Raw genomic sequence first — 57,671 nt, forward strand, 5'->3', positions numbered from 1 at the left:
ATCAAAGCGCTTATATAGATTTTTTTGGAGGATTAGCTCAGCTGGGAGAGCACCTGCCTTACAAGCAGGGGGTCGGCGGTTCGATCCCGTCATCCTCCACCAGTTTTTCGAGCCATTAGCTCAGTTGGTAGAGCATCTGACTTTTAATCAGAGGGTCGAAGGTTCGAGTCCTTCATGGCTCATTTTAATAAGCGCCCGTAGCTCAATTGGATAGAGCGTTTGACTACGGATCAAAAGGTTAGGGGTTCGACTCCTCTCGGGCGCGCCATGAACGGGAAGTAGCTCAGCTTGGTAGAGCACTTGGTTTGGGACCAAGGGGTCGCAGGTTCGAATCCTGTCTTCCCGACCAGAAGTATAATGTTACCTTAGCTCAGTTGTTTAGAGTAGAAGGTTTATCATTCTAACATCGGAGGAATACCCAAGTCCGGCTGAAGGGATCGGTCTTGAAAACCGACAGGGGTGTCAAAGCCCGCGGGGGTTCGAATCCCTCTTCCTCCTCCATTTATTTTTATCATCATCGCGGGTTCAATTTTCGTCATGACTGCTACTTTTTATAGGGGCATAGTTTAAAGGTAGAACTACGGTCTCCAAAACCGTCAGTGTGGGTTCAATTCCTACTGCCCCTGCCATTTTAGATACATATGAGGATTATGGGCCTATAGCTCAGCTGGTTAGAGCGCACGCCTGATAAGCGTGAGGTCGGTGGTTCGAGTCCACTTAGGCCCACCAGTATAACAAACAGTTAAGTTAAACTTAAAAAACAATCACGGCCCGTTGGTCAAGTGGTTAAGACACCGCCCTTTCACGGCGGTAACACGGGTTCGAATCCCGTACGGGTCATCGAAAGAGCAGTTTGCATTTGCAAACTGCTCTTTTATTTATGTCAGATAACTACAGATTTTGATTGAGACTGTATAAAATTCTAATGTGAAAACTTCAAAATTTTTGAGTCTAATCTCTGAAATTTGAACATAACGATACTAGTACTTTAAGAATAACACTAGGATAACGTGCTATAATGGATAAAACTGAATACTAGGGGTAATGAATAATGGAGGAATTAAAGCGAAAAAACCAAGGTGCTGTGGAACTAGACGAAAAGGGATTTAAGTGGATGCGTTTCGTCAGCTTTTTTATGATTGTGAACCTCATTTTCACCGTAGCTTTAGTAGCAGTTGTTCTAATAGTTCCACAAATTCAAGAAACTTTTCAATGGGTAGCATTTGGTGTATATGGGTTTACAGTTCTTTATCTCATCTTTATGCGTGAAGTAGCCTTTAAAAAGACATATGGTTCTTTAGCAGCTTGGATGCGCACTGTATGGAGTTTTAGTTTTATTGCTAGTGCGTTTGGGGCCATTAGCATGTTTATAGGGAACACTCACTGGACTTTATTTTAAAGGAATCTGTCTTCTTGTGTTGAAAGTGAAAGTAAGGGAGGAATTTATATGAATCCATATGAACAATTACAATTAAACAAAGAAGTAGAAGCGATTGCTAAACAACGAATTGAAATTCATAAACAGCGAATAAAGCTATCTGAAGAGTTAGAGCAAGACTTTGATAATACAGAGCTCCAAAATAAAATTATTGAGTTAGAAGAAGAAAGTCAAAAACTGAAGAAAAAAAGTGAAGCTTTACAAGCTAACTATTAAACATCCTTTCAGGGTGTTTTTTTAATAATGTTATAATAATAAACGAGTTGGTATAAAGGAGTTGGTACTATCACCATACAAAATCTTATTGACTCAAAAGATTTAGAATTGCCATTTGTTTTTTATTATGATGGGGATTTCGTACGTCAATCAATTAAAAATGGAACGAACATACTAGAAAGATATGATTACGTCGGAGAAGTTGAATTAGAATTACTTCAAGAAACTGGATTTATTGAAATTTGTATAGAGGGTTATGGTGGGATGAGAATAGGTGATAAAATTGATGTCTCTGTTGGTAATTTAGAAACTAAAAATGTTACCGAACCATTTGTTTTAGAAAAACTTGATAAGCGATTTTATTTTTTAATACCCTTTCATCCTTATTGGGTGAGTACAATGGAAGATGGGGGTATCCTCATCTCATATTCTATAAAAAGTGTACTAAATATGACTACTTATAGTTCTGAAACAGTACGTTTTCATAAAGATATTCTATCTAGCTCAACTGTATATTAAAATAAATATAGTAGCTTAATCTATTGCTTGTTAATATGCTGCTGTATATGTATCTTTTTAGAAAAAATAAAATAACTTACTGAAATAATCTTTATATAAAGCAGAACAAGCAGATTCTTAATTATTAAGGGTCTGCTTGTTTTACTTTATACCCAGCATTAGTTAACAGCTTCTTTAAATTCTTTTCCTGGCTTAAAGGCTGGAGCCTTTGTAGCATCAATAAATTCAGCTTTCTTCATATCTAAATACCTCATTCCTTACTGTGTATAGTCTGTGTAGAGAAAAAATATATCATAGTTTCCTTATAAGGATCAAACCTATGTTCTTTTAAATGCATCATGCATCTGCTAGAAAACTCTAAAAAAAGTTAACATTGCATGTTTTGTTTCCTTTTTGTTAGGGAAATGGAAATAAAAGAAAGATAAAAATGATTAAAAATGAGGAGAAGGAGTGTCAAAAAGTGGTATATAGTCAAGTAGTAAGAAAACCTGAGTTTCAACAAGCGGAATCGGAAGGGTTAAATGAAGCCATTCACGAGTACATAACTCGTCGTACACGTCACAATGCACCGGTTGTGGATGCGCTTCGATATATTATGACCATTGAACATAAACATGAACGCATGCAGGTAGCAGCAGAACTGTTCGGATCAGCTATTCAGCGTGTAAAAGATCAAGATATTATTCAATATCTAAAAAAATGCGGAAGCTACAAAAGAATTTCTGATACGATGGAATAAAAACGTTTTCTTTGAAAAAGCGCCTTTAATGAGAGGGGGCTTTTTTTGTTTCCTCCATTTAAAAGCGAGGATAAATACATAGAATTCTTCCAATTTGTGCATAGTAAATGAAGCAGAATTAATTGAGGAAGAGACAGAGTTTTGTATCTGACTGCGGGGACGAATGTTAAGGTCTAGAATAAAGTCTTCATTACAGATACCCACTCTTGAATAAATGAAGATTTACGTATGTATCCCTAGCAGGAGGTTTAGTGCATGAGTCAAGAAATACCGTTAAGTTCAAGTGAAATTGCTACTCTTTGGATGACCTATCAGCAAAAAACAATGACCCAAAGAATTTTGGAATATTTTATTGCACAGGCAGAAGATGACGGGGCAAAGGAAATTATGCAAGATACGCATAGGCAAGTGGTGAACTACATTGAAGATATCAAAACAATTTTACAGAATGAAGGGGCTGCCATACCAGTAGGATATACAGAAAAAGATGTAAATGTAGGCGTTCCTAAGCTCTATGATAAGATGTTTGATATTATGTTTCTTCGCCTTTTAAAAGAAATTAGTATGGGGCTACATACGCTTCATTTAACCATGTCCTACAGAAAAGACATGATCTCTCTATATAAAGAGCTTACCGCTTTCACGCAAAGTGGCTATGACAAATGTGTAGATTATCTTCAGGAAAAAAACGTGCTTCCAAGGCCTCCAGCTGTTTCCGTACCTAAAACAGCGAAGTTTGCTGAAGGCACAGATTACATGAATGGAATCCATTTATTTTCTAGTAAACGGGCATTAAATACTGTAGAGGTAGCACATATTTATTACGCAATTGAAAGCAACATTTTTGGCATGCAAATGATCACAGGGTTCGCTCAAGTAGCAAGTGAGCCTGAAGTGAAGAAGTACTTTGTAAAAGGAAAAGAGCTGGCTAAAAAAATTGTAAGTGATTATAGTAAAATTCTTTTGGAAAGCGATATTCAGACGCCTGCGACGTGGGGAGCGAAAGCGACTGAGTCGAAAGTAGCACCTTTTTCAGATAAACTAATGATGTACTGCGTGAGTTTATTCTGCAGTTTCGGGCTGGGAAGCAATGCTTTAGGCACTGCGTTTAGTTTACGTGGAGATCTTCCTCTTACTCTTGTCAGTACAGCCAAAGACATTTTAACATACGGGCAAGACGGGGGGAAAATCATGGCCAAAAACGGATGGCTTGAGGAACCGCCAAGTATGGAAGACCGAAATGATTTGATTAAATAGAAAAGCATAATACATTAAAAAAACTTCTTTGTTCGAAAGAAGTTTTTTCTTTTGTATAAAAAATGTCGTTATTTGTTCGTTTAACGGTTTGTTTTTTGAATAAAAAGGATATATAAACTATAAATTTACAATTTTATACTAAAAAGGAGGATGTTGCATATGAAGTGGTACATAAAAGTGTTGAAAAATTACGGGGTATTTTCTGGTCGAGCCAGCCGAACTGAATACTGGATGTTTGTATTGGTCAACTTTGTTATTTCATTTATTTTTTCTTTTATTCAGTTCTTTATTGATAAGCCTCTTTTTCTGCCGTTAATCTACTCGCTATTGATTGCAGTTCCTTCGTTAGCGGTAGGAGCAAGAAGGCTCCACGATACGGGAAAAAGCGGGTGGTGGCAGCTCATTACATTAGTTCCACTCATTGGCGGTATTTGGCTAATTGTTTTATTCTGTCATCCTAGTGACCCTAAAGAGAACCGTTTTGGTACAACGGCTAAAGCAGCATAAATAGAACTCCCCCTTAGGTAAGGGGGAGTTTTTTAGTGCACAGGTTCTACTATAGCACCATCATACGCTGATTGGTAAATAGCTCGTATGTCTTTTTCATGAAGAGGCAAAGGACTGCGAGCGAGAATTCGTTTTTGCTGGACGCCATCTTTTGTTAGCTTTTGAAGGGCACTTTCTGGAATATCAAATCCGCGAAGGGTTTGAGGAATGCCTACGTCTTTGACAAGTGACTGCAGTTGTTTTACACACTGATAAGAAGCTTCTTCTGTTGATAAAGAGTTAGCGTTTCCGCCTAGTGCTTCAAAAATATCCCGCATCTTTTCCACACAGCTGCTGCGTATGTAACCCATCACATAGGGAAGCAATACGGCGTTTGATTCACCGTGAGAAATATGAAACTGTCCACCTAATGGATATGCAAGCGCATGAACACCGGCTACGCCTGCGTTAAAGAAAGCAAGTCCCGCTAAATAGCTTCCGTAGCTCATCTGAGTTCGCGCTTCTTTATCTTTGCCGTTTTCTACAGCTGTTCGTAAAGAAGAGCTAATCATGCGTATAGCCTTTAGTGCTAAGGCATCGGTTGCTGGATTTGCATTCACTGATACATAAGCTTCCACAGCATGAGTTAATGCATCAACCCCTGTAGCCGCCGTTACTTTAGAAGGCACGCTTAGCGTCAGCTCAGGATCTACAATGGCAGCGTCTGCAAGCAAATAGTCGTGGGTCACAACGTCTTTTGTGCTTTCAAGAGATAATACAGAAATATTCGTTACTTCTGAACCCGTGCCGGAAGTAGTGGGAATTAAAATTTTTGGAAGACCTTTTTTTGAAATTTGTTTTGTACCAGTTAAGTTCAAGTATTCTTCTACAGCTCCGTCATGAACGGCTAAAACGGCCGTAAGTTTTGCTAAATCTAATGCGCTGCCGCCGCCAACCCCAATGACTAAATCAAATTTTCGGCTTTTGGCATAGGATACGAGTTTTTCACCGAGTGCTAAAGGCGGTTCTGGTGCCGTATCTGCATATACATCTACTTCGTATCCATTTTTAATGAGGGGAGAACTCACTTTATCCACAAGTCCAATGTCTTTTAACACGGGATCTGTGACAATTAAAATATGAGCAGGGTGATATTTTTTTACTTCCGGAAGCAGTTGCTGAAGTGATCCCCATCCTGTATAGCTAAGAGGGGTAAAAACTAGTTTTGACACAGTCATTCTTTTATCCTCCTATAGGCACTGTTTTGTTGGCGGTTTCAAAGATGTGGTTTTGCTTCTACGTATATTATAATGAAGTATCGAAAATTTTTCATTGAATACAAATTAGCTGTCACGAAAAAATTGAGCTTTACTTCACAGAGGCAAAGGATGAGGAAATGTTGAGATACATAACAAAAGAATTAGCTCAGAAAATTGTGTGTAGAACGATGGAGATTATTGATTGCAACATTAACGTGATGAACGAAAAAGGAGTCATTATTGGTTCGGGTGACAAAAAGCGAATGAATCAAATTCACGAAGGAGCGTTGATGGTATTAAAAAACGGCAGTTCCTACGAAATTACTCAACAGCAGGCTGACTCGCTGCGCGGGGCCAAACCGGGCGTGAATTTGCCTATTTTCTTTAACGGGGAAATTGTTGGAGTCGTGGGATTAACAGGACTGCCAGAACAGATTCGTAATTACGGAGAACTCGTGCGCATGGCGGCTGAAATGATTTTTCAAGAAATGATTTTAATAGAGGAAATTCAGTGGGATGAACGATTAAAAGAAGAGGTGGTTCATCAGCTTCTTCAACAAGAAGACCCGCTTGACTCCTTCTTTTTTGACCGGGCGAACCGCTTTGATATTAACTTATACCTTCCACGAGTGGCACTGATTGTTACAGCGGACAATCGCCATGAAGTTATGAAGCTTGTAAAGAAATACATAGCTAATAATGACTTATATGCTATGCTTCCAGACGGAGTAGTCATATTAAAATCTACAGAAGCAGGCAGCGCTAGCAGCTATGCGGAACAGCTGGAAAAACAGCTTCGGGCGTCTGGGATGGTGTGTAAGTTAGCGGCAGGATCTGTTCAACCTGACTTTAAAGGCCTTCGTGTATCTTATCAGTAGGCAAAAGATACGCTTGCGGTCGGTTCTAAGCTTCACCCAGAAGCTGTTTTCTACTGCTATTCGGATTATCAAATTCCCGTGCTGTTACGTCAAAGCGCCGGTTTTCAAGAAAATCATGATCTGTTGCATCACTATAAAAAGCTGAAGGAATACGATAAGAAAAAAGAACTTATCGAAACGTTAACGGTCTACATAGAAGAAAATGGCGAAGGAAGCACGGCAGCTAAAAAGCTTTTTATACATCGAAATACGCTAAGCTACCGTCTAGATAGAATTCAAAGCATTACGGGAAAAGATCCAAGAAAAGTCAAAGACCTTCTTGAACTGTATGTAGCCATGCTGCTGTCTAAAATTTCATAACTGTGCACGTGCATAAAAGATCTTGCGATAGTGAGGTCTTTTTCTGTTGAAGTGACTAATGAAAGAATATAAGATAGCGCTTACAATTAACGTTAGGGACAGGAGAAATAAGAAAGGGGATGCTTTATGGACGTTCAAGTAAGCGCGTTAGGCGCGATTTGTGCATTAGTAATTGCTATTATATTAATCTTAAAGAAAGTGGCTCCCGCATACGGAATGATAGCCGGAGCTTTAATTGGAGGACTGATTGGCGGAGTTAATATTGCTGATACCGTTAATTTAATGATTGAAGGGGCACAAGGCATCATTCCCGCAGTGCTGCGGATTCTTGCAGCTGGTATATTGGCCGGGGTATTAATAGAATCAGGTGCTGCAGCGGTTATAGCAGAAACCATTGTAAAAAAACTAGGGGAAACAAAAGCGCTTTTAGCTCTAGCGCTAGCCACACTCATTCTTACGACAGTAGGTGTGTTTGTTGATGTGGCTGTCATCACAGTGGCACCTATTGCTTTAGCCATTGCTAAACGTACGGGTATGTCAAAGCCTGCTATTTTATTAGCAATGATTGGAGGAGGAAAGGCAGGAAATTTAATGTCTCCTAATCCTAACGCTATTGCTGCTTCGGATGCATTTAATATTCCGCTTACATCCGTGATGGCTGCAGGAATCATTCCCGCTATATTTGGCGTAGCGGTCACTTATCTCGTAGCCAAACGATTAGTGAAAAAAGGAACAATGGTTCAAGCTGAAGAAATAGATACAGTGGATGCAAGCAGCTTGCCGCTGTTTTTAACGGCTATCATAGCACCCATTGTTACGATCGTGCTGCTGGCGCTGCGACCGCTTTTTGATCTTAATATTGATCCAATGGTTGCGCTTCCTGCAGGAGGAATTGTTGGTGCCATTGTGATGAAAAAAGGAAAACAGCTTAATACATATGCTATTTCTGGATTAGGGAAAATGTCAGGTGTAGCCATTATGCTTCTCGGAACGGGGACATTAGCAGGAATCATTGCTAACTCCCAGCTAAAAGATGTTATTATTCACGCCTTGTCTGCTATTGGGTTGCCAGCTTACGTTTTAGCACCGGTTTCAGGTATTTTTATGTCAGCGGCAACCGCTTCGACAACGGCAGGAACAGCAGTCGCAAGCCAAGTTTTTGGATCGACAATTTTAGAGCTAGGCGTTTCTGCTTTAGCCGGAGCTGCTATGGTTCATGCCGGAGCGACCGTACTTGATCACCTCCCGCACGGAAGCTTTTTCCACGCAACGGGCGGAAGTGTAAACATGAAAATAAAAGAACGTTTAAAATTAATCCCTTACGAATCGCTTATTGGACTCATCATGGCCATTATATCCACGCTTATATTTGGTGTATTAAAGCTATATGGCTAAAAATAAAAGGAGTGTGTGCGTATGAAAATTGTAATTGCACCGGATTCATTTAAAGAGAGTTTAACGGCTCTGCATGTTTGTGAAGCAGTTGAAAAAGGAATAAGAACTCATTTTCCAGACGCTGAGATTAGTAAAGTACCTATGGCAGACGGTGGAGAAGGAACCGTTCAGTCGCTTGTGGACGCGACGGGCGGACAAATTATACAAGCTAAAGTAACCGGACCTTTAGATAAAGAGGTGGAAGCTTTTTACGGAATTCTTGGAGATGGCAAAACGGCTGTTATTGAAATGGCAGCCGCTTCAGGCCTTCATCATGTTCCTATGGATGAACGCAATCCGCTTATCACCACAACGCGAGGAACGGGCGAGCTGATTCTTAAAGCGTTAGATCATAAAGTGAAGCATATCATTATTGGCATCGGAGGAAGTGCTACAAATGATGGAGGAGCCGGTATGGCCAAGGCTTTAGGGGCAAAGCTTCTTGATGCTAACGGAGCAGAAATAAAAGAAGGAGGCGGCAGTTTAAACCAGTTAGCTGCTATTGATCTGACAAACTTGGATTCCCGGCTTGCTGAAGTCAAAGTAGAAGTTGCGTGCGACGTAGACAATCCGTTAACAGGTGAAACCGGAGCATCCGCGGTATTTGGCCCTCAAAAAGGCGCAACTCCTGATATGGTTAAACGGCTTGACTGTAATCTAGCTCATTACGCAGCAGTTATTGAAAAAGAAATGGATATTCATATCCAAAGTGTTCCTGGTGCTGGAGCCGCAGGAGGACTAGGAGGGGGCCTGCTGGCATTTTTATCTGCGGAGTTAAAGCCAGGTGTAGACATTGTCATTGAGGCAACTCAGTTAGAAAGATATATTAAAGATGCTGATCTTGTCATTACCGGTGAAGGAAGAATAGATGGTCAAACCATTTACGGAAAAACACCCATTGGCGTAGCAAAAACAGCAAAAAAGCATAGCGTTCCGGTCATAGCCATAGCGGGCAGCATTGGAGCAGGAAGCGAAGCTGTATATGAACATGGTATTTCGGCTTTATTCAGCGTCGTGCCGGGGGCAGTGACTCTCTCAGAAGCGCTGGAAAAAGCGGGTGAAAACATTGAAAGAACGGCTAAAAACGTAGCGTCAGTTATACGCTTAGGCATCAAGTGAAGAAGTTACAGTTTTTATTGTTCTCTTTTTAATAAATAGTAAAAGGTCTCTTTCATCAGAAGAGGCCTTTTTTTCGTTTAGTGCTAAAGTAAGCTGCTATCATTCTTTTAAATTTTATATAGGAAATAGAACTAAACGTTTTCTGAAGCGTCATAGTAAGTAAGCAGTCCCAAAGATTCGCTAGCATTCTCGTCGGCTTACTAACTGCTACTTATGGAAAGGAGAGGTTAAGGTGGAAAAAAAGTTTAGGTTCTTGAGAATTTTAAGAAACGTGATAGTAGCTATATTGGGGATATGCATCATTTTGGTTGTAACGAATCAAGTTATAACGGCAGTAGAAAAGAAAAAGTATCCGCCTATTGGTCAATTAGTAGAGGTTAATGGCAGAGATATTCATGTATATACAAAAGGTAAAGGGGAAAATACAATTGTACTACTAAGCGGCTTGGGAACGACTGCGCCTGCACTGGATTTTGAACCTTTAGTAAATGAACTGTCGAAGGATAACAAAGTTGTGGTAGTAGAACCATTTGGATACGGATGGAGTGACATTACGAATAAAAAACGTACCGTAGAAAATAGTGTAAGTGAAATGAGAGAAGCTTTGCAAAAATCGGATATAAAAGGCCCGTATATATTAATGCCGCACTCAGTTTCTGGCGTTTACAGCATGTATTACGCTAATAAATATCCAGATGAAGTAGAAGCAATTATTGGAATAGACCCTACGCTGCCAAAAGCGCTGGATTATTTTAAAGAAGAAGCGCCGAATATACCAAGTTTGATGAGTGTTTTAGCGCCAAGTGGACTTGCTCGCTTAGCCCTGCTTACTAGTCCTAATCAGTATCTACCGCTAGCCGAAGAAGGAACATATACAACAAAAAATTTAAAAATGACAAAAGCAATCTCCAGCTGGAAAGGCTACAACAAAAACGTCATTGATGAAGCAAAAGAACTGAACAACAATATAAATAAAACTCTCGATATGTCGTTTCCTTCAAAGATGCCTGTAATGATTTTTACTAGAAAAATAGATAAAGAACCAAAAGAAGAAAAATCTAATATCACGTTTTATCAAGATCAATTAAGTCACGTATCGTCGCAAAAACTAGTTGTTTTACAAGGTCATCACTATTTACACTGGACGAAGTACAGAGAAATGAGCAAATATGTGAATGATTTTATAGATACATCTATTAATTCAAGTACAAAGAAATAAAGGCTTTAAGAAAAAGGAGTCCGAACCATGGGACCATGGGTCTCCTTTTTTATAGGAAAGAATCAAATCTAGTTAGCTGTATAGCTGTAAATGTTATAATTAACCAATCGCTAGAATGATTTATATATAGAGGAGGCAAATCATGATTAAAGCCGTTATTTTTGATTTAGACGGGACACTATTAGATCGAGACAGTTCGTTAAAATGTTTTATTCAAGATCAATACGAGCGTTATAGTGAAGAGCTAGCACACATACCGAAGCAGGAATACATATCTAGATTTATCGAGTTAGATCACAAAGGCTATGTATGGAAAGACAAAGTATATCAGCAGCTTTTGAACGAATATGATCTTTCGAATCTAACGTGGGAAGGGATGCTAGATGATTACCTTCACTATTTTCCAGCTCACTGCGTTTCGTTTTTACATATGGAGGATGTACTAAAAGAGCTAAAGAAAAAAGGGCTGTTACTAGGCATGATCACAAATGGTTTTACGGACTTTCAGTGGATGAATATTAAAGCGCTTGGAATTGATCACTATTTTGATACTATACTTGTTTCCGAGCAAGAAGGCATTAAAAAGCCGCAAAAAGATATCTTTTTGCGAGCGTTAAAAGCGCTTGATGTGTCGGCTGAAGAAAGTGTATATATCGGGGATCATCCAGAAAATGATGTGCTTGGCGCAAGAGGCGCAGGTATGCATGCTGTATGGAAAAAAGACGTTTTCTTTGACGGAAGTTTCACAGATTCGTATGTAATAGAGGATTTAAAAGAGCTGTTAAACGTTATTAATGAGTTTCAAGCATGCTGATGGGAAAAGGGGAAACACGATGAAAGCCGAAGTTCGTCTATTGACTGATGAAGATCTTAAAGAAGCAGCAATCATCTATACAAATGTTTTTAGTGGGTCACCGTGGAATGAGCCTTGGAGTATAAACACTGCTTATGCTCGTTTATACGATATCAGTAAAACTCCAGGTTACATAGGGATAGGTTTCTTTCATAGTGAAAATAATAAAATCATAGGATTTATAGTAGGAAATGAAGAACAGTGGGCGAACTATAAGACGTTTTATGTAAATGAAATTTGTGTGTTAAGCAGCACTCAGCAAACTGGCATAGGAACGAGTCTTTTATCTTTCCTTAAAGAGCTACTTATACAAAAAGAAGTGAAAGAAGTCTACGTGTCTACTGAAAGAGGCCAAGGCAAACCAGAACGTTTTTTTGAAAAGAACGGTTTTGTTACTCATGAATCTCGTATACTGATGACGGTAAATGTAGATTGAATATAAGTGAATGGGTGTAGGATATCCGCTTTGTTATTTCAGGAGGCACGGTTCATAAAGCAGGAGGAAATAATTTATGATTTTTTCGCTACTAGTTTTAGTCGCTATTTTAACGGTGAGTATTCCGCTGTTGATTATTATTGTTAAAACAGTTTGGCACCGAAAGATTCCTCGTAATTACTATACGCCGTTTGACTATCTTGCTGCACAAACAGAAGAAGAGTTTCATGAAGAGCAAAATGAACGAGAACTAGAAGAAAAAGAAGGAGATGTTGTAAACAGAAAGAGCTAAAGGTCGTTTTCAACTCCTTCTGTTTACAGCCCACCCCTCCACAATTTCCGTAAATTCACCTAGGTGTTCTTCAAATATCCGTTTTCGATGTCCGTTAGCTCCGGATGGATGTGGAAAGCCAAATAAATACGTATGCCGAGAAAACGAAGGTTCACTTGAAAGCTTTCTTAAAACATTCTCAACCGCTTTTCCTAGTGGAACGATTAAGCATGAATTCTTTATTTCGCTCAATTCATGTGGAAACACTTCAAAGGCATAGCGAGAAAGAAGCGCTGATCGTTCGATTGGCGGCTGATGCCCCGTGTAGTTTTTTCCTTTATAAAACACAGGATATTTCAGTACAGACGTTGTATGCAGCAAATCTCTCTGTGAAGCAAATAGCTCAGCGGCACCGTTAATGCCCATGACTTTTGCAATTCCGCATTGATCTAACATGTCTATTAAATTGACTCTCATCGTTCCGCTAAAGCTAGCTGCTTTTTTTGTTTCGTACAGTACTTGTTCAAGCGGATGATGATGGGACAGGCTGGAAACGCATTGTTTAAAAGCAGTTTTCATTTGAAACCAGCCTGGTGTGATGCCGGCAATAATAATATGAGCTTCTGGATTTATGTAATCGTTATGGGGTGAGTAGTACATGCTTAGTTCCTTTTCTTGACCGATTAAAAAGTCTTTTTGCAACAGCTGTTCTTTCGTAAAATTCATATTATGCAATTGTTGAATGGCATGCAGACATTGTTGAAAATAAGAATGTTGGCTAATCATAGGCTCTCTCTTTCTTTATCACTATTTCTTCTTTTATTTTCCCCAACAAACCGTTTTATATCAAATATGAACAAATTCTTACGAAAATTAATGTTTACTAAAAGTTTACTTAAGTATTAGTTCGGTGTGATAAAAATAAAGTAGTAATAGCGGCGTTTTTGTCATTTAAACGGCGAAACTAACAAAAGAAATGAAGAATTTTGGAGAATTTTTTGATAAATTTACTGAAATTTTAAAAATATTTATTGAAAGCGTTTTATTAATGTGCTATTCTTCCAATATAAGAGATAAATATTTAGTAAAAATAGAAGATTATAATAGAGAGGTAAAAAGATGGCAACTTTAAAAGATATAGCGGCGTACGCTAAGGTTTCCAGTTCAACTGTATCAAGAGTACTAAATAATGATCATACGCTTTCTGTATCTGAGGTTACTCGTGAACGCATTCTGCATGCAGCCAAAGAGCTGCAATATACGCCCGTGAAGATACGAAAAGGAACGGCAAACGGAAAGGATATAGAAGCTCCTCGAATAGGTATTATTTTCGCTCAATCCCTTGAAGAAGAGTTAGTAGATCCTTTTTTCTCTTCTATTCGCCATGGAATAGAAAGTGAATGCGCAGAAAAGGAAATTTTTACAGTAAAGTCATTTAGGCTAAAAGGCATGAAGCAAGAAGAGCTGCTGCAGGATCTTGATGGAGTGATTGTAGTGGGAAGAGTTAGTCCAGAAACGGTTCAAGAAGTGAGCAATCATTTAGATACTATTGTTTTTATTAATCACAAAGCGGATGAGGATTTGTACGATTCGGTCATGATTGATTTTGAGAAAGCTACTAAACACGCATTAAATCATTTATTTGACCTCGGTTATAAAAGAATTGGCTATATCGGAGGGACAGAAAGAGAACATTATATCAATGGAAGTTCTATTATTGAAGATCAGCGTCAAACGGTTTTTGAACGCGTTATGCATGAAAAAGGCCTGCTCGATTCTGAGAAAGTTTATATAGGAGAGTACTCAATGACTGAAGGCTATGAGCTGATGGGACAAGCGATTAAGCAAGGAAATCTTCCTGAGGCATTTTTTATCGCAAGTGATGCAATGGCGATAGGAGCAATGCGTGCCCTGCAGCAATCAAATATAAAGGTTCCTGAAGACGTAGCGATTGTAAGCTTTGATGATGTGGATATCGCAGCATTTGCGAGCACGCCGCTCACCACAGTTAAAGTATATACTGAAGAGATGGGAAGGCAGGCTGTTAAAATGCTAGTAGATCGGTTAAGCGGCAGATCCGTTCCTTTAAAAGTCATGGTGCCGACTAAATTAATTTATCGTGAAAGCTGCGGAGCCTTACTCAAAAAACAGTAGCCTAAAAGTTATAACTTGAAAGGGGGTGATAGAAAAGAAGAATTCATACATAAAGAGTGATAAGGGGGAAGGAAAATAGAAAAAACCATAGAAAAAGCAGGTTAAAAAGCCCTAGAAACTACATACTTATTGGCAGATAAGTATGTAAATGAAAAAGCTTTTTCATCTCTAGGACTCTTTGAACCTTTGTAAAAGTATAGGATTAAATTATAAGTGACTTTATTTCGTTGTGCAATGAATTTGTCTATGTGTAAATAACTGAATATTCAGTTATTTATGTCTTGATAGAGTATAAGGAGGAAAAAAGATAAATGAAAAAGCTTACGTATCTTTTCGTTCTATTACTAGTCTTTTCTGTTGTGGCAGCGGGCTGCGGAAATAAAGAAGCGGCAACAGGCGGAAATGGGAAAACAACGCTAACGCTTTTTTCTACGATGAGTAATAAAGGGGAGAGAAAAGCGCTTCAAAATGCGATTGCAGAATTTGAAAAACAAAATCCAGATATTAAAATTGATGCGAATTTTCCGGGTAACGGCTATGAAGATATGCTTCGTGTGAAAATGGGTGCAAATGATATGCCGGATTTATTTGATACGCACGGTTGGTCTCAGCTTCGCTACGGGGAGTATGTAGCGGATTTAAAAGATATGGATTGGGTTCAGCATTTGGATCCGGCGCTAAATCAAATTTTAAAAGATAAAAGCGGCAAAGTGTATGCGTATCCTTTAAATCAAGCAAAAGACGGAATTAGCTATAATGCGACGCTGTTAGAAAAATACGGAATAAAGCCTCCTAACACAATGGATGAATTTATAACAGCATTAGAAACAGTAAAAAAGAAGAGCAAAGGAGAAGTAGCGCCTCTATGGATCCCAGGAGGGGAAAATGGCAATATTGCTCAAGTGTTTGATCAGCTGGCTACACCTCAGCTTATTACAGCAAAAAATAAGAACTACGCTAAGCAGTTGGAAAAAGGAACATTTAATTGGTCAAACTACACGCCGCTAGCGGAAACAATGGCAGAAATGAAGAAGAAAGGGCTGCTGAATGAAGACGTATTAACCGCAAAAGTATCTCAAGCAACGGAATTAATGGCTCAAAATAAAATTGCTTTTACATTTGTGGGCGGATCTCTTGGACCGGATGCAACAGAATTAAATCCTGAAGTAAAAGTAGGAACGGTACCGGTGCCTGCTATTCATAAAGGCGGTACGCAAAGCTGGATTGGCGGAGAGCGCTTTACCCTTGCTGCGTGGAAAGATTCTAAGCACCTTAAAGAAGCGAAAAAATTTATTGAATTTGTGTCACAGCCGAAAGTTGCCAAAAAGATTGCCGAAGGAACGTCTTCAGCATCGGCTCTGACAAACAATAAAACACAAAACTACTACTCTGAATACTACGATAAGTATAGCGATATTAAAGTTGAGCCATACTTCGACCGAAAGTATTTACCGAGCGGTATGTGGGCAGTGATGTCTTCTACAGGTCAAGAATTGCTAGCGGGAAGTTTAACGCCAAAGCAATTATCAAAAGAGATGGAAAAAGAGTACAAGCGTCTCAGTAAACAATAAAATAGTGTGCAAAAGTTCCTTGTTCGCCGAGAAGCAGGGAGATAGGCTTCTGCTTCTTTTCAACACAAGCTGAAATAGGAGTGAACACGATGAATGAATTAGTCAGGAAAGAGCCGGTTTCTGTAGTAAGAGATACGGAAAAACGAAAGAAAAAATTAAAAACAGAGTCTTCTTTATGGTGGATGTACCTTCCCGGCTTAGTAATTATCACCGTTTTTATTATCTATCCTTTTATTAACGGAATTAGACTTTCCTTTACTAATTGGAATGGATTTTCACAAACGTACGATTGGATTGGGCTCCAGCAGTATAAACGTTTGCTTGCAGATCCAACGACTTGGCTTGTGATAAAAAATACGCTGCTCTACGGAATAGGCAGTACTATTTTTCAAAATATTATTGGCTTGTTATACGCTTTGCTTCTGAATCAAAGCATTAAAATGAAAGCTGTAACAAGAACAATTGTCTACCTTCCGGTTATTATCAGCCCAATTATTATGGGGTATATCTGGTACTTCTTTTTTGCCTACCAAGGAGGCGCTTTAAATGACCTTCTTGTATTTTTAGGTTTTGAGAAGATTAATGCTTTGGGAACTCCAGAGCTTAACTCTTGGATTATCGTGTTCGTCAATACGTATCAATTCGTTGGAATTGCGATGATTATTTATTTAGCGGGGCTGCAAAGTATTTCAAAAGATTATTACGAGGCAGCGCAGCTTGACGGAGCATCGGCTCTTCAGCAGTTTAAAAACATCACGCTTCCATTGCTTATGCCTTCGATTACAATTAACGTCGTTTTAAATATTATCGGAGGTTTAAAACTGTTTGACGTAATTGTTGCGCTGACAGGAGGAGGGCCTGGAGATGCATCGCAGTCAATGTCTACTTTTATGTATGACTTATATTTTAGAAGACAGGACGCCGGCTATGCTGCAACTCAAGGTGTGTGCATGGCGCTCATTATCTTAGTCATTAGCTTATCAGCACTTGTGTACTTTAAACGAAAGGAGACAGAAGCGTGATGGACTATACAAATAAACGGAAAAAGCGATTTTTTACCTTTCTAGCTCTTTGTATAACGCTCGTTCATATTGTCCCTTTTTATATTCTTGTTACGACTTCTTTAAAAGCAACCGGGGACTTTAGTTCCAAATGGGTATTTCCAAAAAGCATACACCTTGAAAATTTCACAGCGGCTTGGGAGCAAGCGAATTTAGGCAGTTCTTTTATGAATACGTTTATCATTACGTTCGTTTCGGCGGTTCTGCTTATTTTTCTAGGATCAATGGCTGCGTATCCTCTAGCGCGCCGCCAAACGAAACTAAATAAGTACGTCTATTTTATTTTTATCGCCGTGATGGTAATACCGCCTTTAACAGCGTTAGTTCCGCTGTACAAAATGGTTGTGAATATGGGGATGATGAACACGTACCAAATTGCTATTTTAAATAATGTCGCAGCATTTTTGCCGCTAACGATCTTTTTGTATGCGGGCTTCATTCGCTCCACTATTTCTAAAGAGCTCGAGGAAGCAGCAAGAATTGATGGGGCCGGCACGTTAACGATTTTCTTTAAAATCGTATTTCCGCTGCTAAAGCCTGTCACTGCGTCTATTTTAATTATTGCGAGCGTCTACATTTGGAACGACTATCAGTTTGCAATATTCTTCCTTCAAGATAAGGAAATGCATACATTAACCGTTACGTTAGCAAGCTTTTTTGCCGAAAATCAAAATAATCTTAGCTTAGTAGGAGCAGCTGCGATTATTGCGATGCTTCCAATGACCATTTTATTTTTAGTGCTACAAAAATACTTTATTGCAGGGCTTTCATCAGGATCTGTAAAAGGATAAAACCAATACGAGGAAGGAAGATGACAATGTCTAAAATCACATTTATCGGAGCGGGAAGTACAGTTTTTGCAAAAAATATTTTAGGAGACTGCATGTTTGTGCCTGCTTTAGCTGGCTTTGAATTTGCGCTATACGATATAGATGCTGAGCGTTTAAGAGATTCGGAAAATATGCTAAACAATCTAAAAGAAAACTATAAAGTGAATATTACGGTTAAAGCCTATTTGAACCGCAGAGAAGCTTTAACAGGAGCAAAGTATGTGATTAACGCCATTCAAGTAGGCGGTTACAAACCAAGCACCGTCATTGATTTTGAAATTCCTAAAAAATACGGCTTGCGTCAGACAATTGGAGATACAGTAGGAATTGGAGGAATCTTCAGATCACTGCGCACGATTCCGGTCCTGTTTGATTTTGCAAAAGATATTGAAGAAGTATGTCCAGATGCGCTGTTTTTAAATTACACGAATCCAATGGCAACACTAACGGGTGCAATGCTGCGCTATACAAATGTAAAGACGGTAGGCCTTTGTCACAGTGTTCAGGTATGTACAAAAGATTTATTTGATTCTCTCGGAATGGAGCATGAAGGAATACAAGAGAAAATTGCAGGCATTAACCATATGGCATGGCTGCTAGAAGTAAAAAGAGATGGACAAGATTTATATCCAGAAATTAAGCGTCTGGCAAAAGAAAAGCAAAGAACAAAGCATCACGATATGGTGCGTTTTGAGCTAATGGATAAGTTCGGTTATTATATTACCGAATCGTCTGAGCATAACGCAGAGTATCATCCATACTTTATTAAACATAAATATCCAAATCTTGTTGATCAGTTTAACATCCCTCTTGATGAATATCCGCGCCGATGCGAAGAGCAAATTAGCAATTGGGAATCAATGAGAGAAGAAATGGTTAACAACAGTCAGTTAACTCATACACGTTCACATGAGTACGGCTCTAGAATCATTGAAGCAATGGAGACAAACGTGCCGTTTAAATTTGCCGGTAACGTATTAAATACCGGAGGCTTAATTAGTAACCTGCCGACAAAAGCGTGTGTAGAAGTGCCATGTGTTGTAGACCGAAGCGGTATTATGCCGACTTATGTAGGAGATTTACCAGAGCAGCTTGCGGCGTTAAATCGCACGAATATTAATACGCAATTGCTAACAATTGAAGCAGCTGTTACTAGAAAAAGAGAGCACATCTATCAAGCAGCGATGCTAGATCCTCATACAAATGCGGAATTATCCATGGATGACATCATTCGTATGTGCGATGATTTAATTGAAGCACACGGCGAGTGGCTGCCTGATTTTACAGGGAAAGTGAATCAATACGTGTAAGAAAAGAATCCTCGGCTGAGATCAGCTGAGGATTTTTTTGTGCGTAGGAAAAGAAGGGGATATCATCCAAAGCGATATTGACATTTAAAAAACTTCATCATACACTGTAAGAAGCAAGTCATTTTATACTAAGAAAGGAAAGGTACCGTAGACAATGGATAAGTAATCCTATTTTTTTAGACATTCTTTTAAAACTTTATTTTAAATGAACATTTGTCTAGATAGGATTAGTCTGTACATTTTTAGGTGCCATTTCTATATGTCTTATATGAAGTGATTTCTCCCTTTTTTTACTCTATAAAAGGGTGCATATTTGCGTATGCCTAATTATGACCTCTAATCCTCTCTAGAAATCCTAGGGAGGTTTTTTTATGTTATTGTTAGAAGCTATAAATATTGAAAAAAGCTATGGAGATCGCCTGCTGTTTCAAGCAGAGAAACTTCAAGTACATCGCGGAGAGCGAATTGGAATTGTGGGGAAAAACGGAGAAGGCAAATCGACGTTGCTTCATATTTTAATGAAAAAAATGAGTCCAGACCAAGGGATTGTGCAAACATATGGCCGTTCCTCACTGATTCCGCAGCTTGATGTTCAAGCTACATCGGCTGTTTCTCCTGAGATGAAAAGTCAGTGGAGTGTGCCAACTGAAGCGGACTTTCTTAGCGGAGGAGAAGAAACAAGAAAAAAAATTGCAGCTGCTCTTTCATCCGGGGGGGAACTGCTTGCAGCCGATGAGCCAACGAGCCACTTAGATGTAAAAGGCGTAGAAAAATTTGAAGAAGAAATGAAGTCTTTTACAGGCAGTCTGCTGCTGATTTCACATGACCGAGAATTATTGAACCGCCTTTGTACGTCTATTTGGGAAGTAGAAGGCGGCAAAATTCACTGCTATGAAGGCAATTATCAAGAATATGTGACGCAAAAAAAACACGCGGTTGAAAGACAGCAGTTTGAATATGAACAGTATGTAAAAGAAAAGCAGCGTCTTGAACTGGCGTCTGAAGAAAAAAGCCAAAAATCAAAGTCGCTTAAAAAAGCGCCGAGCCGTATGGGGAACTCTGAAGCGAGACTTCATAAGCGAGCGGTCGGAAAACAAAAAGCGAAGCTAGACAGAAGCGCAAAAGCGATTGAAACAAGAATTGAAAAGCTGGAGAAAAAAGAAAAGCCAAAAGAAATGGAAGAAATTCATTTTGACCTATCGCAGTTTCACCAAGTGCACAGCAAGCAGGTACTAAGCTTTGACAAAGTCTCAGCATCAGCTGGTAATCATATCTTGTTTCAAAACCTAAAAGGCGGTGTGAAGCCAGGAGCGAAAGTAGCGATTGTCGGCAAAAACGGCGCCGGAAAATCTACGCTGCTGAATATGATTGAGCAGCGAACAGAAGGCATCACGGTTGCGAAGCCTGTAAAACTCGGCTTTTTCCATCAGCGCCTCGAAAATCTAGATCCCGCTAAAAGCATTTTAGAAAACATTAAAGAAGACAGTCCGTACACTGAACAGTTTATTCGTACGGTACTATCGCGCTTACTTTTTAAACGTGAAGACGTGTATAAAAAAGTAGAGATGCTAAGCGGAGGAGAACGAGTCAAAACGGCATTAGCAAAAGTCTTTTTAGGAAACTATAACGTTCTTCTTTTAGATGAACCGACCAACTATCTTGATCTTCATACAAAAGAAGCGCTTCAAGAAGTGTTAAAAGCTTATCCAGGGACGATTTTATTTGTGACGCACGACCGCTATTTTGTTAAAAAGCTTGCGACGCATGTTTTGACGTTAAAACAGTCCAAAGCGGAGCTCGCGGCGATTGAAGACACGGGTAAAAGCAAAAAAGCGTCACAGCAGCAAAATGAAGCCGAGAAACTTGCGCTTCAACTAGAATTAACAAAAGTGATTAGCGAGCTTTCTATCACGCCAGAAGGAAAAGACAAGCAGCGTCTTGAAAAAAGATACGAAGAGCTTTTAGAAGAAAGAAAACGATTAAATAGAAAGGAAGGGTAATATCACTTCACCTAACAATGAATACAATGATGTTACTGAACATCAAAAGCGTATTGAAGGAAAATTAACGGATATGAATGTAAAAGGAACGCCCAAAAGAATAAAATGGATTGGCTATGGAATCATTATTTTCTTTGTGATTCTTATTTTAACGATGACCATCGGCGTATTGATCAATTAAAACAAAAAGCAGCCGCTTCAATGTTGAAGCGGCTGCTTTTTTATTTTCCTACTTTTGTAACGATCGCATCTCCATTTTTTCCAACGCGTACAGTAGCAAAACGAGCTTCGCTTTCCACTTTGCTGCCGGTTCCTTCTGGAATAAAATAATGTTCAATTCCGTACTGAATTCCCCAGTCGTGATAGCTGCCCGTAATGACAACGTCTTTTTCTTTAGAAGTATACGGCTTATTCCAGTCATCATCCGCTTGGTAGATTTTTGCGTATTCATACACGCCTTGTTTGTCAGGGCGAAGAACGAGCTTCACTTTTTCACCGTCTTTTACATGAGGTAAGGTAACGTGCGCAATGTCGTAATTCAGCTCAACGTAATCGCCTTGCAGCAGCGAGCGCGGATCGATCGGCTGTAAAGCGAGCTTAATTTCTTTTCCGTTTTGAAGAAGCACTTCGTTTTTAGTGAAAATGCCGCCCAGCATAATAAGCTGAACAAGAATGATGATCCATACAGCGGTTCGGCTGCGATCAAGAAACGACGGCTGCGGCTGATCAGGCGTTGACAGGTCCCATTTCCTGCTTAGGAAAAGAAAGATAAGACCTAAAATAACGAGCACAAGTGATTTATTAAATAAATCCCACACAAAGTCGTAATATTTCATCGCTAAAAAAACAAACCAGAAGATCATGCCGACAATAAAATCATATTTTGGCTCTTTTCGTACCGTTACAAATAAAAAGACGGTCGAAATTACAAAAAACACCGTACAGTAAATGATATTTAAAAAAGACGGTTCGCTTAATTCAGTCATCGACAGTAAAAAGATAAAAGCAAGAAGCAGCGCTGCTTTTTTAAACGCGTGGTGTACGTTTATCGCGTACACAGCGGCATTTAATAGAAACAAAGCGAGCAGCACATAATCTATTTTGATAGTGTCATAGTAAGCAGTCGGAACCTTTATTAACAGAAGCCCTTGCACTAGCACAAAAAGCAACAGGCGAACGGGCGTATGCTTCGTGAATACTAAAAGCGCTACAAGTGCGATGACGTAGATAAAAAACAGAATGTCGTTCACAAAAAAAGAAGCGCCGCCGCTAATTAATACGCCCATCATTAAAAGCGTATATTTCACGGTTGGAATATCTGCTTTAATCAAATAACATGCCACAATCAGCAAAACGCCAATCACAAGCATTCCGTTTGTTGGGTACGTTCCTGTAATAAGTGTGACAAGTCCTCCTAAAGAGCTGCTGCCGATGACCGATGCAATGGCCGTAATCCCAATCACCGCTATTCGTTTGATTACGCGGAGCGAGGTTTTTTGTGCTGACGTGTTAGCAGTGAGCCATTTGACAAACCATACGCTTGCACCAATAAATACAATCACGAATCCTAAAGCTAAGAACAGTGACCATTCAGCGTAGTGTTTAAAAATAAAAGAGAAAAACTGTTCAATAACAAATAAAGCAAATGCCACAATGGAAATCCCTAAAAACGGCCTTTGCGGCTCCACTTTTGAAAAATAAAAAAAGGAGCTTAGTAAAAACAGCAAATAAAAAATAATAAGACCAATCCGTAAGCTAGAGCTGCCTGTGAAATCCGGCAGGGAGATAGTTAAAAAAATGTAGTGAAACAAACAAAACGCCGCATACATGATCACAGGAGACGAGCGCTGTTTCTTTTTTATGATCCAAAAGATGAGTAAGTTCACAAACGCCATTCCTGCGTAAAGTAAAAGCGTCTCGTGTTCGCCTCGCTGTGAAACTGCACCTGTTGGTGAAATAAAAAAAGCTATGGTGAATTGAAATAAAACAAACGATAACACGTAAAACGGCCGATACTTTGTAAAAAAGCTAAACAAAATGATCGGCACAAGCCAAATTAAAAACAGCCAGTACGATTCAGCGTGCGTGTTGTAAATTTGAGAAAGAAGCGCGATGCTTAATCCAAATGAAAGAGCGCCGGCCAAAAGCGTCCAGTGACTTAAAAACGCCTGCTGAGGAAGGAGCTTTCGCACTACAAACGCACTTCCGTAAAACAGCAGCATCAGCCCCACGCTCAGCGCAATTTTAGTGTAGCGATCAAAGCCTTGCCAGTTCGATGCAAAGAAATATAAAATGCCGGACAAAACAAGAGCCAACCCCAGTAAATAACCGAGTCTTACGAGCTTTTCTCTCATACTCAACCTCCTCTTTATATTATGTATATACTAGCGCATGTTTAAATATTTGGAAATAGAAAGAATGAATGCGTTTTAACAAAAAAATTGTGTAAAAAGGCCTTTTAGTGGCATGGAAATAACAAGCGAAGTAGTCCAAAAATCTTGATAAATTGTCAATGGTAAGATAGTTTTGGTTATTTTATCCTGAAGAGTGGGTATTGAACTAAAAACCTACATTATTCCCAAAAAATATAAGAAAACGTGCCGATGTGCTCTCTTTTTTTATTTGATAAGCTATAAAAGGGAATTACTGTTAGAAGATCCAAGAGACAGATATAAAGGAAGTGTCATCATATGAATGAGATGTTTGTTGCTCATCTGTATACCCAAGTGAAGCAGGCACATGAAGATATCCAGCAGCTTACGGCTAGTAAAAACACGTTAACGGAAGTCAAAGGCGAGCTTGAACGTGCAAAGGAAAAGGTAAAAGAACCAGAGCTCACTTCCGCCACTTGGTCAGGCAGCCTTGCTGTTGGGTTTGAAGACATCCGCACCGCTATGTTAGACGAATACGATGATTTGCTGACCCGTCAGCTGACGGATGCCATCACGACAATTGATGCAAAAATTACGGCGCTTCAATCAGATATACAAGGGATGGAACGCGCCATTAAAATGCAAGAAGACGAAGCAAAAGATAAGGTGTGATGCAATATGGCAGACGAAATTAAAGTAATAGATGGTGAAATTAATAGAACGCTTAGTGACCTAAGCGCTGCTGCGCAGCAGTTTCAGCCGCTTTTTCCGTTTCACGTAGGAAGCGGACAAGAACTAGAGGTGCTCGATGAATTAAACCAGCTGAACCAGCAGCTGCAAACGTTAATTGTGGACTACAAGCAAACGCTCCTCGATGATTTGAACGCCACCAAAAAATCCGTGCAGTCCATAAAAGAAGCAGATGAAAAAGCTGCAAACGCCGCTAAATAATGTTCATATTTTATATAAAGCTATCAAAAACAACCTTTCAACCAGCATAGATTTGGCATTCAAATAAAAAGGTTTTACCTAGCGGATGATGCAAGCCTTATAAAGAGGAGCGTCCGCTTAGGTTTAGAAAAATGACGGGCGCTTGTTCGTTAACCGATTGTTGTTTTTCTACATCGATACAGCTAGGAGGTTACAGATTATTGAAAACACTTGATGTCGATGCTTTTCACGAGAATATTCAAGCTATCTTAGACTCTATTAAAAGTCAAAAAGAACAAATTCAGGGCCTGATTTCACAGGTTCAGGCATTTTTAAGCTTAGATGATGCGTTTAAAGGAAAAGGAGGAGAAGCGATTCGGTCTTTTTACGAAACGGGACATGCTTCTTTTTTAACGCTGTATCATTCATTACTCACTTCCTATGAAGCTCGACTAACTCAAATCACACATGCGCTGCGCTCATTTGAACCGAGCGAAGACGGCTACATCACGCAGCCGTTTCTACAAGACACTATTCCTGCGCATTTAAATCAAACAAGAAATACAACCGTTTCGCTTGTCGATCAAGCGAATGCAGCGATTCAAAAAGTCAGTCACCTTGCTTCTGTTTCAGCGCTTAACGACCAAGGTTTTCTAACAGAAGTAGAACAAGCAAAAAACAAAGCGGACAAAACGATGAACGATTTAGTCCGTTTTGACGAACAGCAAACGCAAAGCCTTTCAGTCATTCAAGATCAGCTGACGTCTTTAAACTCGCTGCTTTCTAAAGTGAAAGCTGGGTTTCAAAATGGTTCCATTCAGCCGGGCAATGTAAGTGAGCTGAGCGCGTTGGCGAAAAAAGCGATGACCGATTCAGGAGGCGTCTCGGTTTTTGAAAAAGGCATTCCAACAACCTTGACAAGAAAAGAAAAACAAGAGAAAGTGATAAAGGAAGTAGGTCTTGAAAAACTGATTCAGCTTCAGGCAATGACGCCTGCTGAACAGTTAAAAGAAATTCACAGGCTTGAAAAAGACTCGCCTTACATAAGAGAAGTGCTAACGCAAATTCAGCAGGATACAGCACCTGCTAACATGAAAAAACTAGCGGAACTGTCACCTGCAGAGCAAGCAGTGGAACTGGAAAAAAGTCCATATTTGCAGGCGCTCAACGATTCTTCAACTGTGGGCATGCTAACGTCTCAACAGATTCTTCAAAACGCTACGGGCGTTGAGGGAATGCTTATGCAGTCGGTGATGAGTCAGGGGCAGATTAGGAGTGTTGGGACTAAAAAAGAAGCTACAAGTTCTAAAAAGCTGACTATTCAACAAAAAGAAAAGCAAGTTATTAAAACAGTTGGACTAAAACAGCTAAAAGAGCTGGAAATGATGCATCCACTGGATCAAAAAAAGAAGCTCGAACAGCTTGAAAAAAAAGCTCCCCATGTTAAAGAAGTTTTTAAACATATTCAAAAGGAAAACAGTCCAAAGGTTCAGCGGGATCTTGCGGCACTGTCTCATTCTAAAGCAAAATTAGAAAAAGAGTTGAAGAAATATCCGTATCTATATGAGAATTATAAAAAGCCTGAAATTGCAAGAAGTGTATATGAGGAGGAAGCCAAAAAGCAACAACAAGATGGTCTAGCAGCTGTTTCTTTTGTAGCGGATATGGTGCCTGTGGTTTCCAATGTAAAAGGTGGATGGGAAGCAAGTGTAGGATACGATCCTATTACGGGGAATGAACTATCTAGTTTTGACCGTTCTGTTTCTGGAGCAGGAATTGTTTTTGGCGGCTTTGCGAGAGTGCCAGGGAAAGTGGTGAAATACGGAAGCGAAGGAGCAGAATACGTACTTCGTGTAAACAAAGCAGAAAAGACCGTAACCAAGCATAAGGTTAAAGATGTTTCCAAGGGCGAATCGAAAGCTGTGAAGAAGGTGGGAAATCCTGGTGGTAAGGCGGATGTTGCTAAGGGTACGGTAAAATATACTGGAGGAAGAACACAGAAAGAATTGGATGATTTAGCAGGAGATCCATCACATGGAGGAAGAATTGAAGGTCAAGGAATAAAAGAAAGAGAGATTGGGTTAGAATTAGAAAGTCGCGGTGATTTAGGAAGAATTATTAGAGATCAAAAAGCTGATAAAGGTGCAGAGTTTATTGATACTGTTACAGAGAAAAAATGGGATGTAAAGAGCTTTGAATCTTATCCTAATGGTCATACTTCACCCAAAAAAGGTGCTTTTACAGTTGATAACGCTATGAAAAAAATAAAGAAAGAGTTTGAACGTGGTCACAATGTTATACTTGATGATAGGAATTTGACCCCAGAACATACCAAGCAATTGAAAGAGGCAATACAAAAAGAGGGGATATCAGACAAGATTATTTGGTATCCTTAGAGGGGGGGAATTATAATTAATAATCGCAAAAAAGAGGAATTAATTCAACTTTTAGAATCACATAAAATTTGGCTTGATTCTCTAGGGTTAGAAGGCAAGAAGTTAGTTCTTGATGAAGTAAAGTTGACCGAAGTAGATTTAATAAAATATCCATTAAATCAAGCTTATATTACAGATTGTATCTTTAATAATATGCACTTGATTAATATAGAAATGTATTCTTCAACTATTTGTTCTTCAAGCTTTGTGTTTGCTAATCTAGAAAATGCTGATTTCTATAAAGCAGATGTTTCTTATGCAAACTTTACAAACGCAAACCTTCAAAATACAAGATTTGCTAAGAGTGATTGTATTGAAACTATATTTAATAGTGCAAACTTAAGTGATGCAAAATTAGTAGCAGCCCTTTTTGATAATGCAGATTTTCGTAATGCAAACCTTCAAAATGCAGACGTAAGCGAATCGACGTTTGAAAATGTATTACTAAAAGGAGCTAAACTAACAGGGGTTCGAGGGTTAGAAGAGGCTTTTATTAAAAGTATTAATATTGGGACACCAGAACAACCAAATATTCTAATAGGTGGAGAGGCTAGAAAGTGGTTAGAAGTGATGAGCAATTAAAGTAAGAGCAAAATAACTTTTGGGATATAAGTGATTATAACCTTGATTGGCTAAATGCCTTTCAAGGTTTCTTTTTATTATATATGGCATGATGAAGCAAAAAACAGCTTATTACCCGTAGTACAAGAGAAAGAAGTAGTTTGGTAAGGGTAAGGCTAATTTTTTTATTTGTAGATTTTAAGATTACAACATCAACATAGGGTACGGGTAATAATAGTCAGCCGGTCAGCGGAACTAAAACAGATTTTGGAGCAGAGAATCCAGTATCTGGACAAGATTGGAATAATTATTTCAAAAATAAATATGGGAATGAAAATGTTCAATGGAAACCTGCATCATTTGATGACATCATTGCGAATCCTGAAAGATTGTATGGAAACTCTATTGGAATGAGGTGTGTACGGAAGGGGTGGATACGGTTGGAAATTCACTAATCCGGATGGAAGTGTGTTCTATCATGGCGGTGGAGGAGTGCATAAGGGTTCATACTATGGATTTTCAAATGGAAAAACAAAAAAAGTGAAGGTATATAAAAAAGAGGATGGTTACGTTCCTACTATTGATGATAAAGGTACTACAATACAAATTGATTAAAGAAGGGGAGTAAATTGTGATATCAATTGGAGAATCATTTAAACTATTTTTAGAGACATTAAAGCATTCTAATTCTAATGTTTTAACATTGTCAGATGATTTAATGGAGTATTATCTTCTTGAAGAGTTTGCAATAGAAGCACCCGCCTATTTAAGTGAATTTACCCTTGATAGATTAGCTAGTGAAGGAATTATAGATGAAGAAATTTTTGAAAAAAGTAAAAAATTAAAAGATGTGTATTTTTCAATGAATCAAATGAAAGTATGGGATAGTTCCTCTATAAAAAAAAGCTCAGAGTGGAAAGAAATTTTTTCTCTTTCCGATCAAATCTGTGAGTTAATTAATAAAAAATGGACTGGTAAAGAAATAGAATATTTAGAAACAATATAAAGGCGATAAATATTATACTATAGTGTAAAAGGTTTGTTACTCCGCTTTAACATGCAGCAAGTCATAATTCGATACAGGCAGCTCAATGGTTAATTAATCAAGGTGCGAATGTGAATGCTGGCGAAGATTTGCATATACATGCTACAGCTCTCGTAAAAGCTGTTCAGCAGGGACATTTTAAAATGGTCAAGCTGCTCGCAGAAAGCGGAGCCAATATTGCTGCTTGGTACACGTTAGGTGAAGGTCAAGAAACTACAACAATTAATGCTGTGAAAATGGCTCAAATGAAAGGTCATAATGAAATCTTAGACTATTTGTATAGTAAAAGTGAAAATGAAATGAATAAATTAGAGTCGGAAAATAATAACTCAATTTTTAATTATGTTGAAAATAAGATAGGAGAAGTCAGTTTTACCTTAAGTGAAATTGTTTCAATAAGCCGAGTCGAGATAGATGTACATGTTATTATGCCAACCGAAGAGAGAAACGCAATTACATTGTTTACAACAGGTATGAGTACACTTCCTATGGCTGAAGGTAAAGTAGAAGAAGAGCTACAATATGCAGAATTGATCATGACTCTACCGCCTAATTGGCCGATTAATGAAGAAGCGTTAAAGAAGGAAGAAAACAACTGGCCTTTGGGTTGGATAAGACAAATAGCTCACCTTTCACATATGTATGAGGGGTGGATTGACGAAGGCATAATTATTCCTAATGAGGAACCTCCTCAGCCATTTGCTAATAATACAAAGATGTCAAGTTTATTAATCATGCGACCATGTGGAGAAAATCTTCAACTGATAGATGAAGGTAAGGGTGTTATTAATTTATACCAGTTGATACCACTCCATGAAACAGAGAGACAAATAGCCATAGAAAAAGGTTCTGATTATATAGTAAAGCAATTGAAGCGCAGCGATCAAGCACCATATTTTGAAAACATAAATCGTAGTAGTGTCTGCTAAAGGAAAAAGAGCTTCAAACTAAAATCAGGAAGAAAATCTATATTCCTTATAGTGGGACAAATATACAAAACCTTACATTTGTAAAATAATATTAAAGTTTTAGAGGAAAAACTACAGTTACATAAAAAGCACTTGATTGTCTATGAGAGGCAACAAGTGCTTTTTGTGAGGAATTAACCCTTTGGAAAATATAAAAAATGACTGTATGAAGTTCATAGCTCATGGATGCTATACCATTAAATAGTATTAGGTGCACTGTCACCTGCAAAGTAAGCAGTTGAACTAGAAAACAGCCCAAAGATTCAGCAAACTCTTGCGGCGCTTGCTCATTCTAAAGCAAAATTAGAAAAAGAGTTGAAGAAATATCCGTATCTATATGAGAATTACAAAAAGCCTGAAATCGCAAGAAGTGTATATGAGGAGGAAGCCAAAAAGCAACAACAGGATGGTCTAGCAGCTGTTTCTTTTGTAGCGGATATGGTGCCTGTGGTTTCCAATGTAAAAGGTGGATGGGAAGCAAGTGTAGGATACGATCCTATTACGGGGAATGAACTATCTCGTTTTGACCGTTCTGTTTCTGGAGCAGGAATTGTCTTTGGCGGCTTTGCGAGAGTGCCAGGGAAAGTGGTGAAATACGGAAGCGAAGGAGCAGAATACGTACTTCGTGTAAACAAAGCAGAAAAGACCGTAACCAAGCATAAGGTTAAAGATGTTTCCAAGGGCGAGTCGAAAGCTGTGGAGAAAGTGGAAAAGCCTGGTGGTAAGGCGAATGCTGAAGGAGTTCATGATCAGGCGGGTGTTGCTAAGGGTACGGGTAAATTTGTCAACAATGCTGATGATGTTGTATTCAAACAAAGTTCAATAGATAAAGCTTTCAGTAAACACAGAAATGATTTTGGAAGTTATCCTGATGGTAGCAAATCTAGTGTGGAATTATTCAAAAACGATGTTTCAGAGCTGATTAATACTGGAGTTCAAAAACAAGGTAAATATAGAAACGTTGAAGGAACGCATATTTACAACGAAACTACTAAACAATGGACTTTTATTAACTCAGATGGAACTATGAATACAGCTTTCAAATTAAGTGATTCACAATACAAATATTTAATTGAAAAAGGAGTTGTAAAATAGTGAGATTAGTTAATACCCTTCTCTCAGAACATGAATTAAAGAAAGAAGATATTGAAGTGATTTGCAATATATTTAAGAAACAATATGATGAAAATATAGAAGTAAATAGCTATAAATATGATGATCGTAAATATTATGAAACTGATTTTGATATAATTGACGTAGAATTTCTAAAGGAAAATATATATATAGAAATTGATAAGTTGATTAAGATTCATGAAAAGATTATTCAATTAGTTAATCAAAATGTAGAAATAATTGTAGCTAATGATGATACAGATACGGAAATCCAAATATTTGAAAAAAATTGTAACGATATATCAGGATTTGGACTGTTTATTACTTCAAGAAAAATTCTAGAACTTGAACCCTATTATACTTCTGATATTTGCAACGCATATTTGAATTTTGAAAATGTTAGTTTTGGTGTAATGTTTGAATAGTGTTAATTAGGAAGAGACGGTTCTTCCACTTTAGGATGGATGAATGATTTGCTAAAATTTTTATAAAAGAAAAAATTATGAAATTCATGCTGGGAAATGAGATTTTACGAACATAGACAAGAAAAATATTTATGTTAACATTTTTTATTACTACCTTGATTGGCTAAACGCCTTTCAAGGTTTTTTTATAAAGTTGGATTTGGTAAAAAGGTATCCGAAGAAGAATAGATATAGTGATCAAGAAGTAATGAGAGTAGCTAACTAGGGGTAAGTCTGGATTTAACTAACCTTGACAAGAAAAGAAAAACAAGGGAACGTGATAAAGGAAGTAGGTCTTGAACAAAAGATTTAGCCCAAAAGCAGCAAGCAATTGGTCAAAAAAGGTGTATAAACCTGTTCAGAAGCAGCTTCAACCTTTACTAGATGCTGAGATACCGACTTTACGTCCTCAACCTCAACTACTGTCAGGGATAGGAGATGAGTCACCTGGACAGACCTTTGGTGAAGCGTTACATGGGTTACCGACGTATAAGATGGGGAATGTTTCGAAAGGTCAGTCCAAAGCTTTGGAGAAAGTGGAAAAGCCTGATAGTAAAGCGAATGTTGAAGGGGGTTATGATCAGGAAGCTGTTGCTAAGGGTAATACTAGTATACCGAAGCCGGTAAGACCTAAAGCAAGTAGAGTGAAACCTGACACTCGAAAAAAACCTTCTGCTAATAAAAAACAGAAGGAAAAAAATTATCAAATGCGCAATTAAATAAACTGGTAAAAGACCACTTTGTAAAAGAAACCGCGAGGACTAGAACCTTTACATCAGAGACTATGCCCGGAAGTAAAGCCTTTGCAAAATGGTTTAATGAATTGAGCGTAGATGAATTTGAATTAGCCTGGTCTACTCCAAAATTAAGGACTATTATTGAGAGTAGAATTCGTTATCCTGGTGGGTACCATGAATGGCACTTAGTATCACGAGCGCCAATTTTTAAGCGGTGGGGTGTAACGGCTGAAGATATAGCAGAAATGAGAACGTTAACGAAAGATGTTGAATTTGTTAATCCGGTAGGAAGACATGGGTTTGATGGTTCTGGCAAAGCTCATAGAGAGCTTCTCAATTTAATTGATTACTCACTTGACTACGATACATTTAAAAGAAAATTAAGAAATTGGGCACATTATAGGTTAAAAGGTGGAATTGATTCATTGCCAGAAGGACTTAGGTAAATAGAAAAGGGGGATTATGATGGAAAACCCAGGAGCTGTTTCTCTTTGGTTTGGAAATTGTAGTGATGAGGATTTGTTAAGCAAGTATGTAGAAATAAAATATGATGATGAGGGAGATAGAATCCCTTCGAGCTTCATGAATGATTTTCAGATAAATTTCCTTGAGTACAATCAAGACTTATTAGAATGTACCTACAATGAATATCCTACATCTTCTTTGTCCGAATTACTAAAGAATGCTTCGTATTCTAATTCACTTATAAGTGAACTTGAAGACTTTTATGGTGAAAGCTTAGAAGAGCCGTACAATATTGTTATTCGGTTGTATGATTTTGAATATGAAGAACTTGTTGAGGAAGCAAAACTTGATGGTAGGAAGCTTAAATATATGGGTTCTGTTATTTATGAAGATTAGAGTTTGAATTAAAGAACCTAAGTATATTTATTAATATATTATCTGAAGAAAAAAGCACTTCTTGTCTAATGACAAAAGGTGCTTTTTTTCATTTTAGGATAGAAGTAGGTAGACACATTATAATTTTATAAGTGCACGAAGTATTAAATTTTTAAAGAAGGAAATTAAATACATCGAAAGGGAATTAAAACAGCTAGTAAATCTACTAGATTATCAATTAGAGACGATGCCGGGAATAGAACTTGTGACGGCATCGGCATTAATTGCAGAAATTGGGGATGTAAAGTTATTTCCAAATGCCAATAAATTAGCACGATTTGCGGGGATTGCACCTGTTTACTTTGGTTCTGGTGGGAAAGGTAAGACACATAAAAGTAAACAAGGAAACAGGGCGCTACACGCTTTATTTTATAATTTAGCCGTACAGCAAGTGCAAGTAGCGAAAGGAAGTAAGTTACCTAGAAACCCAGTGTTTCATGTATATTATCAAAAGAAACTAAAGAGGGAAAAACACAAGGACAAGCATTGGTATGTATTATGAGAAGTTTTGTAAACATTGTATATGGTATGATGAAATATAAAACAGCTTATGAATTGCTTGATACGTTTGCAGGGAAAGGACAACTACTGCCAAACGGTAAAAAAGAAAGAGTAGACTTTGGTAAAACTATTGGGAAGTACTATGATCGAAATACCGGTGAATACCTTGAGACTACTAATGGATTGATACATTATGGCAAAGATGGAGCTCGTATAGTACCATCAAGGCCGTAAAAACAAAAGAAAAGAGGATGTATATGGGGTATGACTCTTTAATAGGAACATTAATAAAATATGAACATAGTGACATGATACTAGAATGGGAAAATGGATTAAGGATTGTAGGTGAACTAGATACAGTCTTTGAAACAGATAATGGGTTAGATGACGACGATGTAAATTATACCGAATATGATGCAGCTGTATTTCAAGTAAATGATATTTTAGCGCATCCTACTAGTGAGGAAAGTCGTTTATATAATTGGCTAATACAAAAGAAAGGTTCATTAGTTGAAATTTCACTTTATGATGATCCGCCAAGTGCAGTTTTTTTAACTGACGGAGAAAGTGTATGGAAAAGGAATATTAAAAAATAAAAACGTTACTCTAAACATATACCTTGATGGGCTACATTACCTTTCAAGGTTTATTTTGTTTTTTATAAATTTTTTAATTTCTTTGACATAGGGATTAACTGTATTACTTAAATTACATACATAGTGAAATTGAAATTAAATAAGTATTTCTTATAGATATATCGGAATTATACAAAGCCTGAAATCGCAAGAAGTGTATATGAAGCGGAAGCCAAAAGCAACAAAAGGACGGTCTAGGAACTGTTTCTTTTGCATTAGATATGGTGCCTTTGATTTCCAATGTAAAAGGTGGATGGGAAGTAGGTACGATCCTGTTACTGGCGATGAACTCTCTCATTTTGACCGTTCTGTTTCTGGAGCAGGAATGGTATTGGAGCTTTGCGAGAGTGCCAGGGAAAACGGTGAAATACGGAAGCGAAGGAGCAGAATACGTACTTCGCGTAAACAAACGCGTAAACAAAGCAGAAAAGACCGTAACCAAACATAAGGTTAAAGGTGTTTTCAAGGTTGAGTCAGAAGCTGTGGAGAAGGTGGAAAAGCCTGGTGGTAAGGCGGCTGTTTCTAAGGGGACGGCTGAAATTAATTATGTTAATTTTAATAAAACACATAAGGATTCCTTACCTAAACCTAAAGGAGATGGTCCAAATGGTGGGAAATTACAATCTCATCATGGATTACAGGAAGAATTACAATTCATGGTGGACGATTTAACTAAAGCTGGTTTTTCACGTAATACTACTAGTCAAGTTCTTGAACAACAATACAAGATGCTAAATAAACTAGGTGTTAAGTATGAAAGGATTGATTATTAATGAATATACTAGATAATATCAGTAGTATGTACACAATTGATGCTAAAAAATCTCCTTCGAAAGAAGAAGAAATTAAAGCACTACAGGACTTTTCGACAATAGATGCACCTACAGAATTTATAGAAATAATTCAGCTGGCTTCAGACATTGAAATTAATGTTAGCGACCAAATGTATATTCGAATTTGGGGAGCATCGGGGTGCATAGAAATGAATGAAGCTTATGAAGTACAGAAATATCTCCCGAATTCAATCGCAATTGGTGATGACGAAGGAGGTGGTGCGTTAATCTATCTACAGGGTAAAGATGGTTTTGGGATATACTATACAAGATTCGCGGATTTTGACATTGAGGAGGCAGTGAAAATTGCACCATCTCTAACCGAATTATTAGTAAATAATGTAGGTGTGAATACTTTATTAGATATATGAAAAACTTATACCTTGATTGGCTAAATGCTTTTCAAGTTTTGTAACGTAGAAATTGTATATTTGAAAATAGCTCAGCATCTGAATCAAAATTTATGAAAACCAGTAAATTGGTGATAAAAACTAAAGTAACAATAAGGACTGTATTTGTAAGGAATAAATTAAATATAGATGGGAAGGTGATTTTGTGTGGAGAGATCAAGTTAGTCAAATTTCTCAACTAGAAGAGAAGTGGAATAAAAAACTCAATTTACCTAGCAGTGAAAAAGAGTTATCGAGTTTTTGTAAATATGTAGAAGGGAAATTTGGTGAGGAGGTACTTCCTCAGGAATACTGTGAATTTTTAAAAACTGTTAATGGAATTGAATTTAATGGACTAATAATATACGGAATGGACCCAGACTTCTTGGAAGCTAAGCCCATCAACGAAGTGGAAAGTTTTTTAGATGCTAATGAAACGTGGAAGTCAATTATGGATGAAGATAAGCTGATTTTCTTTGGCGATTCCGATATAGCTTGGTATTGTTATAATGTTTCTAAAAAATGTTTTGTAGAATTAGACAAACCTTCAGGTGAACATATGGAAACCTTTGAAGATTTTAATACTATGCTGAAGTCTGCCTTTTCTGCAGCGCTTAGTTGAATGTACAATTTATACCCCAAGTTCGAAATGTTAAAAGGCGGTAAATTAATAGTAAAAGGTGATACATCGTATGTGTTATTCTAATAAATTAGAAGATCCTGTTTTTTAATTTCTAGCTGGGACTTTTCATCAGGATATTGCTTCGTCAGAAGAGGCATTAAAAGAGTTCTTAAAAGAAGAAAGAGCAAGATGAGGTTGAACCAGTATGTAAATTAGAAACAGTTGAGTTTGTTAAAATTATATTGGTGTGGGCTTATGAAACATATAAGTATAAAAGCCAAAAAAGAGTCATTTCTCAAGAAGATGCAGAAATAGCTATGAATTGGATTGAGGAAAAAATGGAATCCATCACTTAGTCATAAGAAGTGTGAAGTGTACTAAAGCCTGAAACCACAATGGGTGAATGCTACTCAAACTCAGCAAATCAAGCTATTGTTGAAAAACTGTTAGTGCTGGTTCTAAGGCTCCGGTTTTTCTAAATTACTAGTTTAATAAAATAAATCAGTAATCAAAGGACAAGGTTAAAAACGTTGTCCTTTAAACGTTCAGTCACCTATTAGTAAATGTTATTTTAAACTATCTATATAGTAGAAATAGCAATGAAATGGTGAAGAAGCTAATCAATAAGGAGTGAGTTTTAGTGAAAATGGAAAGAATGCATGAAAGTTTATCCATTGAAGATTTAGAACGATTTGAGCATAGTCATTCTATTACAATTCCAAGAGAGTATAGAGATTTTTTACTGGAATATAACGGTGGTTATCCAAATCCAAGTGTTTATAAGATATCTGAAAAGCTGGGTGAAAGTATAGTAAACATTTTTTATGGAATTGGAACCATGTATGACAATTTAGAGAAAAAGTTTGATCTTTTCGACGAAATTGTAGAAGCAGGGTTTATGCCAATAGCAGATGACCCAAGCGGGAATCAAATATGTATTGGGATCAGCAACCAGTATTTCGGACAAGTCTATCATTGGGCTCATTGTGAGGAAACTGAAGAAATGGAAAATATATATTTTTTGTCAAATAGCTTCAACGATTTTCTTAATTGTTTATATGAGGACTGATTATTTTACATATAAAAAAAGAACGGTTGTAACAGGTTGCACGAAAGGAGAAGTAACATGAAAAAAGAAAAAAACATAGAGGTTACAAACGAATATAATGATTCTGTCTTTTTGACTGATGGAGTCAGTATTGATGAAATAAAAAAGAGAGAAGATACGATCAACGTAAACTTGCCAGATAGTTATCAAATGAATTTAAATGCCTTTGGTCAAGCAACGGAAGAATCAATAGGCGAATTAGAAGAACTTTTGGGGTTTTTACTTCCGGAAGATTATAAAAAATTTTTAGTTGAATATAACGGAGGAACTTCGAAAGTAAGATATAGTAAATTTTTTGTTGAAGAATTAAATCAGGAAATTCCTTTAGATGTTTTGTATGGGATAGGTGTAACAAGAACGTTTGATTTAATTAAATGCTATGAAGAGTTTGAAGAAGATATGCTGCCGTATAGTTTGGTAATAGGAGATGATCCTGGTTCGGGACTTATTGTACTTATTACTGATACGGAAAGGCACGGTGTGTATTATTGGGACCACTCTCTTTCTTTCCCGCAATCTCGTGAAGAAGAAAATACATATAAAGTAGCCCATAGTTTTAAGGATTTTTTAGACGAATTAATTCATCCGAGATAACAGGGCGTGAAGAAACAGAACGAACATATGCTGAACGATTAGAAAAAGTCTTAAGTGAAGGTGATGTTATTGGTAATGAAAGATGCTATGAGCAACTATTTTAAGGTAAGAAGAGAATATTTTGAAAAAGGTTTGGATTTCCTATTTAAAACATCCTACAACGAAAATGTTCAATCAACGATTTATCAAGGGGAAGTGGATGAAGACGGAGAAATTTTATGGAACCCTGTTCAAAAAGATAATCATAGCGATATAAAATCACTTGAAGAAAGGTTTCATATTAAATTTCATTCTTCAATTGACTGCTATTTTAATTCCTACTGGTTTGCGGAGTTAGATGGTTTTCTGGATAGCCATTACATCACGTTAGAAGCTGTATTACCAAATATTGAATTGGATACGTTTGAAAGGAACTTAAAGGGATATAAAAGAAATCGCGATAAGCTTGATAAGGTTCCTATAGGTATAGAAGGCAATGATTTGGTAGTTGTGATTGATAACCTCAGCGGCAGAGTAGAATTAGAAGATTTTGAACGAGATTGTTTTAAAGAAATTGCAAACTCCTTAGAAGATTTAATTTCTAGCCTGCGTTTACAAAGATAACAAGAGTATGTACAAAAAAGAATTAAATCATCATCTACAGAAAGGGAAGGAATGGAATGAAGATCGAATTATTAAAAGCAGTGGACCAAGAGTTGGAAATGTACCCTGAAGCTTTTGGCGGTGCTGTTACTAGTGAGGAAGTGACACAAGCTGAAGCGAAGCTAAAAGTGAAACTTCCAGAGGACTTAAAAAAATTTCTTTTGAGGTATGGTTCGGGGGCAATTGGTGAAGCGATTGTTTTAGGGTTAAGAGAGGCAGAGTTTGTGTCTACACCGTCATTTGTAGATAAATCTCTACAGTTCAGAAATATGTTGCCTCAAGGATACGAGCATTTTGTTGTGATTGGAGTAGACAGTGCGGGAAATCCAGTAGGCTTTCAATATCCTAATAAAGAAATCATCATAGTTGATTTTGACTTTGGCGGAAAAAAAGTTATAGCAGGAAGCTTTGAAGAATATTTAGAAAAATCGATTCATGAAGAATTAAATATCCATTTCTGATTGAAGTTATGGAATAATCCGTATTTATAAGGAGGAATTAGATGAGAAAAGATTTAGAGTGGGAATATGCTGATTGAGAAGTATCAGAAAATGAGGTTGAAGAAAGTGGAAGGCAATTAGGATTCCACTTACCTAAAGATTATATTGATTGTGTAAAAATAAATGGAGGTGCTAGCGTATTACCAGCAGAATTTAATGTAGGCAACGTAGAGCATTGTTTTGGTAGTTTATTTAGCTTTGATAAGGAAAGCAGTGAGTACATTGTTCAAAAATATGAACTATATAAACCTATGCTTCCGAAAAAGGTTTTTCCTATTGCGAATGATTCCGCTGGAAATTTAATTTGTTTAGATTATAAAAATAATATAGACAACCCGATTGTGGTATTTTGGGAACATGAAAATGCTGCTGAAAAAGAAGTGTTAATGCAAGAGAAAGGTTTAACTGAAGAACAAGTGGAAGAACGTGCAAGGAGCAATGTATTTTACATCGCAGATACGTTTACGGATTTTTTAAGTAAATTACATGATTGAAAAGCTTTTTGTAAGTGCACGTTGATTTGCTAAAGTCTCTAAGGGGTATTTTTGTGGAAATGCTTCATCAAAAAAATGCTCGAGCGTATAACAATATGTCACTCTTCAAAATTTGGAGGGTTTTCTTTTAAATATTCAAATATAGTCTATGTAAAAGTCAACATACATGTTAGGTTTTATAACATAAATTTCTGAATAATCATTTACTTATTCACTTATTTCATGGTATGTTATATGACATAGATATTGTAACTTGCAATATCTGTTGAGAATTAGCTGTTGTAATATATACTTATTTTTCTAAAAATGCACCTGGACGAGCCGGTGCTCTATACATATATATATACATCTACGTATAACTAGTCAAAAAGAATACAGGCATTTCTATTTATAGTGATGTTTGTTCATTCGAGTGAGTATAGTTATAGTAGGTGAAATTTTCAAGACAGTTATTTTGGTTTTTAAGCTGAATTTTTGGAATAGTTTGTTATTTTATTAATCAATGCTTTGCCACTTAGAAGTAGGTATAAAAGTTTACTAATAAAAGAAAATGCAGACGGAATTTAATAAGTTTTTTGGAATTTGTGGGCGATTTTCTCACTTTTTTATCATTTTTGAATAGTTTATAATCATCAGACAATTATACTGTGATATAGTTATAAGTGAGACAGAAAAAGGTGTGTTCTTAGGTCGCACCTGAATTTTTTTACTACGTAAGCAGGAGCGCCTACATCTTTTTACAAATATAGGGGATGAGGAAGGTTATAATGAGCAACGTACAGAAAAAAACAGACGTTATCTTAATTGGTGCCGGAGTCATGAGCGCAACTTTGGGATCATTACTCAAAGAGTTAGCACCTGAATGGGACATTAAAGTGTTTGAAAAACTCGCAGACGCAGGGGAAGAAAGCTCGAACGAATGGAATAATGCAGGGACGGGCCATTCTGCGCTGTGCGAACTAAACTATACATCAGAAAAAGCTGATGGATCTATAGATATAACGAAAGCGATCCGAATTAACGAGCAGTTTCAGCTGTCAAGACAGTTTTGGTCTTATCTTGTAAGCAGCAAGTTGATTCGCAATCCGCAAGATTTTATCATGCCAATTCCGCATATGAGTTTGGTACAAGGGGAAAAAAATGTATCGTTTCTGAAAAAGCGTTTTGAAGCGCTGTCAAACAATCCGTTGTTTCAAGGAATGGAGTATTCCGACAGTCCTGACAAACTAAAAGAATGGATTCCGTTAATCATGAAGGGGCGCACGTCAAATGAACCGATTGCCGCAACTAAAATTGATTCGGGAACAGACGTAAACTTTGGTGCTTTAACACGCATGTTGTTTGACCACCTGAAAAATAAAGGGGTTCACGTTCATTACAAACGAAGTGTAAAAGATATTAAACGTAAAAGTGACGGTATGTGGGAAGTAAAAGTCGCAGATGTAGACAGCGGCAAAGTTGAGTACCACACGGCAAAGTTCATCTTTATCGGTGGCGGAGGCGGAAGCTTGCCTTTACTTCAAAAAACAGGTATTCCTGAATCCAAGCATATTGGAGGATTCCCGGTAAGCGGATTATTTATGGTATGCAATAACCCTGAAGTCATTGCGCAGCATCACGGAAAAGTATACGGAAAAGCCAAAGTCGGAGCTCCGCCAATGTCAGTTCCGCACCTTGATACACGCTATATTGATAACAAAAAGACGCTGTTGTTTGGTCCATTTGCCGGCTTTTCACCGAAATTCTTAAAAACAGGTTCGAACTTGGACTTAATCAGTTCTGTAAAGCCGAATAATATTTTAACCATGCTAGCAGCAGGCGTCAAAGAAATGGCGTTAACAAAATATTTAATTCAGCAAGTGCTGTTATCAAATGAAAAACGTGTCGAAGAACTGCGTGAGTTTATCCCGAACGCGAAAAGCGAAGACTGGGATATCGTCGTAGCGGGTCAACGTGTGCAGGTAATCAAAGACACGGAAGCCGGTGGGAAAGGAACGCTTCAGTTTGGTACAGAAGTTGTAAGTGCCGCTGATGGTTCGGTTGCTGCACTTCTTGGTGCTTCTCCTGGTGCGTCAACGGCGGTTCACGTTATGCTTGAAGTATTGGAAAAATGCTTCCCAGAAAACATGAACAAGTGGGAGCCAAAAATAAAAGAAATGATTCCTTCCTACGGCATGTCGTTAGTTGATCATCCAGACTTCTTTAACGAAATTCATGCGTCTACTTCACAGACGCTTGGTTTAATTAAAAAAGAGTCTGTTTATAGCTAAAGATTTTACGTCGCAACAAACAGCACATGTGTATGTGAAGAAATCTACAGGCGTGCACAAACACCACCTTTTCTTGAGGTGGTGTTTTAATGGTCTTTATATGTAGAGTTTGAGTTAAGAGCGGTATTGATTGCTTCCAGTCTGAAGTTTTAAATGCTTCCACGCTGCAATTGCATCATCGCGGCTTTTTCCTTTGTTTTTCGGATCGTTAAAAAAATCGCGAATAAAGCGGTTGTACTCAAACTGAGGCGCAATTTCTTTTTGATAAGAAGGCTGCTTTTTTCGTTTTTCTTCTTCATGCCACGCTTTTACCACATCTCGATAGGTTTTCCCTACATTTTCTTTAAAGTAGTTTTGAATATACGTGGAAAAATGAAACGTAGGATGAATGGCTTTTTTAAAAAAAGCCCGTACTTCTTGACTGCAGCGATGATTTTCTCCAATGACGGTATCTAATGTTAGCGGAGCTTTCGTTTTAGAGGACGAGCGTTTTTTAGAAGGTGCTCCTGAGTGTTGAGTGTCACCGGTTGTTAAAAACACTTCAATTCTTTTTGAAAGTTCCATTTTAGATCCAGACGGGCTCATATTGTTTTCACGGCAAAATTGCTGCAGCTCGGTTTTGAGCCAGTAAAAGTCCGTAAAGTCATTGATAGATAAATTTTTTGTAAGTTCGGGTCTCATTGTTTTCACCTCCATATATTTACAAAATAATTATAGAACGTTTGTTCTTGTTGGTCAATTGTTTTTAGAGAAGTACGAAGCAATGTCTTTTATGTTTCTTCCTACATAGTGAGAAGAAATAGGCTGTTTATTCATCTCTCTTGCCCAAATAGAAAGCTGGCCGATGTGATGGATTTCATGAATGATGATGTGATGCAAAATGTCAGCTTCCGTGTAAAAAGTAGAATCCCAAGGGACTGTTATGTACCTTTTGTTAGAAAAATTCAAATGACTTAGAAAGTCGGCAATTTCGGGTCTATGTGCAGAAGAAAGCGCTTGAAGCTTTTCAAGCGTATCGTATTCTTCAAAAGAAAGAACGATATCTGGTTTACCTTGGATGGCGCGTATCCAGCTGTCTTCCACATCAATAATATGAAACAGAGTTTGTAAAATGCTGCCCGTTCCTCCAGTCCGCTTCTTCAACAGTTCTTCTCTAGAAAGTTGATAACACCAGCTAAACCATTCATCTCTCACTTGCCAATTATATTCAAAAAAATGAATCATCTACCACACCTCACATGTTTTTTTACCTCTTACTAAATTAGATTAAGGCTTGTAAATTCCTTTGTAAAAAGAAGAAAAAACGTCTAGGCAAGAGATCTCTTGCAAATTCCAAAATCAAACAATTACAATAATAGAAAGGAGTTGATTGCATGAAGCTACATAAAAAAGTACTTTCTACGATTCTAGGAGGAGCTGTCGGAGACGCTTTAGGCGTTCCAGTTGAGTTTAAAAAACGCGATACATTTCGGATCACAACTATGACAGGCTACGGTACATACAACCAGCCTAAAGGAACGTGGTCAGATGATACATCTCTGACGATGTGCTTGATTGATAATTTACTAGACAAACAAGATGAATATGATTTGATGCAAAAGTTTGCGAACTATTGGTCGGATGGCTACTGGACGCCGTACGGAGAAATGTTTGATATTGGCATCGCAACAAGCGAAGCGATTCGCCGCTATAAAAGCGGGCTTCCTAAAGAAGAGTGGGGAGGAAGCGCTGAATACGACAACGGAAACGGAGCGCTTATGCGTATTGCTCCGCTTGCGTTTACACTACGTGATGAACCTAGCTTTACAAAAAGAAAAGAAGAAATAGAAAGAATTGCGCACGTCACGCACCGCCATGTGCGCTCTACGCTTGGCTGCATTATATACGTGGAGCTGCTTATTCGCCTTCTTGACGGCGATCAGCCTTTTAAAGCATATGAAAACGCGGTAAATCTCTGTCAAAAGCAGTTAACAGGTACGGAGTATGAAGCAGAGTTCACTGCGTATGAACGAGTGTTAAACCTAAGCTTGCCGCACGCAGCGATAAATGCAATTGGGTCAACTGGATACGTTGTCAGCTCGTTAGAAGCGTCAGTTTGGTCTTTTCTGAAAAGTGATGACTACGAAGAAGCTGTACTGACCGCTGTGAATTTAGGAGAAGACACAGATACAATAGGCTTTATTACAGGTACTATGGCAGGAGTATATTATGAGCTGGATGGCATTCCTGAAGAGTGGATTTGTCAGCTTGCTAAAAAAGAAGAGTTAGAGAAAGCGTGTAAGAAGTTTGCGGATATATGTTAATGGATCATAAAAATTACTCAAAAGTTCGGAGGAGATAAAGTGAAATTTTCTATGGATTTTGGCGATACCAATTTTATCGGAGTGGCAAACGCAAAAGAGTACCAATCATTTGTCGATGAGGATTGGGAGCTAGACCAGCTTCTGAATCACTTCGGCAGTGAAATGAAAAAGAGAAATATTCTAGTATGTCAAATGACAGAAGAAGGAATTGAACACTCTTGGAACGTAGAAGTGAAGATTGGAACAGAGTCGGATATAGATACATACTTTAGGAAAGCAACAGGTTATATAAATGTAACCAATCATCAGCTTTATCTCGTAGATTATGACTGCCTTACGATGGCCGCCCAGTTTGAAGATCAGTTAGTGCCTGATGCGAACTGTTCTAAGTATAGAATTGATATTAAAAACGGTATGTACAAGCTCGAGCTTATTCAATTTTATAATGTTGATCAAGATGAGTATACAGGAAATGACCAAACGGATCTTTTATTGAACTTTATTAAGATGGAGCATGTTGAAGAAACGGTCGATGAGGTATTTTGGTGTACGTATTAAGTAGTAAACGTACCGTAGGCTACTAACTTAGAGGCGTAGTGTGCCGTTCTAAGGCATCCTATCTTATTTATATATTCAGTGAAACCCTCTGGCTTTGCGTCAGAGGGTTTTTATGGTCAAAATCATTTATAATATACTTTTACATAACATACAAACTTCACGTTAAAGAAAGGTGATCACAGTGCCAAATGCATGGGATGCAGAACAAATCGTATCAGCACCGCTTGCCAAAACGCTAATCGAGACGCAGTTTCCAGAGCTTGCGCCCGCTTCAATTTCACTGCTTGGCTACGGCTTTGATAATACGGTTTATCAAGTAAACGACCGCTTTGTGTTTCGGTTTCCAAGAAGAGAACTCGCAGTAGGACTATTAAAAACAGAAAATCAGCTTTTACCAAGCCTTGCTTCTCAGCTGCCGCTATCCATTGCAGAGCCCATTTTTTTCGGTAAGCCGAATGCAGGCTATCCTTGGCCGTTTACGGGCTATCACTACGTGCAAGGAACTCCGCCTGCACGATTAACAGAAGAAGAGCGCATACAATCCGCTTCTGTACTAGCAAGGTTTCTTCGCACGCTGCATCACTATCCGTATTCAAAAGCGCAAGAGCTCGGTGTGCCGTTTGATGAGCTGAATCGACTTGATATGATGAAGCGAAAGCCGGCGCTAGAGAAATATGTCAAGCAAATGAAAGAGCGTAGTCTTTATTCGAAACAAGCTATTCTTGAAAACTATGTAAATGACATACAAGAAATTCACTATCAAGAAAAAAACGTACTGGTTCACGGAGATCTTCATATTAAAAACATGATTGTTGATCAAACCAATATGGTTTCAGGCATCATTGACTGGGGAGATGTTCATATTGGTCACCCGGCAGTTGACCTAGCGATTGCCTACAGCTTTTTACCTCCTAAAGGAAGAGCATGTTTTTTTGAAGAATATGGAAAAGTAGACGAAGAAACGCACAGACTGGCAAAATGGAAAGCCGTATTTACAACCGTAGTACTTGTGGCGCACAGCTACGACCAAGGAGACAAACAAACGTTAGAAGCGGCTCTAGAAAGCTTAAACCTCATTTTTCAAGAGTAATAAAACTGTAATAGAATTTCTGTTCAATTCCTGTATAGTTAAGAAAGGATAAAAATAAAAACAACAGGTGAAGCAAACGATGAATACAAGCCACTGGAATAAATCAGCAGCGCAGCTGCTAGAAGCATGGATACAGCTATATAAGGAAAAGGAATTTCTTATTGGAGAAACGGAATCTTTAAACATGCTAAAAGAAGAAGTAGACGGGATGGACAAAGAAAAATTTCTCTCCATAGTAGAACGTCATCTGCAAAAAGTGTATGACGAACTGGAAAAAGAACGGACAGAGTACAACATGAACAACAGTGAATATACAATGGTGACGTTTCTTTCAAGCGACTATCCGGAGTACATAAAAAAGCGTCAAAGCAATATGAGACAGATTGAACAGTTAACAAGCATACATAGGAATGTGACAGAGCTTTTTGGAAAAGAACTTTTTTCTGAAGCGGATATGGTAGCGTTTAGAAACGACTTTTTTCAACTAACAGAAAGACACGCTAACACGTCATCGTTAAAAGAAATGAAGGAAAACTGGAATACGTATTTGTCAGCGTTCGTTGACTTTCAAAAAAAGCATGAACATGTAAAACAAGCGATAGCCACAGTACTCGAAGAAGACAAGAGCTTGAAGCAAGAATGGCATCAGCTAAGCAAAAATAAAGTAGTGACCAAACAAAAAGCGACCGCCTTTCGCACAAAGCAGCATGAGCTAAATGAAAGTATTCGAAAAGCCACGACTGCACAAAAACAGTTACTCGAACTGCACTGGCCTGATGCTCGCAGCCAGTTTGATGCCTTGCAAGAAAAAATGAGTAAGAGTCTTTCTACTGTGCTGAAAGAAACGCAACGCAGTATGGAAGTCATTAGCCAAAACGATGCAAATGAACATGCCAAGTTAAAGCAATCACTTAACGACCTAAATGCAGTCCACAAAGTCGACGTTCATCAAACGTGGTTAGCGGCTTTTATTAAAAAATCACGACCATTTTTTAACGAACTGAGTGAAGATATAAAGGATACTCGGTGTCGAGAACTGTGGAATCGAATTTACGGCATGTATAAAGGAATAGCAGTAAACGAATTTATTGTTACCTACGAAGAATTTTTAGCACTTCAGCCGCTTGGGAGTGTAAAAAGCATGAAAATACCAAAGCCGTTAGCTCGGTTAAAGGTAGATATAGACCCTGTTACGCTGCCATCCTACGCAGACTTTCCCGTGCTCAAAAAGCAGCAATCATCACGGCGCACTTTCCCTATTTTAATAGGAGGAGCTATCGTTCTTGTCTTGTTACTGACGATTGTATATATGAATCGTGACAATCAAACGGCAGAAACAAGCTCAGATATAAAAGAAACGACCAGCACGACGTCGTTAAAAAATGAACAGACTAAACCAGCTGCCGTAAGTAAAACGGATCTTGAAAACTTTTTTATCTCCTATAAAGCCGCTTACTTTTCAAGTTTAAACAGCGGAGACTTTAGTGGGATGGCGCCTTATATTGACTCGGGTCAGCCAGTTTATAAACAGCTAAAAAGCTATATCACATCACTTGCCGGAAAAAACGTATCGTTTGCTAACGATCAGTTTCTCGTGACAAAAACAGAATCACATGACGACGGAACCTATGACATTTATACAAACGAAGTATACACGTTCACCGACTCATATGACGCAAGCACGCAGTTTAAAAAAGAACGAATTTATCATGTGAAAGCTGCTGGTAAAGACAAACTTCAAATTACTAAAATTGATACATTAACAGATGAGCAGAAGCCGGTGGAAGAGTGAACGGTTTCTGAGAGATTATGAACAACCGCTAGTTCCTTTTGGGGAGCTAGCGGTTGTTTTGGTTGGAGTTGGTTTTTCCTTTTTTTGTAGAGTGGTAGGAACTATTTATGAGTCTTTCATTGATTGTGTTCATGCTTCTTCCAGTAGAAGTATGGTAGTATCGAACATGTATAAAATATAGGTCGGAACATAAGTAAAAGGAGGTGCTATGATGAAAAAACGCACCAAAACAGTTAGTGCAGTCATTGCTGGAGCTACTATTTTAATAGGAGGTATATGGATGATAAATGAAACCCGTTATCCAAATGTCCCCGCTTTTAATGATCACTTTACACGAGAATTCTTAGATAAAGGCAAAAAAGCAGATAACGAGTTTTACGAGTTTAAGTCAAAGACAGGGCAGTATACAATGTGGTTTCCAGAGGAGTATCAGTTAATTCATGAAAATAAAGAAGACTATGCTATCAACGGTCAGTTTTATGAGCGATGGGTGGCTTCTTCGGGAAATTTCTTTAATAATAAAAATGAAGTTTCATACATGAACGTAGAACTGGCAGAGAAGGTAAAAGAAAATGAGGAGGTAAATGTAGAGAGTCTGTTCAAAAAGAACCTACATGTGAATCAACCAAAAAAGATAGAAACAGCGCATATCAGTATATATTACGATTCAGCATATACATATTTTAAAGGAACTGAAGAAAAAGTTGTAAAGAACAATATTAAGTATGTTCCAAATACATACGTAGCATATATAGCAGATAAAAATACGGATAAAGTAATCGAGCTTTATTACAAATATACTGGAGATCATTTAACAGAGAAACAAGGGGAAAAACAAGATAAGTTGATTGTGAAAATGCTGAAAAGTGTAAAGTTTTAATAGGTGAAACGAGAAAGAATGAAAAATCATGATTACATGATTATAATAACGAACGAATTAGCATGGCTGGCTAAAATATAAGGGGTTATCTAAAAAAGGAATTTGTGTTGATAAAACAACAAATTCCCTATTTCAATACTCTTCTCAAAAAACATTAGCACTTCCAGTTTTTTTCAATGAAATGAAAGGCAGGCCGTAAATTCGTTTTATTAGCAATCAAAATAAGAGCGGGAACAACCGAAGGGTCCGTTTTAGAGAAATTAGGAATCCGCGGATTCAACCGGAAAAACTGATCGCCTAAAAGCTCAGAGCTGACCATTGACTCGTAGTAGCTTGATCCACCAGAGATAATCTGAAGAAACGGCAGCAACGGTTCATTAGGCGATCGGTCTAAAAGCACTCCCCAATTCGGAGGCAGGTCCTCCATATCCTCAGGGCGTATGTTATCGGCACTAACCATTCCCCATCCCTTTGTATCTCTTCTTAATTGAGTTGGCTGTTCACCTGTTCCAATGGATAATACGGCAATTTGATCTAACGGCTGCTTTGCTTTTCCGACTGCAAACGCGATACTAGCTGTACTGGTATTAGTTGCTACTGTATAACCATCTACGTAGTTTTGATAAGCTCTTTGCGTTGCGGGAGCACCGCTGCTCCTAAGTATTACGTCACTCGCTTTTTCATTAAGATAAGGGGAACCAGGAAAGTTGTGGAATAACACTGGATTCCAACGATTCAGCTCCGGTGAAAATAAGTGGAACGCAGGTACAACAATTCGTTTCTTTAAGTCTCTAAGGCGAAGGTCTCGGGGGAAAAACGTTCGTATGGCTTTAATAAAACCAGAATAGGGTACTTGTTGATTAAAAACAGGTCCGCCCGGTCGGGAAACGCTGAACGCCGGTAAGATGTGATCTTTGAAAAACTGAAATGTCTCTTCTGGTGATCTTCCGCTTGCAAGTGCAAGAGCGGTGAATGAACCAATTGAATTTCCTGAAAAAACATTGGTTTCACTAATTAACTTTGGGTTTTGATGAGCCAATCTATTCAAAAGCTGTAAACTTAAAGCCCCTAAAGTACCGCCTCCATCAAAGGTCATAATACGATATTTTGTCAAAGGTGATTTCTCCTTTCGAATCCCATCAGATGTATCATTCTGTATATGTTTATTTGATGTGTTGCAGAGGTATGAGTATCTCTTTTACCGCTCCTTTAGAAGCCAGGTTATGTAGATGAACATTCTTAGAAATAAATAAAGACTCTAACGAACCAAACCATCGGCTAAATCTTAGCCGATGTTTTATTTGAGTAGATGTTGTTAATAAGGAACATTTCCTTGCTTAATTAAAAATCCTTGCTTAATTACAAAAATAAGAACAAGAAAGAGTATGAAAATGGAGATGAAGCTGAAAATATTATACTCATAACATTTCGTTCCTTCTTTTAATCTTTTCATTCCCTTTATAAGTGCAGGTCAAATCTAAAATAGCCCTTTTAAAGAAATTAAAGGAAATATAATACCCGTTTATACAACATTTTATTGTAAGATAGATTAGTTGCATATGAATCGAATATTAGTAGGTCCACACTAACTTATCTATTTTTAGTGTAAGGAATCAAGAAAGAGTGAGGGAAAGGTCAAAATGTCTAAGACAAGGTATAAGAACCAAAAAGAATCCAATGAAGCAATTGCAAAAGCTTATATAGAGAACAATTATACAAATAGTCAAAATAAGCTGTTGCTAGTATCAAAAGCTAATTACGGGAAAAGAAGTTCAAATGTATGTTACTCGGCAGTAGACGATAAAGGTATGAATTTTTATGAATTTAACAACAACGCTGAACAGAATTTAATGTTAATTGAGCGGTATGAATGGGCTGATTTCTCTAGCGTTACAATTGACCATAGCATTGCAAAATCAGTATTTACATTTGTAGGTCATGGTGAAAATAGGGATATTACAATAGAGGTAAAAGGAAAGGAAGTAGAGCAAGTTATTCGTAACCACTCTTCTATGGAAGTTAACGTAGTAAAAAGACCTGTCTGGACTAAGGTATTAGGATATCGTTCACAGACAACTTGGAAAATGTTTATGGCTTCTACTGTTTACACCTTAATTCTTTTATTCATATTACATCCCTTATTACCAGCAGCTACTCATAATTTTATTATGGGACTAGCTTTACTGATTCTGTTTTTAAGCATCATAGGCTTATTTGTTGGATTAATAAAGCCAAAGTGGGTATTGCCTAAATTTAAAATCAAAACAAGAAAACGTGTATTATTTTCTTATCTATATTTAATTATTAGTTGTTTTTTTATTGCTGTAGCTTTTACAGATGGAGAATCAACTTCTACCCCTGCTTCAACTCAAGTAAGTTCTTCGCAAAACAGCGTCACTGTTTCATCTAAAAAAGATGGTGCTGATAGCAGCAAGCAAAAAGTTGAAAAGAATGATAGTGATAAAACAGCAAAAGAAGAGAAAAGACAAAAAGCTGAGGAGCAAGCAGTAAAAGAAGAAGCAAAACAAAAAGCTCAGGAGCAAGCGGCAAAAGAAGAAGCAAAACGAAAAGCTGAAGAACAAGCAGCAAAAGAAGAAGCAAAACAAAAAGCTCAGGAGCAAGCGGCAAAAGAAGAGGCAGAACGAAAAGCTCAAGAGCAAGCGGCGAAAGAAGAAGCGGAACAAAAAGCTGAGGAGCAAGCGGCAAAAGAAGAGGCAGAACGAAAAGCTCAAGAGCAAGCGGCGAAAGAAGAAGCGGAACGAAAAGCTGAGGAGCAAGCTGCAAAACAAGAAGCAGAGCGTAAAGCTCAACAACAAGCAGCTAGTCAACAGTCTACACCTAGCAGTTCTACTAGCAACAGTAGAAATTATAAGCCATTTGAAAATGATCCGAGTGATGATCAACAGTCTAATATGTCTTGTTCGGGACAAATCAAAGGTAACAAAAACTCGAAAATTTACCACGTACCTGGCGGAGCTTATTATGACAGAACTCAAGATAACATTGTTTGGTTCTGTTCAGAAGCGGATGCACAGGCAGCTGGATATAGAGAATCCCAACGATAAAAAAATATATGCAACCTTTAAAAGCTCTCCTATATGTTTCTTGGAGAGCTTTTTTCTTTATGAGAGGATTAATATAACGTATGTATCAAAGACACAGAACGAGTAAGTTTTAAAAGCAGAGAAGATATGAAAAAAGAATTCTTTGAATAAAACAACTTGGATAAGAAAGCTTAAAGTAGCGTTTTGTAAACGCGTCTGCAAATAAAGTTCCCTTGCTCATCTGATGCTGTCATATAATAGAATTAGCTATTATACTTACATTTATTAATACTTTTTCAAAAACGGTCTTAGCTCTAAGGTTTTAAATAGTTTTATAGATGGGAGTTAAAGCAAGCTTATGAACAGAGAAGAAGTACTACAAAAAATAAAGAACTTAAACATCTGGAAAAAAAGGGATCAAAGAGCTCCGCACAAACCATTGTTGATACTGTATGCCCTAGGTCAGCTGCAGTCTAAACAGCAAATTCACTTGCCGTATAGCGAGGTGAAAATCCCTTTAAAAGAGCTGCTTATGGAATTTGGACCTTCTCGGAGTTCCTATCATCCGGAGCATCCTTTTGTTCGTTTGACAGGAGATGGAATATGGGAGCTAAGTGAAGAAGTTGATAAGCGTAGCTTTACAGATAAATATTTGCTGAGTACAAATATAGTAGGCGGTTTTAGACAGGATGTTTACAACCTTTTTGCAAATGATCCTACGCTGCTTCAAGATGCAGCGCAATTTTTATTAAATGAGCATTTTCCGGATACGATCCATGAAGATATATTAAGAGCCGTAGGCTTGGATTTTGAAACACAGTTAAAGAGAAGAAGAGATCCAAAGTTTAGAGAGAAAATTCTTCAAGCTTACGGATATAGCTGCGCTGTTTGTGGTTTTAACGTTCGTCTTGGTCATAATTTAGTTGGTGTAGAGGCCGCTCATATTAAGTGGCATCAAGCGGGAGGGCCAGATATTGAAAGTAACGGAATCGCGTTATGTTCGATGCATCATAAATTATTTGATCGAGGAGTTTTTACTTTTTCAGATCATAATGAGCTGTTAGTGGCAACTCAAGCGCACGGAACAAATGGCTTTGAAGAGTGGCTTATGAAGTATCATGGACAAAAGCTTAGAGATCCGATTCATCCGGCATACCAGCCGAGTGACGCTTTTCTTGGGTGGCATGTTAGAGAAGTGTTTAGAGGACCCGCTAGATATCAAGTAAATGATATAAATTGATTTTTGCACATGATAGATTGCTATGTTTATACTTAGGAAGTAATTTACACATAGTGGCGTCATTTAAAATACGTTAAAAATAAATTAGCACACTTATCCTGAACCCCTCCAGTAAGTTTTCTATTCTCTTTTTCCTCCCTTTAAACTGTGTGTCTTTTCTGAAGAAAATTCATAGGATATAGCATCTTATCTGTATTAAGAAAGGGGTTATATCGTGGAGGAAACAAAGCTTACTGGACGAATCGTTACACCTGATGATGCGGAATATGATCAGGCTAGAACAAATAATAATTTAGGTGTACCTAAATTTCCGAGAATAATTGTATTTTGTCAGAATACAAACGATGTAGTAAATGCATTGAAGTGGGTAAAGGAAAATCATGTCCCATTTCGAATAAGAAGCGGCAGGCATAGCTATGAAAATTTTTCACTGGTAAACGGTGGATTAGTGATTGATGTCAGTGAAATGGATAGAATCAAGATCGACAGTAAAAGCATGACAGCGAAAATAGAAGCAGGGGCTAATCTAGGGAAAGTATATAATGAATTATGGAAAAAAGGAACGACTATCCCTGCAGGTACGGAAAGCAGTGTTGGTCTTGTAGGCCTTGTGCTTGGCGGAGGAATTGGCATGTTATCAAGGTTGTTTGGGCTTACCTGTGATAATTTGGTTGAAGTTGAAATGGTCATCGTAAATGAACAGAGAGAAGTTGAACTCATTAAGGCAAATAAAAATCGCAACAGTGATCTCTTTTGGGCTTGTTGTGGAGGCGGGGGCGGAAACTTTGGTATTGTTACGTCTCTTACATTCAAGGTGCAGCCTGTCTCAAAGGTGTCAATCTTTTCAATTACATGGGAATGGGAAGATTTTGAAGCTGCTTTTGATGCATGGCAGCACTGGGCCACAAATACCGATAAGCGCTTAACTTCGGAGATTGAGTTAAAGTCGAAAGAAGCGAATCAGATTATTGCTCAAGGTGAGTTTGTTGGTTCATCATTCAAGTTAAAGGAGCTTCTGCAGCCTTTAATAGATGTTGGGTGTCCTAAAAAAGTAGTAATAAAGGAAGTTTCATATATTGAAGCTGTACAATTTTTTGACGATCCGAGCGGAAACCAACCCGCCCCTCGAAAAAGGTCAGGTTCTTTTCTTAATAAACCTTTTCCAAAAGACGCTATTTTAACAATGAAGCATTTTTTAGAAAATGCTCCGAATGAAAAATCTAGTATTTGGCACCAGTCTCTTGGGGGAGCAGTGGAAGAAGTTGCCTCTAATGAAACGGCCTTCTATTATAGGGATGCTGTTATCGCACAGGAGTACCTTGCTACATGGAGCCATCCTTCAGAAGAGCGAGCAAACATTCGATGGATTGAAGAGTTAAGAAATGCTTTATCGAGATATACAACTGGAGATTATGTGAACTGGCCGGACCGGCTCATCAGAGATTGGCCAACGGCGTATTATGGAGAGAATTTTAAAAAGCTTCGAGAAGTGAAACGAGCATATGATCCATGTAATCTATTTCATTTCCCTCAAAGCATCCCGCCGTTTATTAACTGGTTTTAAAGATCATCTTTCAAGTGGTAGATGCAAATAATACCCACCTTAAATGAGGTGGTTTTTTGTGTACATTGCCTTTTCCTGAGAGCGTGAAAAAGGAAGCAAACAGTGGTAAGCAGTTATTTTATCAATAGATGGTTACGTTATACGGAGAAACATACACAAATTTCATAAACATTGACATTCCCTTCCAAACCGCATACAATAGCTACTAATAAAAGCACACAAATTCGTTGAAGAGAATCAGTACGCTGCAAGTTTGTTCCACAGAGAGCTGGTGATAGCTGAAAGCCAGTGTTCAAGCTGCAGGGGAATATCCTCTCTGAGAAGTCAAACTGAACGATAAGTAAGTTTGAACGGTAGTCTACCGTTAAAAAGAACGCGTATGATTGTACGTTGCTGAGTGCTATTGATGAACGGATCAATAGAAGCCAGGGTGGTACCGCGGTTAAAACCCGTCCCTAGTCATAGGGACGGGTTTCTTTGTGTGCTTTTAACTTTAAAAGGAGTGGTATCACATGAAAGAAGTGAATGTAAGGGAGTCTTCGCAAGAGCGCGAAAAGCGTATCCAGCAGCAGTGGCAAAAGAGAAATGTGTTTCAGCAGTCGGTTCAAAACAGGGAAGGGCATCCGTCATTTGTATTTTATGAAGGGCCTCCTACAGCAAACGGTTTGCCTCACGTGGGGCACGCGCTAGGCCGGACCATTAAAGACGTGGTGGCTCGTTATAAGACGATGGCGGGGCATCAAGTAATTCGAAAAGCAGGCTGGGATACGCACGGACTGCCGGTAGAGCTCGGTGTCGAAAAGCAGCTCGGAATTTCAGGGAAGCATGACATTGAAAAATACGGCATAGAAGCTTTTATCAACAAGTGTAAGGAAAGTGTGTTTGTGTATGAAAAGCAGTGGCGCACGTTCACGGAGCAGCTTGGCTATTGGGTTGATATGGAAGACCCTTACATCACCTTGGAGAATTCATATATTGAAAGCGTATGGAACGTGCTTGGCACGATTCATGAAAAAGGACTTCTTTATAAAGGCCACCGCGTATCACCTTACTGCCCGAGCTGTCAAACGTCGCTGAGTTCACATGAAGTAGCGCAAGGGTATAAAGATGTAAAAGATTTAACGGTAACGGTGAAATTTAAAGTGAAAAACCGCGATAATGAGTATTTTTTAGGGTGGACGACAACACCTTGGACGCTTCCGTCAAACGTGGCGCTTGCGGTGCATGAAGAGATGAACTACGTTCGCGCTGAGCAAGGCGACAGCGTGTATATAGTGGCAGAAGCGCTCGCAGACAAAGTGTTAAAAGGAGAATATAGCGTTTTATCTCAACATAAAGGAAATGAGTTAAAAGGGATGTCGTATGAGCCGCCGTTTAATTTTGTGAAAGTGGAAAAAGGGCATGAAGTCGTAACGGCTGATTACGTAACGGATCAAAGCGGAACGGGTGTTGTTCATTTAGCACCTGCATATGGTGAAGATGATTACAGAGTCGTAAAAGAAAACGGCTTTTCGTTTGTGAACGTAGTGGATGAAAAAGGACAGTACACGTCTGAAGTGCCGCCTTTTCAAGGACGTTTCGTGAAAGACTGCGACGTTGATATCGTTCGTCATTTAGCAAATGAAGGCGTGCTGTATCATAAAGAAAAGCATGAGCACAGCTATCCGTTTTGCTGGCGATGCGACTCGCCGCTTCTTTATTACGCAAATGAAAGCTGGTTTATCCAAACGACGGCGTTGAAGGAACAGTTTTTGAAAAACAATGAAAGCGTGACGTGGTACCCGGATCATATCAAGCACGGCCGCTTTGGCAACTTTTTAGAAAATATGGTGGACTGGAACATCAGCAGAAAGCGCTACTGGGGAACACCGCTGAACGTATGGGAATGCGGAGCATGTCAGCATCAAGTAGCGCCAAAAAGCATCAAAGAGCTTCAGAAACATGCGTCTCATTCCGTGGATGACAGCATTGAACTTCATAAGCCGTATGTAGATGACGTGCAGCTAACGTGTCCGGTCTGCAGCGGAGAAATGAAGCGAACGCCCGAAGTGATTGACGTTTGGTTTGACAGCGGCTCGATGCCGTTTGCGCAGTATCACTATCCGTTTGAAAATAATGAACTGTTCCAAAAACAGTTTCCAGCAGACGTTATCGCAGAAGGAATTGATCAAACGCGCGGCTGGTTTTACAGCTTGATGGCAGTTTCAACGCTGTTTACAGGAAAAGCACCTTATAAGCGCGTTTTGTCTCTTGGCCACGTCTTAGATGAAAACGGTCAAAAGATGTCTAAAAGTAAAGGAAATGCGCTGGACCCTGTTGATCTTATTCATACATTTGGTGCTGATGCGCTTAGATGGGCGCTTTTAGCAGACAGTGCACCTTGGAATCCGAAGAAATTTTCAGAGCGCGTCGTGCAAGAAGCGAAGTCAAAAGTGATTGATACGCTTGTGAACGTGTACGGCTTTTACGTGTTATACGCCAAGCTTGACGGCTATGACCCGAAGCAAACGTATGAATTGAAAAAAACAAAATTGGATGAGTGGATTCTTTCGCGTTTACACAGCACGGTCAAGCGCGTCACAGCACATCTTGAAGATTACGGATTTACAAGTGCCGCTCGTGAAATCGCGGCATTTATTGAAGAGCTAAGCAACTGGTATGTACGACGTTCTCGCGATCGCTTTTGGTCAGAAGGGATGCACGGAGAAAAAGCAGCGGCTTACGATACGCTTCATGAAGTGTTAGTGACGCTTAGTCAGCTGTTGGCACCGTTTACGCCGTTTGTTGCGGATGATGTTCATGAAAATCTCACAGGGAAAAGCGTTCATTTAGCAGACTATCCTGTTTGTGATCAAACGAAAGTGAACGAAAAGCTGGAAAAAGAAATGGCAGCGGTGCTTCAAGTAGTGGAACTAGGCCGAAGCATCCGAAATACGCATTCGTTAAAAGTAAAGCAGCCTCTGCAAAGTCTTTCGCTTGTGGTAACGGAAGAAGATGTAGAGTGGAAAGCATATCGTGATGTCATCAAAGATGAGCTTAATGTAAAGAACTTTAACGTGGAGCAAGACGACGACAAACTTGTTTCATACGTATTAAAACTGGATTTTAAACAGGCTGGACCAAAGTTTGGGAAACAAGTTAATGAGGTCAACCAAGCGCTGAAAAACCTTTCAGAAGAGAAAGGGAAAGAGTTTGTTGAACAAGGCAAGCTAAGTGTTACGCTTGCTTCAGGAGAAAACCTAACGCTTGAAACGGCAGACGTACTTGTTGAAAAAGTGCCAAAAGAAGGTTTTGCAGTTGCATCAAACGGCACGTACACTGCGGTGTTGGATACGGCGTTAACCGAAGAACTCGTGCAGGAAAGAGTCGCTCGTGAAGTAATTCGAGCGGTTCAAGATTACCGCAAAAAGCTGGATTTACCCGTGAATTTACGTATTGATTTGGAGCTTAGCGGAGACGAAGAAGTGAAGGAAGCCGTCGCGAAGTTTGAAACGCTGCTTCAAGAAAATCTTTTGCTGCACAGTCTCAGTGTGAAAGAAGCCATCGAAAATGGAGAGACGGTAAAAGTCGGAACAAAGCAAGTTACGCTTCGCGTTTTAAATCAGAGCTGATAAAAAGCACTTACCTCATAGCAGGTAAGTGCTTTTTTACCTTTAATCAAACTGTCCGAGAACATT

The 57,671-nt window shown here is 38.3% G+C and carries 56 protein-coding genes, 8 tRNA genes, 3 pseudogenes and 1 other annotated feature (1 of these 68 running past the window's edge); of the genes and pseudogenes, 60 read left to right on the top strand and 7 right to left on the bottom strand.

Translation table 11 applies throughout. The annotated features are described in order from the left end of the window. Nucleotides 1-26: 26 nt before the first annotated feature. The 14 genes from AC2YJL_RS10195 to AC2YJL_RS10260 all read left to right on the top strand — a co-directional run bounded on the left by AC2YJL_RS10195 (nucleotide 27) and on the right by AC2YJL_RS10260 (nucleotide 4,676). Nucleotides 27-102, top strand: a tRNA-Val gene (locus AC2YJL_RS10195). 7 nt (nucleotides 103-109) lie between these two features. Continuing rightward, a tRNA-Lys gene (locus tag AC2YJL_RS10200) sits at nucleotides 110-182 on the top strand. Nucleotides 183-191: 9 nt separating this feature from the next. Beyond that, nucleotides 192-268 (top strand) — tRNA-Arg (locus AC2YJL_RS10205). A 4-nt stretch (nucleotides 269-272) separates the two neighbouring features. Further along, nucleotides 273-349: transfer RNA gene (locus AC2YJL_RS10210), tRNA-Pro, on the top strand. Between the two features lie 59 nt (nucleotides 350-408). Beyond that, a tRNA-Ser gene (locus AC2YJL_RS10215) sits at nucleotides 409-501 on the top strand. 54 nt (nucleotides 502-555) lie between these two features. Beyond that, a tRNA-Trp gene (locus AC2YJL_RS10220) sits at nucleotides 556-629 on the top strand. A 23-nt stretch (nucleotides 630-652) separates the two neighbouring features. After that, nucleotides 653-729, top strand: a tRNA-Ile gene (locus AC2YJL_RS10225). Nucleotides 730-768: 39 nt separating this feature from the next. After that, nucleotides 769-840: transfer RNA gene (locus AC2YJL_RS10230), tRNA-Glu, on the top strand. A gap of 211 nt (nucleotides 841-1,051) precedes the next feature. Further along, nucleotides 1,052-1,399 carry a hypothetical protein gene (locus AC2YJL_RS10235; protein WP_251568325.1) on the top strand — a complete coding sequence of 116 codons (348 nt, stop codon included), beginning with the start codon at nucleotides 1,052-1,054 and terminating at the stop codon, nucleotides 1,397-1,399. Nucleotides 1,400-1,447: 48 nt separating this feature from the next. Beyond that, nucleotides 1,448-1,654 (top strand): hypothetical protein, encoded by a 207-nt coding sequence (locus tag AC2YJL_RS10240; RefSeq protein WP_016766132.1) that lies wholly within the window; start codon nucleotides 1,448-1,450, stop codon nucleotides 1,652-1,654. A 108-nt stretch (nucleotides 1,655-1,762) separates the two neighbouring features. Continuing rightward, complete coding sequence (locus tag AC2YJL_RS10245; protein ID WP_050690599.1) at nucleotides 1,763-2,173, top strand: hypothetical protein; 411 nt, start codon at nucleotides 1,763-1,765, stop codon at nucleotides 2,171-2,173. Between the two features lie 460 nt (nucleotides 2,174-2,633). Beyond that, nucleotides 2,634-2,912 carry a hypothetical protein gene (locus AC2YJL_RS10250; RefSeq protein ID WP_028408159.1) on the top strand — a complete coding sequence of 93 codons (279 nt, stop codon included), beginning with the start codon at nucleotides 2,634-2,636 and terminating at the stop codon, nucleotides 2,910-2,912. A gap of 255 nt (nucleotides 2,913-3,167) precedes the next feature. After that, complete coding sequence (locus AC2YJL_RS10255; RefSeq protein WP_251568324.1) at nucleotides 3,168-4,169, top strand: DUF3231 family protein; 1,002 nt, start codon at nucleotides 3,168-3,170, stop codon at nucleotides 4,167-4,169. A 159-nt stretch (nucleotides 4,170-4,328) separates the two neighbouring features. Continuing rightward, on the top strand, nucleotides 4,329-4,676 hold the full coding sequence (locus AC2YJL_RS10260) for a DUF805 domain-containing protein (RefSeq protein WP_251568323.1): 348 nt from the start codon (nucleotides 4,329-4,331) through the stop codon (nucleotides 4,674-4,676). 32 nt (nucleotides 4,677-4,708) lie between these two features. Here AC2YJL_RS10260 and AC2YJL_RS10265 read toward each other — a convergent pair whose 3' ends face one another. Next, nucleotides 4,709-5,893 carry an iron-containing alcohol dehydrogenase gene (locus AC2YJL_RS10265; protein ID WP_251568322.1) on the bottom strand — a complete coding sequence of 395 codons (1,185 nt, stop codon included), beginning with the start codon at nucleotides 5,891-5,893 and terminating at the stop codon, nucleotides 4,709-4,711. 158 nt (nucleotides 5,894-6,051) lie between these two features. Here AC2YJL_RS10265 and AC2YJL_RS10270 point away from each other — a divergent pair, with 158 nt between their 5' ends. From AC2YJL_RS10270 to AC2YJL_RS10305, 8 genes are all read left to right on the top strand, one after another. Then, nucleotides 6,052-6,792 carry a CdaR family transcriptional regulator gene (locus AC2YJL_RS10270; RefSeq protein ID WP_251568320.1) on the top strand — a complete coding sequence of 247 codons (741 nt, stop codon included), beginning with the start codon at nucleotides 6,052-6,054 and terminating at the stop codon, nucleotides 6,790-6,792. Nucleotides 6,793-6,870: 78 nt separating this feature from the next. Beyond that, complete coding sequence (locus tag AC2YJL_RS10275) at nucleotides 6,871-7,152, top strand: PucR family transcriptional regulator (protein ID WP_251568319.1); 282 nt, start codon at nucleotides 6,871-6,873, stop codon at nucleotides 7,150-7,152. 126 nt (nucleotides 7,153-7,278) lie between these two features. Then, nucleotides 7,279-8,547 carry a GntP family permease gene (locus AC2YJL_RS10280; protein WP_050690605.1) on the top strand — a complete coding sequence of 423 codons (1,269 nt, stop codon included), beginning with the start codon at nucleotides 7,279-7,281 and terminating at the stop codon, nucleotides 8,545-8,547. A 21-nt stretch (nucleotides 8,548-8,568) separates the two neighbouring features. Then, on the top strand, nucleotides 8,569-9,705 hold the full coding sequence (locus tag AC2YJL_RS10285) for a glycerate kinase (protein ID WP_251568318.1): 1,137 nt from the start codon (nucleotides 8,569-8,571) through the stop codon (nucleotides 9,703-9,705). 325 nt (nucleotides 9,706-10,030) lie between these two features. Next, entirely contained in the window at nucleotides 10,031-10,924 is an 894-nt protein-coding gene (locus AC2YJL_RS10290; protein ID WP_251568376.1) for an alpha/beta fold hydrolase, read from the top strand. A gap of 142 nt (nucleotides 10,925-11,066) precedes the next feature. Then, nucleotides 11,067-11,738: an HAD family hydrolase gene (locus AC2YJL_RS10295; RefSeq protein ID WP_251568317.1), complete on the top strand. Its 672-nt coding sequence runs from the start codon at nucleotides 11,067-11,069 to the stop codon at nucleotides 11,736-11,738. Nucleotides 11,739-11,757: 19 nt separating this feature from the next. Then, on the top strand, nucleotides 11,758-12,213 hold the full coding sequence (locus tag AC2YJL_RS10300; RefSeq protein ID WP_251568316.1) for a GNAT family N-acetyltransferase: 456 nt from the start codon (nucleotides 11,758-11,760) through the stop codon (nucleotides 12,211-12,213). Nucleotides 12,214-12,289: 76 nt separating this feature from the next. Further along, on the top strand, nucleotides 12,290-12,505 hold the full coding sequence (locus tag AC2YJL_RS10305) for a DUF3951 domain-containing protein (protein ID WP_230184249.1): 216 nt from the start codon (nucleotides 12,290-12,292) through the stop codon (nucleotides 12,503-12,505). Between the two features lie 9 nt (nucleotides 12,506-12,514). On the opposite strand, the gene AC2YJL_RS10310 is transcribed toward AC2YJL_RS10305, so the two are convergent. Beyond that, nucleotides 12,515-13,270: a hypothetical protein gene (locus AC2YJL_RS10310; RefSeq protein WP_230932800.1), complete on the bottom strand. Its 756-nt coding sequence runs from the start codon at nucleotides 13,268-13,270 to the stop codon at nucleotides 12,515-12,517. Between the two features lie 333 nt (nucleotides 13,271-13,603). On the opposite strand from AC2YJL_RS10310, the gene AC2YJL_RS10315 reads away from it, so the two are divergent. From AC2YJL_RS10315 to abc-f, 6 genes are all read left to right on the top strand, one after another. Further along, entirely contained in the window at nucleotides 13,604-14,638 is a 1,035-nt protein-coding gene (locus tag AC2YJL_RS10315) for a LacI family DNA-binding transcriptional regulator (protein WP_050690610.1), read from the top strand. A 311-nt stretch (nucleotides 14,639-14,949) separates the two neighbouring features. Further along, a complete protein-coding gene (locus AC2YJL_RS10320) occupies nucleotides 14,950-16,209 on the top strand; it encodes an ABC transporter substrate-binding protein (RefSeq protein WP_230932799.1) in 1,260 nt (419 codons plus the stop codon). 89 nt (nucleotides 16,210-16,298) lie between these two features. After that, the gene (locus tag AC2YJL_RS10325) at nucleotides 16,299-17,231 is read left to right on the top strand and encodes a carbohydrate ABC transporter permease (RefSeq protein WP_016766148.1); all 933 of its coding nucleotides are present in this window, start codon (nucleotides 16,299-16,301) and stop codon (nucleotides 17,229-17,231) included. Continuing rightward, nucleotides 17,231-18,061 carry a carbohydrate ABC transporter permease gene (locus AC2YJL_RS10330; protein ID WP_034651257.1) on the top strand — a complete coding sequence of 277 codons (831 nt, stop codon included), beginning with the start codon at nucleotides 17,231-17,233 and terminating at the stop codon, nucleotides 18,059-18,061. The genes AC2YJL_RS10325 and AC2YJL_RS10330 overlap by 1 nt, the downstream gene beginning before the upstream one ends. A 26-nt stretch (nucleotides 18,062-18,087) precedes the next feature. Further along, a complete protein-coding gene (gene melA, locus AC2YJL_RS10335; protein WP_153253037.1) occupies nucleotides 18,088-19,410 on the top strand; it encodes an alpha-glucosidase/alpha-galactosidase in 1,323 nt (440 codons plus the stop codon). 371 nt (nucleotides 19,411-19,781) lie between these two features. Further along, complete coding sequence (gene abc-f / locus AC2YJL_RS10340) at nucleotides 19,782-21,410, top strand: ribosomal protection-like ABC-F family protein (protein ID WP_230932798.1); 1,629 nt, start codon at nucleotides 19,782-19,784, stop codon at nucleotides 21,408-21,410. A gap of 221 nt (nucleotides 21,411-21,631) precedes the next feature. Here the strand turns inward: abc-f and AC2YJL_RS10345 are convergent, their stop codons facing one another. After that, the gene (locus AC2YJL_RS10345) at nucleotides 21,632-23,764 is read right to left on the bottom strand and encodes a GDYXXLXY domain-containing protein (protein ID WP_230932797.1); all 2,133 of its coding nucleotides are present in this window, start codon (nucleotides 23,762-23,764) and stop codon (nucleotides 21,632-21,634) included. Nucleotides 23,765-24,100: 336 nt separating this feature from the next. Between AC2YJL_RS10345 and AC2YJL_RS10350 the strand changes: the two genes are divergently transcribed. The 23 genes and pseudogenes from AC2YJL_RS10350 to AC2YJL_RS10460 all read left to right on the top strand — a co-directional run bounded on the left by AC2YJL_RS10350 (nucleotide 24,101) and on the right by AC2YJL_RS10460 (nucleotide 41,523). Further along, nucleotides 24,101-24,454, top strand: a complete 354-nt coding sequence (locus tag AC2YJL_RS10350) for a YwqH-like family protein (protein ID WP_014459697.1) — start codon at nucleotides 24,101-24,103, stop codon at nucleotides 24,452-24,454. Between the two features lie 6 nt (nucleotides 24,455-24,460). After that, nucleotides 24,461-24,733 (top strand): DUF5344 family protein, encoded by a 273-nt coding sequence (locus tag AC2YJL_RS10355; RefSeq protein ID WP_028412986.1) that lies wholly within the window; start codon nucleotides 24,461-24,463, stop codon nucleotides 24,731-24,733. 200 nt (nucleotides 24,734-24,933) lie between these two features. Next, nucleotides 24,934-27,108, top strand: coding sequence for a T7SS effector LXG polymorphic toxin (locus tag AC2YJL_RS10360; protein WP_487374731.1), 2,175 nt, complete (start codon nucleotides 24,934-24,936; stop codon nucleotides 27,106-27,108). A gap of 123 nt (nucleotides 27,109-27,231) precedes the next feature. After that, nucleotides 27,232-27,729 (top strand): pentapeptide repeat-containing protein, encoded by a 498-nt coding sequence (locus AC2YJL_RS10365; RefSeq protein WP_230932795.1) that lies wholly within the window; start codon nucleotides 27,232-27,234, stop codon nucleotides 27,727-27,729. Between the two features lie 610 nt (nucleotides 27,730-28,339). Then, the gene (locus AC2YJL_RS10370) at nucleotides 28,340-28,714 is read left to right on the top strand and encodes a hypothetical protein (RefSeq protein WP_116740710.1); all 375 of its coding nucleotides are present in this window, start codon (nucleotides 28,340-28,342) and stop codon (nucleotides 28,712-28,714) included. A 62-nt stretch (nucleotides 28,715-28,776) separates the two neighbouring features. Further along, nucleotides 28,777-28,923, top strand: a pseudogene (locus AC2YJL_RS10375) (ankyrin repeat domain-containing protein); the annotation flags it as partial. Nucleotides 28,924-29,052: 129 nt separating this feature from the next. Then, on the top strand, nucleotides 29,053-29,682 hold the full coding sequence (locus AC2YJL_RS10380) for a suppressor of fused domain protein (protein ID WP_269067648.1): 630 nt from the start codon (nucleotides 29,053-29,055) through the stop codon (nucleotides 29,680-29,682). A 354-nt stretch (nucleotides 29,683-30,036) separates the two neighbouring features. After that, nucleotides 30,037-30,816, top strand: coding sequence for a pre-toxin TG domain-containing protein (locus AC2YJL_RS10385; protein WP_230932793.1), 780 nt, complete (start codon nucleotides 30,037-30,039; stop codon nucleotides 30,814-30,816). Beyond that, nucleotides 30,816-31,259, top strand: coding sequence for a hypothetical protein (locus AC2YJL_RS10390; protein WP_033579303.1), 444 nt, complete (start codon nucleotides 30,816-30,818; stop codon nucleotides 31,257-31,259). Before AC2YJL_RS10385 ends, AC2YJL_RS10390 begins: the two co-directional genes overlap by 1 nt. A 335-nt stretch (nucleotides 31,260-31,594) precedes the next feature. Further along, nucleotides 31,595-32,017, top strand: coding sequence for a hypothetical protein (locus AC2YJL_RS10395; protein WP_194273239.1), 423 nt, complete (start codon nucleotides 31,595-31,597; stop codon nucleotides 32,015-32,017). Between the two features lie 65 nt (nucleotides 32,018-32,082). Continuing rightward, nucleotides 32,083-32,481, top strand: coding sequence for a hypothetical protein (locus AC2YJL_RS10400; protein WP_141541286.1), 399 nt, complete (start codon nucleotides 32,083-32,085; stop codon nucleotides 32,479-32,481). Between the two features lie 19 nt (nucleotides 32,482-32,500). Further along, entirely contained in the window at nucleotides 32,501-32,896 is a 396-nt protein-coding gene (locus tag AC2YJL_RS10405) for an immunity 22 family protein (RefSeq protein WP_028408179.1), read from the top strand. A gap of 136 nt (nucleotides 32,897-33,032) precedes the next feature. After that, nucleotides 33,033-33,670 (top strand): annotated as a pseudogene (locus AC2YJL_RS10410) (transposase); the annotation flags it as partial. A gap of 23 nt (nucleotides 33,671-33,693) precedes the next feature. Next, the gene (locus AC2YJL_RS10415) at nucleotides 33,694-34,032 is read left to right on the top strand and encodes a hypothetical protein (RefSeq protein ID WP_102813927.1); all 339 of its coding nucleotides are present in this window, start codon (nucleotides 33,694-33,696) and stop codon (nucleotides 34,030-34,032) included. Nucleotides 34,033-34,301: 269 nt separating this feature from the next. Beyond that, a complete protein-coding gene (locus AC2YJL_RS10420; protein WP_228116699.1) occupies nucleotides 34,302-34,844 on the top strand; it encodes a hypothetical protein in 543 nt (180 codons plus the stop codon). Further along, entirely contained in the window at nucleotides 34,844-35,275 is a 432-nt protein-coding gene (locus tag AC2YJL_RS10425; RefSeq protein ID WP_153252028.1) for an SMI1/KNR4 family protein, read from the top strand. Before AC2YJL_RS10420 ends, AC2YJL_RS10425 begins: the two co-directional genes overlap by 1 nt. 184 nt (nucleotides 35,276-35,459) lie before the next feature. After that, nucleotides 35,460-35,915 (top strand): YrhA family protein, encoded by a 456-nt coding sequence (locus tag AC2YJL_RS10430; protein ID WP_016764498.1) that lies wholly within the window; start codon nucleotides 35,460-35,462, stop codon nucleotides 35,913-35,915. A gap of 646 nt (nucleotides 35,916-36,561) precedes the next feature. Further along, nucleotides 36,562-36,984, top strand: coding sequence for an SMI1/KNR4 family protein (locus tag AC2YJL_RS10435; RefSeq protein ID WP_034327889.1), 423 nt, complete (start codon nucleotides 36,562-36,564; stop codon nucleotides 36,982-36,984). A 189-nt stretch (nucleotides 36,985-37,173) separates the two neighbouring features. Further along, nucleotides 37,174-37,617 carry an SMI1/KNR4 family protein gene (locus AC2YJL_RS10440; RefSeq protein ID WP_050690666.1) on the top strand — a complete coding sequence of 148 codons (444 nt, stop codon included), beginning with the start codon at nucleotides 37,174-37,176 and terminating at the stop codon, nucleotides 37,615-37,617. An 87-nt stretch (nucleotides 37,618-37,704) separates the two neighbouring features. Continuing rightward, a complete protein-coding gene (locus AC2YJL_RS10445) occupies nucleotides 37,705-38,220 on the top strand; it encodes a SecY-interacting protein Syd (protein ID WP_230932828.1) in 516 nt (171 codons plus the stop codon). Between the two features lie 56 nt (nucleotides 38,221-38,276). Further along, entirely contained in the window at nucleotides 38,277-38,720 is a 444-nt protein-coding gene (locus AC2YJL_RS10450; protein WP_230932791.1) for an SMI1/KNR4 family protein, read from the top strand. A gap of 41 nt (nucleotides 38,721-38,761) precedes the next feature. Next, nucleotides 38,762-39,253, top strand: a pseudogene (locus AC2YJL_RS10455) (SMI1/KNR4 family protein). A 767-nt stretch (nucleotides 39,254-40,020) separates the two neighbouring features. Then, nucleotides 40,021-41,523, top strand: coding sequence for a malate:quinone oxidoreductase (locus AC2YJL_RS10460; protein WP_013083523.1), 1,503 nt, complete (start codon nucleotides 40,021-40,023; stop codon nucleotides 41,521-41,523). A 114-nt stretch (nucleotides 41,524-41,637) separates the two neighbouring features. On the opposite strand, the gene AC2YJL_RS10465 is transcribed toward AC2YJL_RS10460, so the two are convergent. After that, entirely contained in the window at nucleotides 41,638-42,204 is a 567-nt protein-coding gene (locus AC2YJL_RS10465) for a DUF6434 domain-containing protein (RefSeq protein WP_230932790.1), read from the bottom strand. A 54-nt stretch (nucleotides 42,205-42,258) separates the two neighbouring features. Further along, a complete protein-coding gene (locus tag AC2YJL_RS10470; protein ID WP_230932789.1) occupies nucleotides 42,259-42,747 on the bottom strand; it encodes a DinB family protein in 489 nt (162 codons plus the stop codon). 149 nt (nucleotides 42,748-42,896) lie between these two features. Between AC2YJL_RS10470 and AC2YJL_RS10475 the strand changes: the two genes are divergently transcribed. From AC2YJL_RS10475 to AC2YJL_RS10495, 5 genes are all read left to right on the top strand, one after another. Further along, the gene (locus tag AC2YJL_RS10475; protein WP_230932788.1) at nucleotides 42,897-43,826 is read left to right on the top strand and encodes an ADP-ribosylglycohydrolase family protein; all 930 of its coding nucleotides are present in this window, start codon (nucleotides 42,897-42,899) and stop codon (nucleotides 43,824-43,826) included. A 51-nt stretch (nucleotides 43,827-43,877) separates the two neighbouring features. After that, entirely contained in the window at nucleotides 43,878-44,384 is a 507-nt protein-coding gene (locus tag AC2YJL_RS10480; protein WP_216876207.1) for a hypothetical protein, read from the top strand. A gap of 181 nt (nucleotides 44,385-44,565) precedes the next feature. Next, the gene (locus AC2YJL_RS10485) at nucleotides 44,566-45,474 is read left to right on the top strand and encodes a phosphotransferase (RefSeq protein ID WP_230932786.1); all 909 of its coding nucleotides are present in this window, start codon (nucleotides 44,566-44,568) and stop codon (nucleotides 45,472-45,474) included. 79 nt (nucleotides 45,475-45,553) lie between these two features. Further along, entirely contained in the window at nucleotides 45,554-47,266 is a 1,713-nt protein-coding gene (locus tag AC2YJL_RS10490) for a TcaA NTF2-like domain-containing protein (RefSeq protein ID WP_230932785.1), read from the top strand. A 208-nt stretch (nucleotides 47,267-47,474) separates the two neighbouring features. Continuing rightward, entirely contained in the window at nucleotides 47,475-48,146 is a 672-nt protein-coding gene (locus AC2YJL_RS10495) for a hypothetical protein (protein ID WP_308280729.1), read from the top strand. 154 nt (nucleotides 48,147-48,300) lie between these two features. Here the strand turns inward: AC2YJL_RS10495 and AC2YJL_RS10500 are convergent, their stop codons facing one another. Beyond that, nucleotides 48,301-49,260 (bottom strand): patatin-like phospholipase family protein, encoded by a 960-nt coding sequence (locus AC2YJL_RS10500; RefSeq protein WP_407818919.1) that lies wholly within the window; start codon nucleotides 49,258-49,260, stop codon nucleotides 48,301-48,303. Nucleotides 49,261-49,786: 526 nt separating this feature from the next. On the opposite strand from AC2YJL_RS10500, the gene AC2YJL_RS10505 reads away from it, so the two are divergent. From AC2YJL_RS10505 to ileS, 4 genes are all read left to right on the top strand, one after another. Continuing rightward, nucleotides 49,787-51,211 carry a sunset domain-containing protein gene (locus AC2YJL_RS10505; protein WP_407818920.1) on the top strand — a complete coding sequence of 475 codons (1,425 nt, stop codon included), beginning with the start codon at nucleotides 49,787-49,789 and terminating at the stop codon, nucleotides 51,209-51,211. 337 nt (nucleotides 51,212-51,548) lie between these two features. After that, nucleotides 51,549-52,430 carry a phosphorothioated DNA-binding restriction endonuclease gene (locus AC2YJL_RS10510; RefSeq protein ID WP_028408214.1) on the top strand — a complete coding sequence of 294 codons (882 nt, stop codon included), beginning with the start codon at nucleotides 51,549-51,551 and terminating at the stop codon, nucleotides 52,428-52,430. A 214-nt stretch (nucleotides 52,431-52,644) separates the two neighbouring features. After that, on the top strand, nucleotides 52,645-53,994 hold the full coding sequence (locus AC2YJL_RS10515; RefSeq protein ID WP_407818922.1) for an FAD-binding oxidoreductase: 1,350 nt from the start codon (nucleotides 52,645-52,647) through the stop codon (nucleotides 53,992-53,994). 218 nt (nucleotides 53,995-54,212) lie between these two features. Next, nucleotides 54,213-54,454, top strand: a binding site (T-box leader). A gap of 52 nt (nucleotides 54,455-54,506) precedes the next feature. Further along, nucleotides 54,507-57,605, top strand: a complete 3,099-nt coding sequence (ileS, locus tag AC2YJL_RS10520; protein WP_407818923.1) for an isoleucine--tRNA ligase — start codon at nucleotides 54,507-54,509, stop codon at nucleotides 57,603-57,605. Between the two features lie 42 nt (nucleotides 57,606-57,647). Here ileS and AC2YJL_RS10525 read toward each other — a convergent pair whose 3' ends face one another. Beyond that, nucleotides 57,648-57,671, bottom strand: partial view of an immunoglobulin-like domain-containing protein gene (locus AC2YJL_RS10525; RefSeq protein WP_230932779.1) — the 3' end only. It continues 480 nt past the right edge of the window; only the last 24 of its 504 coding nucleotides appear in the window; its start codon lies beyond the right edge, outside the window; its stop codon occupies nucleotides 57,648-57,650.

The sequence above is a fragment of the Priestia sp. SRI_019 genome, assembly GCF_057586255.1.

Bases quoted from the DNA above. Each gene is read 5' to 3' on its own strand.
- AC2YJL_RS10330 (WP_034651257.1), top strand. From the start codon at position 17,231: ATGGACTATACAAATAAACGGAAAAAGCGATTTTTTACCTTTCTAGCT.
- AC2YJL_RS10465 (WP_230932790.1), bottom strand. From the start codon at position 42,204: ATGAGACCCGAACTTACAAAAAATTTATCTATCAATGACTTTACGGAC.
- AC2YJL_RS10470 (WP_230932789.1), bottom strand. From the start codon at position 42,747: ATGATTCATTTTTTTGAATATAATTGGCAAGTGAGAGATGAATGGTTT.
- AC2YJL_RS10240 (WP_016766132.1), top strand. From the start codon at position 1,448: ATGAATCCATATGAACAATTACAATTAAACAAAGAAGTAGAAGCGATT.
- AC2YJL_RS10445 (WP_230932828.1), top strand. From the start codon at position 37,705: ATGAGCAACTATTTTAAGGTAAGAAGAGAATATTTTGAAAAAGGTTTG.
- AC2YJL_RS10380 (WP_269067648.1), top strand. From the start codon at position 29,053: ATGAATAAATTAGAGTCGGAAAATAATAACTCAATTTTTAATTATGTT.
- AC2YJL_RS10325 (WP_016766148.1), top strand. From the start codon at position 16,299: ATGAATGAATTAGTCAGGAAAGAGCCGGTTTCTGTAGTAAGAGATACG.
- AC2YJL_RS10435 (WP_034327889.1), top strand. From the start codon at position 36,562: ATGGAAAGAATGCATGAAAGTTTATCCATTGAAGATTTAGAACGATTT.
- AC2YJL_RS10510 (WP_028408214.1), top strand. From the start codon at position 51,549: ATGAACAGAGAAGAAGTACTACAAAAAATAAAGAACTTAAACATCTGG.
- AC2YJL_RS10400 (WP_141541286.1), top strand. From the start codon at position 32,083: ATGCCCGGAAGTAAAGCCTTTGCAAAATGGTTTAATGAATTGAGCGTA.
- melA (WP_153253037.1), top strand. From the start codon at position 18,088: ATGTCTAAAATCACATTTATCGGAGCGGGAAGTACAGTTTTTGCAAAA.
- AC2YJL_RS10505 (WP_407818920.1), top strand. From the start codon at position 49,787: ATGTCTAAGACAAGGTATAAGAACCAAAAAGAATCCAATGAAGCAATT.
- AC2YJL_RS10320 (WP_230932799.1), top strand. From the start codon at position 14,950: ATGAAAAAGCTTACGTATCTTTTCGTTCTATTACTAGTCTTTTCTGTT.
- AC2YJL_RS10405 (WP_028408179.1), top strand. From the start codon at position 32,501: ATGGAAAACCCAGGAGCTGTTTCTCTTTGGTTTGGAAATTGTAGTGAT.
- AC2YJL_RS10345 (WP_230932797.1), bottom strand. From the start codon at position 23,764: ATGAGAGAAAAGCTCGTAAGACTCGGTTATTTACTGGGGTTGGCTCTT.
- AC2YJL_RS10310 (WP_230932800.1), bottom strand. From the start codon at position 13,270: ATGATTAGCCAACATTCTTATTTTCAACAATGTCTGCATGCCATTCAA.
- AC2YJL_RS10305 (WP_230184249.1), top strand. From the start codon at position 12,290: ATGATTTTTTCGCTACTAGTTTTAGTCGCTATTTTAACGGTGAGTATT.
- AC2YJL_RS10460 (WP_013083523.1), top strand. From the start codon at position 40,021: ATGAGCAACGTACAGAAAAAAACAGACGTTATCTTAATTGGTGCCGGA.
- ileS (WP_407818923.1), top strand. From the start codon at position 54,507: ATGAAAGAAGTGAATGTAAGGGAGTCTTCGCAAGAGCGCGAAAAGCGT.
- AC2YJL_RS10490 (WP_230932785.1), top strand. From the start codon at position 45,554: ATGAATACAAGCCACTGGAATAAATCAGCAGCGCAGCTGCTAGAAGCA.
- AC2YJL_RS10300 (WP_251568316.1), top strand. From the start codon at position 11,758: ATGAAAGCCGAAGTTCGTCTATTGACTGATGAAGATCTTAAAGAAGCA.
- AC2YJL_RS10450 (WP_230932791.1), top strand. From the start codon at position 38,277: ATGAAGATCGAATTATTAAAAGCAGTGGACCAAGAGTTGGAAATGTAC.
- AC2YJL_RS10495 (WP_308280729.1), top strand. From the start codon at position 47,475: ATGATGAAAAAACGCACCAAAACAGTTAGTGCAGTCATTGCTGGAGCT.
- AC2YJL_RS10265 (WP_251568322.1), bottom strand. From the start codon at position 5,893: ATGACTGTGTCAAAACTAGTTTTTACCCCTCTTAGCTATACAGGATGG.
- AC2YJL_RS10475 (WP_230932788.1), top strand. From the start codon at position 42,897: ATGAAGCTACATAAAAAAGTACTTTCTACGATTCTAGGAGGAGCTGTC.
- AC2YJL_RS10280 (WP_050690605.1), top strand. From the start codon at position 7,279: ATGGACGTTCAAGTAAGCGCGTTAGGCGCGATTTGTGCATTAGTAATT.
- AC2YJL_RS10415 (WP_102813927.1), top strand. From the start codon at position 33,694: ATGGGGTATGACTCTTTAATAGGAACATTAATAAAATATGAACATAGT.
- AC2YJL_RS10480 (WP_216876207.1), top strand. From the start codon at position 43,878: ATGGATTTTGGCGATACCAATTTTATCGGAGTGGCAAACGCAAAAGAG.
- AC2YJL_RS10295 (WP_251568317.1), top strand. From the start codon at position 11,067: ATGATTAAAGCCGTTATTTTTGATTTAGACGGGACACTATTAGATCGA.
- abc-f (WP_230932798.1), top strand. From the start codon at position 19,782: ATGTTATTGTTAGAAGCTATAAATATTGAAAAAAGCTATGGAGATCGC.
- AC2YJL_RS10270 (WP_251568320.1), top strand. From the start codon at position 6,052: ATGTTGAGATACATAACAAAAGAATTAGCTCAGAAAATTGTGTGTAGA.
- AC2YJL_RS10425 (WP_153252028.1), top strand. From the start codon at position 34,844: ATGAATATACTAGATAATATCAGTAGTATGTACACAATTGATGCTAAA.
- AC2YJL_RS10315 (WP_050690610.1), top strand. From the start codon at position 13,604: ATGGCAACTTTAAAAGATATAGCGGCGTACGCTAAGGTTTCCAGTTCA.
- AC2YJL_RS10260 (WP_251568323.1), top strand. From the start codon at position 4,329: ATGAAGTGGTACATAAAAGTGTTGAAAAATTACGGGGTATTTTCTGGT.
- AC2YJL_RS10355 (WP_028412986.1), top strand. From the start codon at position 24,461: ATGGCAGACGAAATTAAAGTAATAGATGGTGAAATTAATAGAACGCTT.
- AC2YJL_RS10255 (WP_251568324.1), top strand. From the start codon at position 3,168: ATGAGTCAAGAAATACCGTTAAGTTCAAGTGAAATTGCTACTCTTTGG.
- AC2YJL_RS10235 (WP_251568325.1), top strand. From the start codon at position 1,052: ATGGAGGAATTAAAGCGAAAAAACCAAGGTGCTGTGGAACTAGACGAA.
- AC2YJL_RS10440 (WP_050690666.1), top strand. From the start codon at position 37,174: ATGAATTTAAATGCCTTTGGTCAAGCAACGGAAGAATCAATAGGCGAA.
- AC2YJL_RS10350 (WP_014459697.1), top strand. From the start codon at position 24,101: ATGAATGAGATGTTTGTTGCTCATCTGTATACCCAAGTGAAGCAGGCA.
- AC2YJL_RS10285 (WP_251568318.1), top strand. From the start codon at position 8,569: ATGAAAATTGTAATTGCACCGGATTCATTTAAAGAGAGTTTAACGGCT.